General features: G+C 65.9%; 44 protein-coding genes, 1 tRNA gene and 1 pseudogene. 20 read left to right on the forward strand and 26 right to left on the reverse strand.

Annotation, left to right across the window (positions count from 1 at the left end):
* Window positions 1–116 precede the first annotated feature (116 nt).
* The 4 genes from ACSX1C_RS18130 to rpsU form a co-directional block, all read right to left on the reverse strand.
* Window positions 117–193 (reverse strand) — tRNA-Ile (locus ACSX1C_RS18130).
* A gap of 163 nt (window positions 194–356) precedes the next feature.
* On the reverse strand, window positions 357–2,207 hold the full coding sequence (gene rpoD / locus ACSX1C_RS18135; RefSeq protein ID WP_318643830.1) for an RNA polymerase sigma factor RpoD: 1,851 nt from the start codon (window positions 2,205–2,207) through the stop codon (window positions 357–359).
* A gap of 67 nt (window positions 2,208–2,274) precedes the next feature.
* A complete protein-coding gene (gene dnaG / locus ACSX1C_RS18140; RefSeq protein ID WP_439887320.1) occupies window positions 2,275–4,227 on the reverse strand; it encodes a DNA primase in 1,953 nt (650 codons plus the stop codon).
* Between the two features lie 161 nt (window positions 4,228–4,388).
* Window positions 4,389–4,604, reverse strand: a complete 216-nt coding sequence (rpsU, locus tag ACSX1C_RS18145; protein WP_058068915.1) for a 30S ribosomal protein S21 — start codon at window positions 4,602–4,604, stop codon at window positions 4,389–4,391.
* Between the two features lie 203 nt (window positions 4,605–4,807).
* Between rpsU and tsaD the strand changes: the two genes are divergently transcribed.
* Window positions 4,808–5,833 (forward strand): tRNA (adenosine(37)-N6)-threonylcarbamoyltransferase complex transferase subunit TsaD, encoded by a 1,026-nt coding sequence (gene tsaD, locus ACSX1C_RS18150; RefSeq protein ID WP_439887321.1) that lies wholly within the window; start codon window positions 4,808–4,810, stop codon window positions 5,831–5,833.
* A 44-nt stretch (window positions 5,834–5,877) separates the two neighbouring features.
* Here the strand turns inward: tsaD and plsY are convergent, their stop codons facing one another.
* On the reverse strand, window positions 5,878–6,447 hold the full coding sequence (gene plsY / locus ACSX1C_RS18155) for a glycerol-3-phosphate 1-O-acyltransferase PlsY (RefSeq protein ID WP_439887322.1): 570 nt from the start codon (window positions 6,445–6,447) through the stop codon (window positions 5,878–5,880).
* 240 nt (window positions 6,448–6,687) lie between these two features.
* On the opposite strand from plsY, the gene folB reads away from it, so the two are divergent.
* Together folB and folK are read left to right on the forward strand one after the other, a co-directional pair.
* Window positions 6,688–7,044, forward strand: a complete 357-nt coding sequence (gene folB / locus ACSX1C_RS18160; protein WP_439887323.1) for a dihydroneopterin aldolase — start codon at window positions 6,688–6,690, stop codon at window positions 7,042–7,044.
* Window positions 7,035–7,589, forward strand: coding sequence for a 2-amino-4-hydroxy-6-hydroxymethyldihydropteridine diphosphokinase (gene folK / locus ACSX1C_RS18165; protein ID WP_439887324.1), 555 nt, complete (start codon window positions 7,035–7,037; stop codon window positions 7,587–7,589). Before folB ends, folK begins: the two co-directional genes overlap by 10 nt.
* Here folK and ACSX1C_RS18170 read toward each other — a convergent pair.
* The 11 genes from ACSX1C_RS18170 to ACSX1C_RS18220 form a co-directional block, all read right to left on the reverse strand.
* Window positions 7,586–8,815: a multifunctional CCA addition/repair protein gene (locus tag ACSX1C_RS18170; protein WP_439887325.1), complete on the reverse strand. Its 1,230-nt coding sequence runs from the start codon at window positions 8,813–8,815 to the stop codon at window positions 7,586–7,588. The two genes, folK and ACSX1C_RS18170, sit on opposite strands and share 4 nt — an antisense overlap.
* A 110-nt stretch (window positions 8,816–8,925) precedes the next feature.
* Entirely contained in the window at window positions 8,926–10,512 is a 1,587-nt protein-coding gene (locus ACSX1C_RS18175) for a SpoVR family protein (protein WP_318643823.1), read from the reverse strand.
* On the reverse strand, window positions 10,509–11,780 hold the full coding sequence (locus ACSX1C_RS18180; protein WP_439887326.1) for a YeaH/YhbH family protein: 1,272 nt from the start codon (window positions 11,778–11,780) through the stop codon (window positions 10,509–10,511). Before ACSX1C_RS18180 ends, ACSX1C_RS18175 begins: the two co-directional genes overlap by 4 nt.
* 86 nt (window positions 11,781–11,866) lie before the next feature.
* Window positions 11,867–13,789 carry a PrkA family serine protein kinase gene (locus ACSX1C_RS18185; RefSeq protein ID WP_439887327.1) on the reverse strand — a complete coding sequence of 641 codons (1,923 nt, stop codon included), beginning with the start codon at window positions 13,787–13,789 and terminating at the stop codon, window positions 11,867–11,869.
* Window positions 13,790–14,080: 291 nt separating this feature from the next.
* Window positions 14,081–14,410, reverse strand: a complete 330-nt coding sequence (gene glpE / locus ACSX1C_RS18190; protein WP_439887328.1) for a thiosulfate sulfurtransferase GlpE — start codon at window positions 14,408–14,410, stop codon at window positions 14,081–14,083.
* On the reverse strand, window positions 14,407–15,231 hold the full coding sequence (locus ACSX1C_RS18195) for a symmetrical bis(5'-nucleosyl)-tetraphosphatase (protein ID WP_439887329.1): 825 nt from the start codon (window positions 15,229–15,231) through the stop codon (window positions 14,407–14,409). Before ACSX1C_RS18195 ends, glpE begins: the two co-directional genes overlap by 4 nt.
* Window positions 15,231–15,611 carry a Co2+/Mg2+ efflux protein ApaG gene (gene apaG / locus ACSX1C_RS18200; protein WP_369958630.1) on the reverse strand — a complete coding sequence of 127 codons (381 nt, stop codon included), beginning with the start codon at window positions 15,609–15,611 and terminating at the stop codon, window positions 15,231–15,233. The genes ACSX1C_RS18195 and apaG overlap by 1 nt, the downstream gene beginning before the upstream one ends.
* A gap of 31 nt (window positions 15,612–15,642) precedes the next feature.
* A complete protein-coding gene (rsmA, locus tag ACSX1C_RS18205) occupies window positions 15,643–16,458 on the reverse strand; it encodes a 16S rRNA (adenine(1518)-N(6)/adenine(1519)-N(6))-dimethyltransferase RsmA (RefSeq protein ID WP_439887330.1) in 816 nt (271 codons plus the stop codon).
* 119 nt (window positions 16,459–16,577) lie between these two features.
* Window positions 16,578–17,570, reverse strand: a complete 993-nt coding sequence (gene pdxA / locus ACSX1C_RS18210; protein ID WP_439887331.1) for a 4-hydroxythreonine-4-phosphate dehydrogenase PdxA — start codon at window positions 17,568–17,570, stop codon at window positions 16,578–16,580.
* 138 nt (window positions 17,571–17,708) lie between these two features.
* Window positions 17,709–19,007: a peptidylprolyl isomerase gene (locus tag ACSX1C_RS18215; protein WP_439887332.1), complete on the reverse strand. Its 1,299-nt coding sequence runs from the start codon at window positions 19,005–19,007 to the stop codon at window positions 17,709–17,711.
* Window positions 18,982–21,744, reverse strand: coding sequence for an LPS-assembly protein LptD (locus tag ACSX1C_RS18220; protein WP_439887333.1), 2,763 nt, complete (start codon window positions 21,742–21,744; stop codon window positions 18,982–18,984). The genes ACSX1C_RS18215 and ACSX1C_RS18220 overlap by 26 nt, the downstream gene beginning before the upstream one ends.
* Window positions 21,745–21,870: 126 nt before the next feature.
* On the opposite strand from ACSX1C_RS18220, the gene ACSX1C_RS18225 reads away from it, so the two are divergent.
* The 3 genes from ACSX1C_RS18225 to ACSX1C_RS18235 are packed head-to-tail and all read left to right on the forward strand — an operon-like array spanning window position 21,871 to window position 24,327.
* On the forward strand, window positions 21,871–22,896 hold the full coding sequence (locus tag ACSX1C_RS18225; RefSeq protein WP_439887334.1) for an aminoglycoside phosphotransferase family protein: 1,026 nt from the start codon (window positions 21,871–21,873) through the stop codon (window positions 22,894–22,896).
* Window positions 22,893–23,564, forward strand: coding sequence for an N-acetylmuramate alpha-1-phosphate uridylyltransferase MurU (murU, locus tag ACSX1C_RS18230; protein ID WP_439887335.1), 672 nt, complete (start codon window positions 22,893–22,895; stop codon window positions 23,562–23,564). The genes ACSX1C_RS18225 and murU overlap by 4 nt, the downstream gene beginning before the upstream one ends.
* Window position 23,565: 1 nt before the next feature.
* Entirely contained in the window at window positions 23,566–24,327 is a 762-nt protein-coding gene (locus ACSX1C_RS18235; protein ID WP_439887336.1) for a TerB family tellurite resistance protein, read from the forward strand.
* 17 nt (window positions 24,328–24,344) lie between these two features.
* On the opposite strand, the gene ACSX1C_RS18240 is transcribed toward ACSX1C_RS18235, so the two are convergent.
* Window positions 24,345–25,319 (reverse strand): alpha/beta hydrolase family protein, encoded by a 975-nt coding sequence (locus tag ACSX1C_RS18240; protein WP_439887337.1) that lies wholly within the window; start codon window positions 25,317–25,319, stop codon window positions 24,345–24,347.
* A 133-nt stretch (window positions 25,320–25,452) separates the two neighbouring features.
* On the opposite strand from ACSX1C_RS18240, the gene rpe reads away from it, so the two are divergent.
* The 6 genes and pseudogenes from rpe (at window position 25,453) to trpC (ending at window position 31,029) form a co-directional block, all read left to right on the forward strand.
* The gene (rpe, locus tag ACSX1C_RS18245) at window positions 25,453–26,127 is read left to right on the forward strand and encodes a ribulose-phosphate 3-epimerase (RefSeq protein WP_439887338.1); all 675 of its coding nucleotides are present in this window, start codon (window positions 25,453–25,455) and stop codon (window positions 26,125–26,127) included.
* Window positions 26,124–26,997 (forward strand): annotated as a pseudogene (locus ACSX1C_RS18250) (phosphoglycolate phosphatase). The gene rpe and the pseudogene ACSX1C_RS18250 overlap by 4 nt, the downstream one beginning before the upstream one ends.
* 66 nt (window positions 26,998–27,063) lie before the next feature.
* Window positions 27,064–28,542: an anthranilate synthase component I gene (gene trpE / locus ACSX1C_RS18255; RefSeq protein WP_439887339.1), complete on the forward strand. Its 1,479-nt coding sequence runs from the start codon at window positions 27,064–27,066 to the stop codon at window positions 28,540–28,542.
* 11 nt (window positions 28,543–28,553) lie between these two features.
* Entirely contained in the window at window positions 28,554–29,150 is a 597-nt protein-coding gene (locus ACSX1C_RS18260; RefSeq protein WP_439887340.1) for an aminodeoxychorismate/anthranilate synthase component II, read from the forward strand.
* On the forward strand, window positions 29,147–30,196 hold the full coding sequence (gene trpD, locus ACSX1C_RS18265; protein WP_439887341.1) for an anthranilate phosphoribosyltransferase: 1,050 nt from the start codon (window positions 29,147–29,149) through the stop codon (window positions 30,194–30,196). Before ACSX1C_RS18260 ends, trpD begins: the two co-directional genes overlap by 4 nt.
* A complete protein-coding gene (gene trpC, locus ACSX1C_RS18270) occupies window positions 30,193–31,029 on the forward strand; it encodes an indole-3-glycerol phosphate synthase TrpC (RefSeq protein WP_439887342.1) in 837 nt (278 codons plus the stop codon). The genes trpD and trpC overlap by 4 nt, the downstream gene beginning before the upstream one ends.
* A gap of 54 nt (window positions 31,030–31,083) precedes the next feature.
* Here trpC and crp read toward each other — a convergent pair whose 3' ends face one another.
* Window positions 31,084–31,728 carry a cAMP-activated global transcriptional regulator CRP gene (crp, locus tag ACSX1C_RS18275; protein ID WP_318643804.1) on the reverse strand — a complete coding sequence of 215 codons (645 nt, stop codon included), beginning with the start codon at window positions 31,726–31,728 and terminating at the stop codon, window positions 31,084–31,086.
* A gap of 233 nt (window positions 31,729–31,961) precedes the next feature.
* On the opposite strand from crp, the gene ACSX1C_RS18280 reads away from it, so the two are divergent.
* Window positions 31,962–32,384, forward strand: coding sequence for an OsmC family protein (locus ACSX1C_RS18280; protein WP_213641525.1), 423 nt, complete (start codon window positions 31,962–31,964; stop codon window positions 32,382–32,384).
* A 219-nt stretch (window positions 32,385–32,603) separates the two neighbouring features.
* On the forward strand, window positions 32,604–33,398 hold the full coding sequence (gene speD, locus ACSX1C_RS18285) for an adenosylmethionine decarboxylase (protein WP_213641524.1): 795 nt from the start codon (window positions 32,604–32,606) through the stop codon (window positions 33,396–33,398).
* 64 nt (window positions 33,399–33,462) lie between these two features.
* Here speD and coq7 read toward each other — a convergent pair whose 3' ends face one another.
* Window positions 33,463–34,110, reverse strand: a complete 648-nt coding sequence (gene coq7 / locus ACSX1C_RS18290; RefSeq protein ID WP_439887343.1) for a 2-polyprenyl-3-methyl-6-methoxy-1,4-benzoquinone monooxygenase — start codon at window positions 34,108–34,110, stop codon at window positions 33,463–33,465.
* Window positions 34,111–34,205: 95 nt separating this feature from the next.
* Window positions 34,206–34,544 carry a histidine triad nucleotide-binding protein gene (locus tag ACSX1C_RS18295; protein WP_318643802.1) on the reverse strand — a complete coding sequence of 113 codons (339 nt, stop codon included), beginning with the start codon at window positions 34,542–34,544 and terminating at the stop codon, window positions 34,206–34,208.
* Window positions 34,545–34,623: 79 nt separating this feature from the next.
* On the opposite strand from ACSX1C_RS18295, the gene ACSX1C_RS18300 reads away from it, so the two are divergent.
* The gene (locus tag ACSX1C_RS18300) at window positions 34,624–36,108 is read left to right on the forward strand and encodes an AAA family ATPase (protein WP_439887344.1); all 1,485 of its coding nucleotides are present in this window, start codon (window positions 34,624–34,626) and stop codon (window positions 36,106–36,108) included.
* Between the two features lie 3 nt (window positions 36,109–36,111).
* On the opposite strand, the gene ACSX1C_RS18305 is transcribed toward ACSX1C_RS18300, so the two are convergent.
* The 4 genes from ACSX1C_RS18305 to hemJ all read right to left on the reverse strand — a co-directional run bounded on the left by ACSX1C_RS18305 (window position 36,112) and on the right by hemJ (window position 39,594).
* Complete coding sequence (locus ACSX1C_RS18305; protein ID WP_439887345.1) at window positions 36,112–36,909, reverse strand: SDR family NAD(P)-dependent oxidoreductase; 798 nt, start codon at window positions 36,907–36,909, stop codon at window positions 36,112–36,114.
* Window positions 36,910–37,036: 127 nt separating this feature from the next.
* Window positions 37,037–38,029: a DUF805 domain-containing protein gene (locus ACSX1C_RS18310; protein ID WP_439887346.1), complete on the reverse strand. Its 993-nt coding sequence runs from the start codon at window positions 38,027–38,029 to the stop codon at window positions 37,037–37,039.
* 145 nt (window positions 38,030–38,174) lie between these two features.
* The gene (locus ACSX1C_RS18315; protein ID WP_439887347.1) at window positions 38,175–39,137 is read right to left on the reverse strand and encodes an NAD(P)H-dependent flavin oxidoreductase; all 963 of its coding nucleotides are present in this window, start codon (window positions 39,135–39,137) and stop codon (window positions 38,175–38,177) included.
* A gap of 28 nt (window positions 39,138–39,165) precedes the next feature.
* Window positions 39,166–39,594, reverse strand: coding sequence for a protoporphyrinogen oxidase HemJ (gene hemJ / locus ACSX1C_RS18320; RefSeq protein ID WP_318643797.1), 429 nt, complete (start codon window positions 39,592–39,594; stop codon window positions 39,166–39,168).
* 135 nt (window positions 39,595–39,729) lie between these two features.
* On the opposite strand from hemJ, the gene argC reads away from it, so the two are divergent.
* The 4 genes from argC to erpA all read left to right on the forward strand — a co-directional run bounded on the left by argC (window position 39,730) and on the right by erpA (window position 42,343).
* Window positions 39,730–40,764, forward strand: coding sequence for an N-acetyl-gamma-glutamyl-phosphate reductase (argC, locus tag ACSX1C_RS18325; RefSeq protein ID WP_439887348.1), 1,035 nt, complete (start codon window positions 39,730–39,732; stop codon window positions 40,762–40,764).
* Between the two features lie 47 nt (window positions 40,765–40,811).
* A complete protein-coding gene (locus ACSX1C_RS18330) occupies window positions 40,812–41,495 on the forward strand; it encodes a DUF6776 family protein (protein ID WP_439887349.1) in 684 nt (227 codons plus the stop codon).
* Window positions 41,496–41,504: 9 nt separating this feature from the next.
* Window positions 41,505–41,915, forward strand: a complete 411-nt coding sequence (locus tag ACSX1C_RS18335; RefSeq protein WP_318643794.1) for a bactofilin family protein — start codon at window positions 41,505–41,507, stop codon at window positions 41,913–41,915.
* Between the two features lie 77 nt (window positions 41,916–41,992).
* On the forward strand, window positions 41,993–42,343 hold the full coding sequence (gene erpA, locus ACSX1C_RS18340; protein WP_318643793.1) for an iron-sulfur cluster insertion protein ErpA: 351 nt from the start codon (window positions 41,993–41,995) through the stop codon (window positions 42,341–42,343).
* Between the two features lie 73 nt (window positions 42,344–42,416).
* Here the strand turns inward: erpA and ACSX1C_RS18345 are convergent, their stop codons facing one another.
* Together ACSX1C_RS18345 and ACSX1C_RS18350 are read right to left on the reverse strand one after the other, a co-directional pair.
* The gene (locus ACSX1C_RS18345; protein ID WP_439887350.1) at window positions 42,417–43,508 is read right to left on the reverse strand and encodes an anhydro-N-acetylmuramic acid kinase; all 1,092 of its coding nucleotides are present in this window, start codon (window positions 43,506–43,508) and stop codon (window positions 42,417–42,419) included.
* Window positions 43,509–43,512: 4 nt separating this feature from the next.
* Entirely contained in the window at window positions 43,513–44,934 is a 1,422-nt protein-coding gene (locus ACSX1C_RS18350; RefSeq protein ID WP_439887351.1) for a peptidoglycan DD-metalloendopeptidase family protein, read from the reverse strand.
* Between the two features lie 208 nt (window positions 44,935–45,142).
* On the opposite strand from ACSX1C_RS18350, the gene tyrS reads away from it, so the two are divergent.
* Entirely contained in the window at window positions 45,143–46,342 is a 1,200-nt protein-coding gene (gene tyrS, locus ACSX1C_RS18355) for a tyrosine--tRNA ligase (protein WP_439887352.1), read from the forward strand.
* The last annotated feature ends 8 nt before the right edge of the window (window positions 46,343–46,350 follow it).

Consider the following 46,350-nt stretch of genomic DNA (forward strand, 5'->3'; position numbering starts at 1 on the left):
GCGAACGATTATGGGCGGCGTCCGGCCCCAGCGGCAAGGCGGCACGAGCCGGCCCGAACTTTCCCGCAGAAAAGAAAAAGGCCGGTGTGGAGGCCGGCCTGAATCTTTGCGTTGGATGGTGGGCCCACACGGACTCGAACCGTGGACCAAAGGATTATGAGTCCTCTGCTCTAACCAACTGAGCTATAGGCCCCCAGAAGGCCGGCGGATTATACCGGGGCCTATACGGCAGCGCCAACTGAATGACGCCGCTAGAGAAATTGCCGGGGGCTGTTTGCTTGCGGGAGGGGTGGGTTGACCTGGTGGTGGCGTGCGGCGTAAAGCAAAACCCCCGGCCTGGGCCGGGGGTTCTGTTGTTACTCGTCGAGGAAGGAGCGCAGGTGCTCGCTGCGCGTCGGGTGGCGCAGCTTGCGCAACGCCTTGGCCTCGATCTGGCGGATCCGCTCGCGGGTGACATCGAACTGCTTGCCGACTTCCTCGAGGGTGTGGTCGGTGTTCATGTCGATGCCGAAGCGCATGCGCAGGACCTTGGCCTCGCGGGCGGTGAGTCCGGCTAGCACTTCGCGGGTGGCTTCCTTGAGGCTTTCCACGGTCGCCACGTCGATCGGCGATTGCATGGTCGAGTCCTCGATGAAGTCGCCCAGGTGCGAGTCTTCGTCGTCGCCGATCGGCGTCTCCATGGAGATCGGTTCCTTGGCGATCTTCAGCACCTTGCGGATCTTGTCCTCGGGCATTTCCATGCGTTCGCCGAGCTCTTCCGGGGTCGGTTCGCGGCCCATCTCCTGGAGCATCTGCCGGGAGATACGGTTGAGCTTGTTGATCGTCTCGATCATGTGCACCGGGATGCGGATGGTGCGTGCCTGGTCGGCGATCGAGCGGGTGATCGCCTGGCGGATCCACCAGGTGGCGTAGGTCGAGAACTTGTAGCCGCGACGGTATTCGAACTTGTCCACCGCCTTCATCAGGCCGATGTTGCCTTCCTGGATCAGGTCGAGGAACTGCAGGCCGCGGTTGGTGTACTTCTTGGCGATGGAGATCACCAGGCGCAGGTTGGCCTCGACCATCTCCTTCTTCGCCCGGCGGGCCTTGGCCTCGCCGATCGACATGCGCCGGTTGATGTCCTTGATTTCGGCCAGGGTCAGGTCGCACTCGGCTTCCAGGTCGACCAGTTTCTGCTGGCAGCGCTGGATATCGCCCTGCAGGTTGCCGATGGCCTCGGCGTACTTGGCCTTGCCCTTGGCCAGCTGTTCGGCCCAGGTCGGGTCGACCTCGTTGCCGGGGAACAGGCGCAGGAAGTCGGCGCGCGGCATGCGCGCATCGCGCACGCACAGCTGCATGATGGCCCGCTCCTGGGCGCGCAGGCGCTCCAGGGCGCTGCGCACGTGGTCGACCAGGGCATCGTATTGCTTGGGCACCAGCTTGATCGGCATGAACAGATCGGCCAGCTCCCTCAGCTCGTCGCTGGCCTGCTGGCTGCCTCGGCCGTGCTTCTTCAGGGCCTTGTTGGCTTTCTCCAGCTGCTCGGCGACTGCGGTGAAGCGGCGCAGGGCTTCTTCCGGATCCGGGCCGCCATCGCCTTCGTCCTCGTCGTCGCCGCTATCGTCGTCGCTGTCATCGTCGTCGTCGCTGTCGTCGGCAGCGGCGCTGTCCTTGGCGGGCACGGGGGCCGCAGCCTCGGCGGGAACGCTGCCGTCGTCCGGATCGATGTAGCCGTTGAGCACTTCGACCAGGCGGCCGCCCTCGGTGGTTACACGGTTGTATTCGGCGAGGATGCTGTCGACTGTGCCCGGGAAGTGAGCGATGGCGCTCATGACTTCGCGGATGCCTTCCTCGATGCGTTTGGCGATCTCGATCTCGCCTTCGCGGGTCAGCAGTTCCACTGTGCCCATTTCGCGCATGTACATGCGCACCGGGTCGGTGGTGCGGCCGATATCGGTTTCAACGGCGGCGAGGGCAGCGGCGGCCTCTTCGGCGGCGGCTTCGTCGGTGTCGGCTTCGGCCAACAACAGGGCGTCCGCATCCGGAGCGCTCTCGAATACGTTGATCCCCATGTCGTTGATCATGCGGATGATGTCTTCCACCTGTTCCGGATCGGAAATATCCTCCGGCAGGTGGTCATTGACCTCCGCGTAAGTCAGGTAACCCTGCTCACGACCGCGGCTGATCAATTCTTTCAAACGAGATTGCTGTTGCGCTTTTACGGACATAACACCCTATCCACTGAAGGTCTTGGCGGGCTGAAAACAAGCCGAGGATTATACCCGAGTAAGCGCCTCAAGCGCCAGTTGGGCTCGGGGCTACCGGTGGTGCGTTGCGGCTCAGCAGGTTGCGCAGCTGGTCTTTTTCCTCTGCGCTCAATTCACTTTGACGGGCTTTGCGCAGCAAATGTTCCAGGCTGCGCTCGCGCTGGCGGGCTACTAAGGTAGTTATAGTGTCGAAAAACTGTTGTTCAAGGTTGTCTGCCGAGATCAGCCATTCCTTCTCTGCCAGAGCCCGAAGTAGACGGCCCTGTTCGGTGCCGTGCCAGCGTGCGATCAGTTGCAGCGAGCGCAGTTTCGGGCTCTTCTGCAGGGCGCCGAGCAAGGCCACCAGCAGCTGTGCATAGGTGTCGTCCTCGCCGGCGAAGTGGCTGACGTCCTCGACCTTCTGGGCCAGTTCGGGGTGGTGCAGCAGGGTGCGCAGGGCGCTCAGGTGCGGCGATTCGACGCTGACGGCAGTGCGCGGTGCGCGGGGCTGGTCGCCGCCGCGGCCCTGCTTGTGCCATTTCTTGCCGTCTTTCTTCCATTCCCCCTTGCCCTTGTGGCTGCGCTCGAGACTCGGTGCCGGGCGGGCGTACTCCTCGTAGTCGGGGGGGGCGTCGTGGTAGGCGCTGTCGGGAAGGTCCGAATAGTCCGGGTAGTCGCTGGGGCCTGGGCTCGGGGCGGCCGCTGGCGTCGGGCTCGGGGGTTGGCCGCTGAGGCCGGTGAGTTCGGCGAGGCGCTGGCGCATCAGGGTGCGCAGGTTGTTGCCGGGAATCTTGTCGATCAGTGGGGCGGCCAGGGTCGCCAGGTGAGCCTTGCCTTCCAGGGAGCGCGGATCGGCCTCTTCGCCGAGTTGCTGGAAGAAGTAGTCGGCCAGGGGTTGGGCCTGCTGGGCGATGCGTGCGCGGAAGGCGTCGGTGCCTTCGCTGCGCACCAGGGTGTCCGGGTCCTCGCCTTCGGGGAGGAAGAGGAAGCGCGCGCGGCGACCGTCCTGCAGGTTGGGCAGGCAGGCTTCCAGGGCGCGCCAGGCGGCATTGCGTCCAGCCTGGTCGCCGTCGAAGCAGAACAGCACGCTGGGTACCAGGCGGAACAGGCGTTTGAGGTGCTCTTCGCTGGTGGCGGTGCCGAGGGTGGCGACGGCATTGCGCAGGCCCTGCTGGGCGAGGGCGATGACGTCCATATAGCCTTCGACCACCATGATCTCGTCGAGGTCGCGATTGCTCTTGCGTGCCTCGTACAGGCCGTAGAGCTCCTGGCCCTTGTGGAAAACCGGGGTTTCCGGCGAGTTCAGGTACTTGGGTTTGTCGTCGCCCAGTACCCTGCCGCCGAAGGCGATCACCCGGCCGCGGCTGTCGCGGATCGGGAAGATGACCCGGTCGCGGAAGCGGTCGTAGCGTTTACCGCTGTCGGCGTTCTCCACCAGCAGGCCGGCGTCGATCATGGCCTTCTGCTGCAGGCTGTCGCCGGCCAGGTGCTTGAGCAGGTTGTCCCAGCCCGGTGGGGCGAAGCCCAGGCCGAAGTCGCGGGCGATCTCGCCGGACAGGCCGCGGCCTTTGAGGTACTCCACCGCGGCGCGGCGCTGCGGGTGGCTTTTCAGGGCCTGGCGGTAGAACTCGGCGGCCGCTGCCAGTAGCGGGTAGAGCGGCGAGTCGGTGGGTTGTCTGGGCTTGCCGCCGCGTCCGCCTTCTTCGCGGGGGACCTCCATGCCGGCGCGCTTGGCCAGGTCCTCGACGGCCTGGGGGAACTCCAGCTGGTCGTGGTCCATGACGAAGCCGAGGGCGTTGCCGCCGGCGCCGCAGCCGAAGCAGTAGTAGAACTGCTTGTCCGGACTGACGCTGAAGGAGGGGGTCTTTTCCTTGTGGAAGGGGCAGCAGGCGGTGTAGTTCTTGCCGGCTTTTTTCAGCTGAATGCGTGCGCTGACCACCTCGACGATGTCGGTGCGGTTGAGCAGGTCATCGATGAAAGACTGCGGGATCAGGCCGGCCATAGGCGCTCAGAATACTGCCGTGTGGGGTGGCTGGACAGATGTGCAGAGGAGACGAAAAAACTCCGGCCATTCGCCGGTCGGCGAAGCGGAGTGTGGGGCCATAAATGCAAAGCCCGGCGAAAGCCGGGCGCTGCTGACTGCTGCGAGGCGGTCCGTACTGATTAGTACAGGCGCACGCTGCGGCGCTGTTCGCGCTGTACTTTCTTGGCGTGACGCTTAACAGCGGCAGCGGCCTTGCGCTTACGCTCTGCGGTCGGCTTCTCGTAGAATTCGCGGCTACGAACTTCAGCCAGAATGCCGGCTTTTTCGCAGGAGCGCTTGAAACGACGCAGAGCTACGTCGAAGGGTTCGTTCTCTTTAACTTTGACGGCTGGCATCCAGGGCTACCTTCTTTATTACCGGGGGTCACGCACTCCTGGCAAATGGCGCGGGAGGACGTAGGTTTTTAAGGGTTGCGGATGTTACCGTCTCGCCGCCGGGAATGCAAAGCCTCTGATCGAAAAGCGCTGGTCGGCCTCCGCGCCTGCCTATTATTATGCGCGCCTTCGAATATATGCCACCTCATATCAAGGCGCTGCCCATGCTGGTACTGGGATTGGAAACCTCCTGCGACGAGACCGGTGTCGCGCTCTACGACAGCGAGCGCGGCCTGCTGGCGGATGCGCTGTTCAGTCAGATCGACCTGCACCGCGTTTATGGCGGTGTGGTGCCGGAGCTGGCCTCGCGCGACCACGTCAAGCGCATGCTGCCGCTGATTCGCGAAGTGCTGGCCGAGGCCAACTGCACGGCCGCGGCGATCGATGCGATCGCCTACACCGCCGGGCCCGGTCTGGTCGGGGCGCTGTTGGTCGGTGCCTCCTGCGCCCGGGCCCTGGCGTTCGCCTGGGGCGTCCCGGCGCTCGGTGTGCATCATATGGAGGGGCACCTGTTGGCGCCGATGCTGGAGGCGCAGCCGCCGAGCTTCCCCTTCGTCGCCTTGCTGGTGTCCGGCGGCCATACCCAGCTGGTGCGGGTCGACGGTATCGGCCAGTACCAGTTGCTGGGCGAGTCCCTCGACGATGCGGCCGGCGAGGCCTTCGACAAGACGGCCAAGCTGATGGGCCTGCGCTACCCGGGCGGGCCGGAGATTGCCCGCCTGGCCGAGCTGGGCACGCCCGGACGCTTCGTGTTTCCCCGGCCCATGACCGATCGCCCAGGACTGGACTTCAGCTTCAGCGGTCTGAAGACCTTCACCCTGAATACCTGGCAGCAGTGCCGCGAGGCGGGTGACGACGGCGAGCAGACCCGTTGCGATATCGCCCTGGCGTTCCAGCAGGCGGTGGTCGAGACCCTCACCATCAAGTGCCGTCGGGCGCTCAAACAGACGGGCCTGAACAGTCTGGTGATCGCCGGTGGCGTCAGTGCCAACAAGGCTTTGCGTGAGTCCTTGGAGGCGATGCTGGGGGCGCTGAAGGGCCAGGTGTTCTATGCCCGGCCGGCCTTCTGCACCGACAACGGGGCGATGATCGCCTACGCCGGCTGCCAGCGCCTCAAGGCCGGGCAGCGCGAGGGGCTGGGCATCGCGGTGCAGGCGCGCTGGCCGATGGAGCAATTGCCCGCACTGTAAGGCGCGGGCCGGTAGCGTCGGAGGAAGCCGCGCTGGGCATCGCGTTAGAAATGCCGCTCCCGACCTGCCAGCAGGTCGCGTAGATTGCCGCGGTGACGCCAGACGACCAGCCCGGTCAATACGCTCACCGGCAGTAGCGCAGCAGGCTGCTGCCAGGCCAGCAGGGGCAGGGTCAGGGGCGTGGCGATCAGCGCCGCCAACGAACTGGTGCGGGTCAGCAGGAAGGTCAGCAGCCAGGCAGCGATGGCGAGGAGCGCGGCGGGGGGGTAGAGGCCCAGCAACATGCCGGCGGACGTGGCGACACCCTTGCCGCCGCGGAAGCGAAAGTACAGGGGGTAGAGGTGGCCGACCACTGCCGCGAGGCCGATCCAGGCCTGTTGCTGCAGGCCCAGGCCCAGCAGCTTGGCGATCAGCACGGGCAACAGGCCCTTGAGCAGGTCGCCCAGCAGGGTCAGCACGGCCAGGCGTTTCCCCGCCACGCGCAGCATATTGGTGGCGCCGGGGTTGCCCGAACCGCTGGCGCGTGGATCCGGTCCGCCGGCCAGGCGGCTGAGCAGTATGGCGAAGGACAGCGAGCCCAGCAGGTAGGCGAGGACCGCCAGCAGCCAAAACATGGTATCCGTTCCAGGTCGAGGAATGGCTCGATTCTACAGACCGCCACGGCCGGTAGCGAGCGAGGGCGGTGCGATAGACCCGCTGGCGAGGAACTGGGGGCGACCCAGGCTGGATGTTGCTGCAATCTGAGTCGTAAATGGACATTCGAGTCCGCTATCAATGCCGTATAGTCCTGCGCAGCAGTACCGCGCGGAAGGTCGGCGTGGAGCTGCGGTCATGCCGCGTTGTGGAGAGTGTGCTTGGACATAGTGTTTATCGAAGGGCTGGAAGTCGATACGGTGATCGGTGCCTACGACTGGGAGCGCACCATTCGCCAGTGCTTGCGTCTGGATCTGTACCTGGGCTGGGACAATCGCCCCGCCGCGGTGGGCGACGACCTGAGCAAGGCGCTCGACTATGCCGCCGTGGCCGCGCGGGTCCAGACCTATGTCGGCGAGTCGCAGTTCATCCTGGTGGAAACCCTGGCCGAGCGCCTGGCCGAGTTGCTGATGGCCGAGTTCCACATTCCCTGGTTGCGCATCAAGCTGACCAAGCCGGGCGCAGTGCCCGCTGCCACGGGCGGCGTCGGTGTGGAGATCGAGCGCGGATGTCGCTGACCCCGGTATTCCTCGGTCTCGGTAGCAATATCGAGCGCGAGGCTCATCTGCATGCGGGGCTCGACGCGCTGGCCGGCCTGCTCGGCGGCATGCGCTGCTCGCCGGTATTCGAGAGCCATGCGGTGGGGATCAAGAGCGGCCCCTTCTTCAATCTGGTGGTGGCCGGCTATAGCGCGTTGCCGCTGGGGGAGCTGGACCGGCGCCTGAAGTTCATCGAGGCGGATAACGGGCGCTACGCGCCGGAGCGCAAGGGCCTGCCGCTGGATATCGATGTGCTGCTGTATGGCGACCGGGTCGGCAACTTCGACGGCCTGGTGCTGCCGCGCGCGGAAATTCTCAAGAACGCCTTCGTGCTCTGGCCTCTGGCGCTGCTGGCGCCGGAAGAGGTGCATCCGGGGGCGCGGCGTTGCTTCGCCGAGCTGTGGCAGGCGGCGCGGATCGAGCAGCAGCTGTGGCCGGTGCCCTTTCGGTGGCAAGGACGCGAGCTGACCCCGCCAGCCCTGCTGCAGGCCTTCCCGCCGCCGAGTGCGCGCGATCTAAGTTAGGGCGCGTTGTGCGCCTTGTAGGTCTTGAGCGCCTGCAGGCGCTCCTTTTTCAAGGCTTCGCCCAGTTCGGGCCCCTTGAATCCCTGCTCCAGTAGCGGTTGCACGGCGACCGCACGGACCGCCTGCATGGCGCCGCGCAGGTAACCGGCCTGCGGGTAGTCGCGGTGTTCCAGGCCACTGCGGCCGCGGGCGTCCATTTCGCAGGCGGCGATGAACTCCTCGAAGCGTTGTGGGCGCCGATAGACGTCGAAACGCTGCAGCAGCTCCAGCAGGGTTGTGGCCTTCAGTTCCAGGGCGCGATGGCCGTGGCTGTGGAATTCGCCGACCAGCAGGGCCAGCTCCTGGCAGTCTTTCGGCGCCTTGCTGCGCTGGTTGATCGCCTGGATGGCGGGCATGCCCCGTTGTTCGTGGGCGATATGCCGCGGCCACTGGGCTTGCGGGGTCAAACCCTTGCCGACGTCATGCAGCAGGCAGGCCCAGCGCACCGTCAGCGGCTGTCGGTGCTCGGCGCACTGGCGCAGTACGCCGAGGACATGCACGCCGGTGTCGATCTCCGGATGGTGGGCCGCCGGTTGTGGGACGCCGAACAGGGCGTCGACCTCCGGCAGCAGGGCCTGGAGGGCGCCGCAATCGCGTAGCACCTGCACGAACACGTCGGGGCGCGGCTCGAGCAGGGCGCGGGATATCTCCTTCCAGCTGCGCTCGGGGGTGAGCGCCGCCAGTTCGCCCGACTCGCTGAGTTGACGCATCAGCTCCAGGGTCTCGGCGGCCACGCTGAAACCATCGGGCGCATAGCGGGCGGCGAAGCGGGCGACCCGCAGCACTCGCAGCGGGTCTTCGGCGAAGGCGGGGGAAACATGGCGCAGGATGCGGGCGGCGAGGTCGCGCTGCCCGCCATAGGGGTCGATCAGCCGGCCCTGGTCGTCCTCGGCCATGGCGTTGACCGTCAGGTCGCGGCGGATCAGGTCCTCTTCGAGGCTGACATCCGGGCTGGCGTAGAAGGTGAAGCCGCCATAGCCGCGTCCGCTCTTGCGTTCGGTGCGTGCCAGGGCGTACTCCTCGCCGGTCTCGGGGTGCAGGAACACCGGAAAGTCCGCGCCCACCGGGCGGAACCCCTGGGCCAGCAGTTGTTCGGCGGTCGCACCGACCACGACCCAGTCGGTCTCCTCGACCGCCCGCCCCAACAGGCGGTCGCGTACAGCACCACCCACCTTGTATATCTGCATGACCACCTCCGTTGGCGCAGAGGATAGCGGTTGCGGCCTTGGCAGGGGAAAGACTTATTGTCGAGGACGAAGCGCAAGACGCCGCCCGGTCAGGGCGGCGATGTGGTCGATCAGATCGGCGGAATGATCAGGTCGAGGCGCGGGTACTCGCCCTCCTGTTCGGATTCGCCCTTGGGGGGGACGTGGTGGGTCTCGATCAACTGGTCGCCTTGCAGGGTTTCCAGATGGATATCGAAGCCCCATAGGCGGTGCAGGTGCTTCATCACCTCTTCGGTCGAGCTGCCCAGCGGCTTGCGGTCATGCTGCTGATGGCGCAGGGTCAGCGAGCGGTCGCCGCGCCGGTCGATGTTCCAGATCTGTACATTGGGCTCGCGGTTGCCGAGGTTGTACTGCGCGGCCAGGGTCTCGCGGATGATGCGATAGCCCGCTTCGTCATGAATGGCCGGCACCACCAGTTCGTCTTTCTGGTCGTCGTCGAGGACGCTGAACAACTTGAGGTCGCGGATCACCTTGGGCGACAGGTACTGCAGGATGAAGCTCTCGTCCTTGAAGCTCTTCATGGCGAATTTCAGGGTGCTGAGCCAGTCGCTGCCGGCGATGTCGGGGAACCAGCGGCGGTCCTCCTCGGTAGGTTCCTCGCAGATCCGGCGGATGTCGCGGTACATGGCGAACCCCAGGGTATAGGGGTTGATGCCGCTGTAGTAAGGGCTGTCGAATGGCGGCTGGTAGATCACGCTGGTGTGCGACTGCAGGAACTCCAGGATGAAGCCATCGGTAATCAGGCCTTCGTCGTATAGGTCGTTCATCAGGGTGTAGTGCCAGAAGGTGGCCCAGCCTTCGTTCATGACCTGGGTCTGGCGCTGCGGATAGAAGTACTGGGCGATCTTGCGCACGATGCGGATCACCTCGCGCTGCCAGGGCTCCAGCAACGGTGCGTGCTTCTCCAGGAAGTACAGGATGTTTTCCTGGGGCTCGGCGGGGAAACGCGTGCTTTCCTTCTCGTCGTCCTTGCTGGCGCCTTTGGGGATGGTGCGCCACAGGTCGTTGATCTGTTTCTGCAGGTGTTCTTCGCGCTCTTTCTGGCGCCGCCGTTCCTCCTCGGCGGAGATCGGGTAGGGGCGCTTGTAACGGTCGACACCGTAGTTCATCAGGGCGTGGCAGGAGTCGAGCAGGTCTTCCACCGCGTCGATGCCATGGCGCTCTTCGCACTGGGTAATGTACTGCTTGGCGAACACCAGGTAGTCGATGATCGAGCTGGCGTCCGTCCAGGTGCGGAACAGGTAGTTGCCCTTGAAGAAGCTGTTGTGTCCGTAGCAGGCGTGGGCGATCACCAGGGCCTGCATGCACATGGTGTTCTCTTCCATCAGGTAGGCGATGCACGGATCGGAGTTGATCACGATCTCGTAGGCCAGGCCCATCTGGCCGCGTTTGTAGTTCTTCTCGGTGCTGAGGAAGTGCTTGCCATAGGACCAGTGGTGGTAGCCCAGCGGCATGCCCACCGAGGCGTAGGCGTCCATCATTTGCTCGGCGGTGATGACCTCGATCTGGTTGGGGTAGGTGTCCAGCGCATAGCGCTCGGCGAGGCGGCCGATCTCGCGGTCATAGGCGCGGATCAACTCGAAGGTCCACTCCGAGCCGGTGGCGATAGGTTCGCGTCTCTTTGTGCTGCTGCGGGCTGCGCCGTCATAACTGGTCATGTCACGAGCCTCCGCTGGAACAGTTCGCGGAACACCGGGTAGATATCCGTCGCCGAAACCAGTTGTTGCTGGGCGAAGGTATCCTCGAAACTCTCACGCACCTGTTCGTACTCGAACCACAGGGCCTGGTGCTCGCGCGGGGTGATCTCGACGTAGGTGAAGTACTGCACGAACGGCATGATCTGTTTCATCAGGATATCGCGACAGATCGGCGAGTCGTCGTTCCAGTTGTCGCCGTCCGACGCCTGGGCACCGTAGATATTCCACTCGTTGATCGGGTAGCGCTCGGCCATGATTTCCTGCATCAGCTTGAGGGCGCTGGAAACGATGGTGCCGCCGGTCTCGCGGGAGTAGAAGAACTCTTCCTCGTCGACCTCCTTGGCGCTGGTGTGGTGGCGAATGAACACCACGTCGATCTTGTCGTAGCTGCGCTTGAGGAACAGGTAGAGCAGGATGAAGAAACGCTTGGCGATATCCTTGGTCGCCTGGGTCATGGAGCCGGAGACATCCATCAGGCAGAACATCACCGCCTTGGAGCTGGGGTTGGGTTGCTTGACCAGCAGGTTGTACTTGAGGTCGAAGGTGTCGAGGAAGGGCAGGCGGGCGATGTGCGCGCGCAAATGGCCGATCTCCGCCTCCATGGCCTGGATGTCGCCCAGGTTGTCGGGCTCTTCACGCTTCAGGCGCTCCAGCTCGGCCAGCGCTTCGCGCAGTTTGCTGCGGCTGCTGCCGGACAGGGCGATGCGCCGTGCATGGGCCGAACGCAGGGTGCGGACGATATTGATCCGCGATGGATTGCCGACATTGCTGATGCCGGCCCGTACGGTCTTGAAGGTGTCGGCGCCGGTCAGATGGCGCTTGACCAGGTTGGGCAGCTCCAGGTCCTCGAACATGAAGTCGAGGAACTCCTCCTGAGTGATCTGGAAGACGAACTCATCCATTCCCTCGCCGGTATTGCTGGCCTTGCCACCGCCCTTGCCGCCACCGCCGCCTGGCGGTCGGGGGATGTGCTCGCCGGCGACGAATTCCTTGTTGCCGGGGTGGACGATGGTCTGGCGGCCACCGCGGCCGTGGTGCAGCACCGGCTCGTCGATGTCGCGGCCAGGAATGCTGATCTGTTCGCCGTGTTCCATGTCGGTGATGGAGCGGCGGCTGACAGCCTCCTCCACCGCCTTCTTGATGTGCTCTCGGTAGCGCCGCAGGAAACGCTGGCGGTTTACCGTGCTCTTGTTCTTGCCGCTCAGGCGCCGGTCGATCACATAGCTCATAGGCCCCTCCGGGGAGCTTTGCGCGTCAAGCCCAAAAGCTGCTGCCGGTCCGGGTAGCAGCTTTGGGCCGATGGCTTGAGGCTAGGTTACTGCGATTTGCGAACCCGCAGATACCACTCGGAAAGCAGGCGTACCTGCTTGTCGGTGTAGCCCCGTTCGACCATGCGCTTGACGAAGTCGTTGTGCTTCTGTTGATCCTCCTTGCTTGCCTTGGCGTTGAAGCTGATGACCGGCAAGAGGTCTTCGGTGTTGGAGAACATCTTCTTCTCGATCACCACGCGCAGCTTTTCATAGCTGAGCCAGGTCGGGTTCTTGCCGTTGTTGTTGGCGCGGGCGCGCAGCACGAAGTTGACGATCTCGTTGCGGAAATCCTTCGGGTTGCTGATGCCGGCCGGTTTCTCGATCTTTTCCAGTTCCTCGTTGAGGGCTACGCGGTTGAGGATCTCGCCGGTTTCCGGATCGCGGTACTCCTGGTCCTGGATCCAGAAGTCGGCGTACAGCACGTAGCGGTCGAAGATGTTCTGCCCGTATTCGCTGTAGGACTCGAGGTAGGCGGTCTGGATCTCCTTGCCGATGAAGTCGATGTAGCGTGGCGCCAGGTACTCCTTGATGAAGCGCAGGTAGCGTTCGCGGACCTCGGCAGGGAACTGTTCCTGCTCGATCTGCTGCTCCAGCACGTAGAGCAGGTGGACCGGGTTGGCCGCCACCTCGTGGGAGTCGAAGTTGAACACCTTGGAGAGGATCTTGAAGGCGAAGCGAGTCGACAGGCCATTCATGCCCTCGTCCACCCCGGCGTTGTCGCGGTACTCCTGGATCGATTTGGCCTTGGGGTCGGTGTCCTTGAGGTTCTCGCCGTCGTAGACGCGCATCTTCGAGTAGATGTTGGAATTCTCCGGCTCCTTCAGTCGCGACAGTACCGAGAACTGCGCGAGCATCTTCAGGGTGTCGGGCGCGCAGTGGGCCTGGGCCAGGGAGCTGTTGGCCAGGAGCTTGTCGTAGATCTTGATTTCGTCGGTGACGCGCAGGCAGTAGGGCACCTTGACGATGTAGATACGGTCGATGAACGCCTCGTTGTTCTTGTTGTTGCGGAAGCTGTGCCACTCGGACTCGTTGGAGTGGGCCAGCAGGATGCCGTTGAACGGCAGGCCGCCGAGGCCCTCGGTGCTGTTGTAGTTGCCTTCCTGGGTGGCGGTCAGCAGGGGGTGCAGCACCTTGATCGGTGCCTTGAACATCTCGACGAACTCCATCAGGCCCTGGTTGGCGCGGCACAGGGCGCCGGAGTAGCTGTAGGCATCGGCGTCGTTCTGCGGGAATTCTTCCAGCTTGCGGATGTCCACCTTGCCGACCAGGGCGGAGATGTCCTGGTTGTTCTCGTCGCCCGGTTCGGTCTTGGCAACGGCGATCTGGTTGAGGATCGAGGGATAGAGCTTGACCACGCGGAACTGACTGATATCACCACCGAACTCGGACAGCCGTTTGGTCGCCCAGGGTGACATCACGGTGGCCAGGTAGCGCCGGGGGATGCTGAAATCCTCCTCGAGGATGGTGGCGTCTTCGGCGGCATTGAACAGGCCCAGTGGCGATTCGAATACCGGCGAGCCCTTGATCGCGTAGAAGGGCACCTTCTCCATCAGCTGCTTGAGCTTCTCCGCCAGGGACGACTTGCCGCCGCCGACCGGGCCCAGCAGGTAGAGGATCTGTTTCTTCTCCTCCAGGCCCTGGGCGGAATGGCGGAAGAAGGCGACGATCTGGTCGATGCACTCCTCCATGCCGTGGAAGTCGGCGAAGGCCGGATAGCGGCGGATCATCTTGTTGGAGAAGATGCGCGACAGCCGGGCGTTGCTCGAGGTATCGAGCAGTTCGGGTTCGCCGATGGCCATCAGTAGGCGCTCGGCGGCCGTGGCGTAGGCGCTGGGGTCTTGTTTGCACAGCTCGAGATACTCTTGGAGGCTGTATTCCTCCTGGCGAGTTGCTTCGAAGCGTTGTTGGAAGTGGCTGAAGATACTCATGACGTCACCTCGGTCGATGCTCGGAGCCGGGCGAGGGATCGGTCGTTCGGGTGCTAAGACGCAGCCGATGAGAGTGCCGACGAAGATCCCCCAGAAAACAAAAGGTCGTTACCGTTGGCCCGAAGCCGGTCAGCCGGCTTTCCCTGATTTTTGGATGGCCTGAGGTAAGGATAGTTCGGAATCTGGAAGATCAAGCGCGGCGCAACGATAACAAGATATTGCCGCGCCCGGTGCGGGGGGCAGAGGCAGCAATGGTGCGGGATTGCCGGGAAGGCCGCGGAGGCAAATTTTTTATTCGGCTGCGTCCTGGGAGACTTCGGCCGGGTAGTTGGTGCGCCACAGTTCGAAGCCGCCATCGAGGCTGTAGACTTCGGAGAAACCCTGGCCGACCAGGTAGGCGGCCGCGCTCTGGCTGGAGTTGCCGTGGTAACAGGTGACGATCAGGGGCGCGTCGAGATCGGCGCGGGCGATGAAGTCCGCCAGGGAGTAGTTGTCCAGGTGCCGAGAGCCGCTGATGTGGCCGAGGGCGAAGCTCTGTGGGTCGCGGATGTCGACCACCACCGCGCCTTGCTCGCGCAGGGCCTGCGCCTGCTGGGGGGAGATGCGCTTGAACTCGCTCATGGTTTTTCCTCGTTACAGTCGCAGCGGTGGCGTTCGCCGCTGTCGATATTCAATAGGCTCATGGCGCCGCCCCAGACGCAGCCGGTATCCAGGGCGAACAGGCCGGGTTCGTTACAGCGACCTTCCAGCGCGGCCCAGTGGCCGAAGACGATCTTCTGGCCGCGGGTCTTGCGATTCGCATGGCTGAACCAGGGGGCATAACCGGCTGGGGCGCTGCCGATGCCTTCCTTGCTCTTGAGGTCCAGGGTGCCGTCGGCCGTGCAGAAACGCATGCGAGTGAAGTAGTTGGTGATCACCCGCAGGCGCGTGATGCCGCGCAGGTCGCTGTCCCATCTGGCCGGCTCGTTACCGTACATGCCGTCGAGGAATAGCGGCAAGCGACTGTCGTCGCGCAGCGCCTCCTCGACCTCGGCCGCTCGCCTGAGGGCCTTCTGTAACGACCATTGCGGCGGGATGCCGGCATGGACCAAGGCGATATCGCGCTCGGCATCGTAGTGCAGCAGTTTTTGCCGGCGCAGCCAGTCCAGCAGTTCGTCGCGATCGGGGGCGTTAAGGATTTCCTGCAGGGTATCGGCCTTTTTCAGGCGCTCGATATTGTGGGCGGCGGCCAGCAGGTGCAGGTCGTGGTTGCCCAGCACACAGGTCACGGATTCGCGCAGGGCATAGACGAAGCGCAGGGTCTCCAGCGATGCCGGGCCACGGTTGACCAGGTCGCCGACCAGCCACAGACGGTCTTTGTCGGGGTCGAAGGCGACACGCCGCAGCAGGCAGCGCAGCGGCTCCAGGCAGCCTTGCAGGTCGCCGACGGCGTAGGTCGCCATCAGTGCAGCGAGCCCGGTACGGCGAGGCGGAACGGGGCGATGGGGGCCTCGAAACGGGTGCCGTCCTCGGCGAGCATCTGATAGCTGCCCTGCATGGCGCCGACCCGGGTCGCCATCACAGTGCCGCTGCTGTAGGTGTGGCTTTCCCCCGGGGCGATGAGGGGTTGCTGGCCGACCACGCCTGCGCCGCGCACTTCCTGCACCCGGCCGTCGCCGTCGGTGATCAGCCAGTGGCGCGACAGCAGTTTGGCCGGCTGCTGGCCGTTGTTGGCGATGGTCACGGTGTAGGCGAAGGCGAAGCGGTTCTGCTCCGGTTGCGACTGCTCCGGCAGGTAGCGGGTGGCGACAGCGACGTCGATCTGGTTGCGGGGATCGGGCATGGGGTGAGACTCGCTAAGCTGGAAGACCAGTCTAGTTGCTGGCGGCCGATGTTGGTTGTTGGGCCAGCTGGTCGGCCAGGCGCACGAAGGCGGCCAGGTCGAGCTGCTCGGGGCGCAGGCTGCCGTCGACGCCGGCGGCCTCGATGGCCGTGGCCGGTAGCAGGGCCTTCAGCGTGTTGCGCAGGGTCTTGCGGCGCTGGTTGAAGGCTTCGCGCACCACTTGCTCGAGCAGCTGGTGATCCTGGGCCGGGTGCGGCAGCACCTCGTGAGGGATCAGGCGGACGATCGCCGAGTCGACCTTGGGCGGCGGATTGAAGGCGCCGGGGCCGACATCGAACAGGTGTTCCACCCGGCAATGGTACTGCACCATGATCGACAAACGGCCCCAGTCCCCGCCGCCGGGTCCCGCCGCGAGCCGCTGGACCACTTCCTTCTGCAGCATGAAGTGCATGTCGCGGATCAGCGCGGCGTGCTCCAGCAGGTGGAAGATCAGCGGGGTGGAGATGTTGTAGGGCAGGTTGCCGACCACCCGCAAGCTGTGCGGGGCGGGCTCGAGGCTGTGGAAGTCGAACTTCAGGGCGTCGCCCTGGTGCAGCCGGAAGCGCGCTTCGCCGGCGAACTTGCCGTTGAGGATCGGCACCAGGTCGCGGTCGAGCTCGATCACGTCCAGCTGCGCGCCGCTGCCGAGCAGTCCCTCGGTCAGCGCGCCCTGGCCCGGGCCGATCTCCAATAGGCGCTCACCCTCGCGGGGATGGATGGCGCGCAGGATGCGGTGGATCACCCCAGCATCGTGCAGGAAATTCTGGCCGAAGCGCTTGCGTGCGCGGTGTTGGTAGGTATCGGACATGTCAGAGCGGCTCCAGGCTTCAAGCCGCAAGCTTAAAGCGAATGCAAAGGGCGGCAGTTTAACAGCAAGGAGCGGCGAGCCGTAGGCCGGGGCCCGACCCGGTGTCGGGGGCTGAACGGCTAGCGGCGGCTGGCGGCCATCTGGTAGGCGGTTTCCAGGGCGACCTGCAGGCTGCCGCTGTCGATCTGGCCGCTGCCTGCCAGGTCCAGGGCGGTGCCGTGGTCGACCGAGGTGCGGATGATCGGCAGGCCCAGGGTCACGTTGACCGCGGCGCCGAAGCCCTTGAACTTGAGCACCGGCAGGCCCTGGTCGTGATACATGGCCAGCACCGCGTCGCAGCGCTCGAGATGCTTGGGGGCGAACAGGGTGTCGGCCGGCAGCGGCCCGATCAGGTCGAGGCCTTCGCCGCGCAGCTGCTCCAGGGTCGGCTCGATCACTTCGATCTCCTCGCGGCCCAGGTGGCCGCCCTCGCCGGCGTGGGGGTTGAGGCCGCAGACCAGCACGCGCGGCCGGGGGATGCCGAACTTGCTGCGCAGGTCGTGATCGAGAATGCGCGCGACCCGTGCCAGGCGCTCGGCGGTAATGGCTGCGGCCACATCCTTGAGCGGCAGGTGAGTGGTCACCAGGGCGACCCGCAGGCCGCGGGTGGCGAGCATCATCACCACCTGCTCGGTGTGGGTGAGCTCGGCGAGAAACTCGGTGTGACCGGAGAAGGGAATGCCGGCCTGGTTGATCACGCCCTTGTGTACCGGCGCGGTGACCATTCCGGCGAAGTCGCCGGCGAGGCAGCCGCGGCCGGCTCGCTCCAGGGTCTCCAGGACGTAGGCGGCGTTGCTCGGGTTCAGGCGGCCGGGCACGACCGGGGCGCCCAGTGGCGTGTCCCAGACGTACAGGCGGCCGGCCGCGCTCGGCGTGTCGGGCCAGGCGCCCGGGCCGACGCCGATCAGTTCGATAGCGATGCCCAGCTGGTTGGCGCGTGCAGCCAGCAGCTCGCGGCTGGCGATGGCGACCAGGGGCTGCGGCTGTGGTTGCCGGGCGAGCAGCAGGCACAGGTCGGGGCCGATGCCCGCCGGCTCGCCGGGGGTCAGTGCGAAAAGCTGCGTCAGGCTCATAGTGGGGCTCCCGGTTGTGCCGTCAGGGCGGCTTCGATAGGGCGATGCCGCGCAATCTTACGTCAGGGCGGCATAAAAACGAAAAAGCCCGGCGCTGCAGGGGCAGGCGCCGGGCTTTTTATCCGATCCGGATCGGACCTAGAGCTTGGTCTCGACGTAGGCCTCGTCGCGAATCTGCCGCAGCCAGGTCTGCAGCTCCTCGTCGTACTTGCGGTTGCGCAGCAGGTTCAGCGCCTGTTGTTCGCGGAACTCCGCGCTGCTGTCGGTGGCGCGGCGGCCCATGACCTGCAGCACGTGCCAGCCGTAGGGGCTCTGGAACGGCTTGGACAGTTCGCCGCTGGCGGTGTTGCTCATCACCTCGCGGAACTCCGGCACCAGCACGCCGGGGTCGATCCAGTTGAGGCTGCCGCCGTTGAGTGCCGAGCCCGGGTCTTCGGAGAAGCTCTTCGCCAGTTCGGCGAAGTCCTCGCCGGCCTGGATGCGCTGGTGCAGGCGTTCGATCAGGCGCTTGGCCTCCGCCTCGCTGCGGATCTCGCTGGGTTTGATCAGAATATGCCGGACGCTGACCTCGTCGCGGACCTGGGTGCCGCCGCCACGCTTCTCCAGCAGCTTGAGCAGGATGAAGCCGCCCGGGGTGCGCATCGGTTCGGTCACTTCGCCGACGCTCAGGGCACCGAGCATGGCGTCGAACGGCGGCGGCAGCTGTGCGGCCTTGCGCCAGCCCATCTCGCCGCCTTCCAGGGCAGTTTCGCTGGCCGAGCGGGCGATGGCCAGCTGGGCGAAGTCGGCGCCTTTCTGCAGTTGCTGGTAGATGTCCTGGGCCTGGCGTTCCGCCGCCTGGATGGTGGCGGGGGAGGCGGCTTCGGGGACCGGAATGAGGATGTTGGCCAGGCGGAACTCCTCCGACAGCTGCAGCTTGCCGAGGTCGGAGGCGAGGAAGTTCTGCACCTCCTGGTCGGTCACCTGGATGCGCTCGGCCACGCGGCGCTGGCGTACCCGGCTGATGACCATCTCGCGGCGCACCTGGTCGCGGGCGTCGGCGTAGGACAGGCCGTCCTTCGCCAGGGCGGCGCGGAACTGCTCGAGGCTCATGCCGTTGCGCTGGGCGATGGTGCCGAGGGCCTGGTTGAGCTCCTCGTCGGTGATGCGGATGCCGGAGCGGTCGCCGATCTGCAGCTGGATGTTCTCGATGATCAGGCGCTCGAGCACCTGGTCGTCCAGCACGTTCTCAGGCGGCACGGCGGCGCCGCGTTTGGCGATGGTCTGCTGGACTTCGCGGACCCGGGCGTCGAGCTGGCTCTGCATGATCACGTCGTTGTCGACGATGGCCACCACGCGGTCCAGGGGTTTGACCTCGGCCTGCGCCGCAGTGCCGAGAAACAGTGCGCCCAGCAACAGGGGGCGCACGCAATCAGTAAGCTTGGTCTTCACGTTCACGATAACCTTGAATGCCTTGGTCGAGGAAAGTCTCGACTTTGTTGCCTGTCACGCCGCCCAGGCCCTTGAGGACGATCTGCAAGAAGATGCCGGTGTCGGCTTCGTCGTTCAGCGAGGGGTTGAGGCTGACTTCGTCGTAGTCGATCCAGTAGCGGTTGATCAGACGCAGCTTCCAGCAGCAGCTGTCGTACTCGAAGCCGCCGAAGGCCTCGAGGGTACGGTTGCGGTTGTAATCGTACTGCCAGCGGGAGATCACGCTCCACTGCGGCACGATCGGCCAGATCACCGAGAAGTCGTGCTGGCTGATCTTGTAGTAGTCCTCGATGAAGTTGGCCGTGCCGGGCGTGCCGTAGTCGCCGCCACCCACTACCCAGTTGCCGCTGGCCTGGTCGTAGCGCACGGTGTCGTTGCGATAGCGGTAGCCGGCATTGACCACCTTGTTCGGATTGTCTTCCGGCTGGTAGTGGAACATCGCGCTGCCCGAGCGGGTGCGGTGGCTGTCCGGGTCCCAGTTGAAGTCCGAGCTCAGGCGCCAGTCGCGATTGAAGCGGTACAGGTATTCCAGGGCATAGGGTGACTGCGAGGCCTGGGCGTCGGCACGAGTACGGTGGTCGATGCCCGGCAGCTGGACCTTGCGGTCGGCGAAGTAGTAGGCCTGGCCGATGCTGAAACGCTGGCGCTCGAAGCCGTTGCTCTCGATCCAGCGGTTGGTGATGCCCAGCGACAGCTTGTTCTCGTCGCCGATGCGGTCCTTGCCGGAGAAGCGATTCTCGCGCCACAGCGAGGAGTAGCTGAAGGTGCTCTCGCCGGTGTCGAACACCGGAATATCGGTCTGGTCTTCCTCCGGTACATAGAGGTAGAACAGGCGCGGCTCCAGGGTCTGGCGATAGGCCTTGCCGAACCACTGGGTGTCGCGGTCGAAGTACAGGCCGCTGTCGACGCTGAACAGGCCGACGCCACGATCCTGGCTGCCCTTGAACTCCTGCTCGGCGAGCAGGGTGTTCTTGCCCTGTTGGTCCAGGCTCAGGTCGTAGTTGGTGTGCAGGTACTTGATCTGCGGCTTGAGGAAGCCCCAGTTCCAGTTCAGCGGCAAACTGACGCCCGGTTCCAGGTGCAGGCGGTCACCGTTGGCGCGGGCCAGACCGCGCAGGCGGGCGTCGTACCAGAGCTGCTCGGCGACGCCATCCTCGTTGATGAAGCTGCCCGAGCGAAGGTCGCGGTCGAAACGTACCAGCTCGCTGCCGTAGCTGAAGTCCAGCCCTGCGGGGTGGAAGGGCAGTTTGCCGTCCAGGGTGATCTGCGGCAGGCGATTGTAGGGCGTGATGTCGGTGATGTTGGCCAGCTCGTAGGCATGGGCGTTGAGCCGGGCGGTGTAGCTGTCGGCGCGATAGGTCAGGGTGCCGCGCTGGTTGACATAGGCGGTGGTCTCGATGCCCAAGTCGGTGCCCAGGTCCTGGAAGTAGTAGGGGTCGCTGATGTCGGTGTAGTCGACCTCGGCCAACAGGCGCGAGTCGAGGCCGCCGCGGTGTTGCCAGCTGTACAGCCAGCGCTGGTCTTCGTATTCGGACTGCAGCTTGCGCTCGTCGTTGCTGTCGTCGAGATAGGCGGCGCCGAATTGGCCCTCGCTGCTCTTGGTCAGGTAGCGGAACTCGCCTTCCATGAGCAGGCCGCGGTCGCTCATGTAGGTCGGGTACAGCGTGGCGTCGTAGTTCGGCGCCAGGTTGAAGTAGTAGGGCGTCTGCAGGGTCACGCCGTTGTCGCTGGAGCTGCCGATGCTCGGCGGCAGGAAGCCGGACTGGCGGCGGTCGTCGATCGGGAAATAGATGTAGGGCGTGTAGAAGACCGGAATGTCTTTCACCCGCAGGGTGACGTTGGTGGCGGTGCCGAAGCCGGTGGCAGGGTTGAGGGTGATGTTGTTGCCCTTCAGGTGCCAGGTGTTGCTGCCCGGTTCGCAGCTGGTGTAGGTGCCATCCTTCAGGCGGATGATCGCGGTCTCTTCACGCTTGGCGTAGAGCGCGCTGCCGCGCACGTGGCTCTTGTGCAACACGTATTCGGCGTTGTCGACCCGGGCCTCGCCGTTGTCCAGTTGCAGTTCGGCGCGGTCGCCGACCACCAGCATGCCCTGGTCGCGCAGGCGCACGTTGCCGATCAGCTCGCCGCGGTTCTCGGCCTGGCGCAGGTTGGCCTCGTCGGCCTCGACCTGCATGCCGGCCTGGCGCAGGACCACGTCGCCGGCCAGGGTGGCGACCTGCTCCTGCTGCTCGTAGCGCGAGGCCTTGGCGGAGACGAATAGCGGTGCCTCGTCCATGGGCGTCTTGTCGTCCATGCCCGGTCGGTTCGGCTCGACGTAGGCACCGGCGCAGTAGGGGGCCACCTCCGCCAGCTGGGCGGCGTTCAGCTGCTCGCGGGGCACCCAGTCCAGATGGCTGTAGTCGGCGCTACGCGAGGCCAGGGCCTTGCCGCCGCTCTCGGTCACCAGGGTGGCGCGAGCCGCCTTGTCGTCGGCCCTGGCGGCACTGGTGCCGGCGCTGATGGCCGAGCCGCTGTGCACCGGGCGTGCCGGTAATGCGGCATTGCTGGCCTTGGGGGCGCAGGCCCAGCCGCCGGTGGCGGACGCTCGACAGTCGAACTGCTCTGCGGCAAATGCGAATTGACCAGCGACGGGTTGAAGGGCTAGAAGACCGCCTGTGACCAGAAGTGGGAATTTTTTACGAACCGCGGGGAAATTTACTGCCATCTTGTTTTTCCGGGCTTCCTGCGCGCCATCGGCCCAGGGGCCGCACGCCTCTCGATGGGCTGAAAAAGATGCTGGATAATAAAGCATGACCCGCGCAACGGCTAGCGCCGTCGGAGACCCCTGTAAATGCCTGAACAAGATGTACGCCTGCAATTTCTCGACTCATGGCTCGACCGGCAGCTGCCCGCGGTATTCGCCGAGCGGGGGTGGGGTGAGGTGCCGGCCGCGACCCTGACGGCCGCCAGTAGCGATGCCAGCTTTCGTCGTTATTTCCGCTGGCAGGCGGGCGACCGCAGCCTGATCGTCATGGATGCGCCGCCGCCTCAGGAGGACTGCCGGCCCTTCGTCAAGGTCGCCGGGCTGCTCGCCGGCGCCGGGGTCAATGTGCCGCAGATCCTGGCGGCGGACCTCGAGTGCGGCTTCCTGCTGCTCAACGATCTGGGGCGCAAGACCTATCTGGAGGTCATCGACGGGGACAACGCCGATGGCCTGATGAACGATGCGCTGCGGGCGTTGTTGGCGTTTCAGCGTCTGCCGATGGATGCCGGGCTGCCGAGCTACGACGAGGCCCTGCTGCTGCGGGAGCTGCAGTTGTTCCCCGAGTGGTACCTGTGCCGTCATCTGGGGCTGGAGCTGGGCGAGGCCCAGCAGGCCGCCTGGCAACGGACCTGCCGCCTGTTGATCGACAGTGCCCTGGCCCAGCCCCGGGTGCTGGTGCATCGCGACTACATGCCGCGCAACCTGATGTTCAGCGAGTCGAACCCCGGGGTGCTGGACTTTCAGGACGCGGTGTACGGGCCGGTGACCTACGACGTCACCTGCTTGTTCAAGGACGCCTTCCTCAGCTGGCCCGAAGCGCGGGTCCATGGTTGGTTGCAGGACTACTGGCGCCAGGCCCAGGCGGCGGGCATCCCGGTGCAGGGCGATTTCGAGGCGTTCCTGCGCGCCAGCGACCTGATGGGCGTGCAGCGTCACCTCAAGGTGATCGGCATCTTCGCGCGGATCTGCCACCGCGACGGCAAGCCCAGATACCTGGAGGACGTGCCGCGCTTCTTCGCCTATATCCAGGCGGTGCTGGCGCGGCGTCCCGAACTGGCCGAGCTGGGCGAGCTGCTCGCCGGCTTGCCGCAGCCCGAGGAGGTGTCGGCATGAGGGCAATGATCCTCGCCGCCGGCAAGGGCGAGCGCCTGCGCCCCCTGACGCTGCACACCCCCAAGCCGCTGGTGCGGGTCGCCGGCGTGCCGTTGATCGAATACCACCTGCGGGCACTGGCCACCGCGGGATTTACCGAGGTGGTGATCAACCATGCCTGGCTGGGCAAGCAGATCGAGGACCACCTGGGCGACGGCGAGCGCTTCGGCCTGAACCTGCGCTACTCGGCCGAAGGCGAGCCCCTGGAGACCGGTGGCGGCATCTTGCAGGCGCTGCCCCTGCTCGGCGACGCGCCTTTTCTGGTGGTCAACGGCGATATCTTCACCGACTACCCCTTCGCCGAGCTCAGGCGTCCGCTGACCGGGCTGGCTCATCTGGTGCTGGTGGACAACCCGGCGCATCACCCGGTGGGCGATTTCTGTCTGGAGGGGGATAGTGTGCGCGACGCCCGGGAGGGGCAGCCCAGTCTGACTTACAGCGGCATCGCCGTATTGTCGCCGGGGCTGTTTGCCGGCTGCCAGCCGGGTGCCTTCAAGTTGGCGCCGCTGTTGCGCAATGCCATGGCCGCGGGACGGGTGAGTGGGGAGTCTTTCGCCGGGCGCTGGGTCGATGTCGGCAGTCATGAGCGCTTGGCCGAAGTCGAGCAGCTAGTGGCGCAGAGTCGCTGAAATGCTCTGGCCCCTGACCCTGCTGGGAGCCCTCGCCGGCTGGTCCGTGGCCAGCATTCCCGGCGCCCTGCTCGGCGGCCTGCTCGGTCAGGCCGCGGATCGCCGCCTGCGCCTGCGTGGTTGGGCCGAGTTGCGCGAGCGGCTCGGCGGCGCACCGGCGCCGGGCGACGAGATGCTGCTGTTCATCCTGCTCGGCCGCCTGGCCAAGTGCGATGGGCGGGTGCTGCAGGTCCATATCGCTCAGGCCCGCGCGGAGATGCAGCGGCTGGGACTGGATGCGGATGCCCAGCGGCGCGCCATCGAGGCCTTCGCCCGCGGCAAGACCGGCCGCGACAGCCTGCGGGCGCCCCTGCGACGGCAGCAGGGGCGCGGTGAAGCCTTGTTGCGGGCCTGTTGGCGAATGGCCTGGGTGGATGGCCGGCTCAGCCAGGCAGAGCGCGAGCTGCTTCTGCTGTGGGGCACCTGGCTGGGGGTGTCGAACACTACCCAGGAGGCGCTGAGTGCGGCCTGTGCGCCCCGCGCGGGGCCGCTGCCTTCGACCCGAGGCGGCAGTTACCAGGCGGCGCTGCGCCTGCTGGGGGTGACTGCCGACAGCGAGCCGGCGCAGATCAAGCATGCCTACCGGCGTCTGCTCAGTCGTCACCATCCGGACAAGCTGGCCGGTAGCGGCGCCTCTGTCGAGCAGCTGCGCGAGGCCACGGAACGGACCCGGGAGCTGCGTCAGGCCTATGGCTTGATCCGCCAGCGCCACGGTTTCCGCTAGCGCCGCCCTCGGCGACTCTAGCGCTGGCGTTCGAGCCAGCCGCGAATGCGCCGAAACAGCTGTTCCTGTTCCGTGGCAGGGTCGCCGGGCAGCGGGGTCAGGGCCACCTGGGTGTAGCTCGGATGCTTCAGGCGCCTGCCCGCTTGCAGGCGTTCGAGGGCGGCATCGCGATCATGCGTCAGTCCCTTGTAGTAGAAGTCGCCGGTGGCCAGTTGCAGGCCGGGTATCAGCTCGGCCAGTCCGGGGCTGAAGCCCTCGGGCCGCTCGGCGGCTACCAGTAGCAGGTGGCGGATCTTCGCCGGCCCGCGTTCGGCCAGGTAGTGCGCGGCCCAGTAAGCGCCGCTACCGTGGCCGAGGAGGATCAGGGGCTTGGCCTGCTGGCGCTCGGCAAAGGCAATGGCGGCATCGATGCGCGCCAGCACCCGGGCGGCGTGGGCCTGGCGCGGGTCTTTCGTCGCTGCTGGTGCGGGCGCGTCGCTCGATGGTTCTGCATTGCCAAGCTCGGCGGAGGGGGTGGCCTCGAGGGGCGCGTCGTCGGTGTCGTCGAGCGCCGCCGCTTCCGCCGGGTTATCGCCCTGTGCAGGGGCGCTCGCCTGCGAGGGGGGCGGCAGGTCGCTCAGGGCGTCGGGCAGGCTCAGGCTCAGGCTGTGCCAGCCGGCATCCGGTAGCTTGCGCCGCAGCGGTCCGACGCTGCGCGGCGCGTCGGCGCTGGCGTCGTCGCCCGGCAGCAGAATCACCACACCGCGCGGCTCGCTCGTATTGGCCGGCAGCCAGAGGGCGAGAAACGCCTCGGCATCCGCCTGCAAGTGCTGTTGCTCCTGTGCCCGCAGCCGGCGTTCGAGGGCACGGGCATCGACCTGGCTGCGCTCGAGCAAGGGCGCACGCTCCTCAGTCGGGGCGGGTGCAGTGCTTGCGTCCGGCTGCTCGTCGCCTTGGGCGTGTACCCCTAGCAGAAGCAGGCTCAAGGCAAGGCTGGCGGGGCGCAGGGGCATGGATTTTCTCCGGCGGCGGTTACGGCGCTCAGCCTAGCGGTTTGCAGGGGGGATGTCAGGCGCCAGGCGCGGCTTTGCGCGCCGGCCTGGGCTGCTACAATGCGCGCCTTTCGTGTATGCCCTGAGGTGCGCCATGCAACCCTTCGCCATCGCCCCGTCGATCCTTTCCGCCGACTTCGCCCGCCTGGGCGAGGAAGTGGATAACGTCCTCGCCGCCGGCGCCGACATCGTCCACTTCGATGTGATGGACAACCACTACGTGCCCAATCTGACCGTCGGTCCTATGGTCTGCGCGGCACTGCGCAAGTACGGCATCACCGCGCCCATCGATGCCCACCTGATGGTCAAGCCGGTGGATCGCATCATCGGCGACTTCGTCGAGGCCGGTGCCAGCTACATCACCTTCCACCCCGAGGCATCCGAGCATATCGACCGCTCCCTGCAGCTGATTCGCGACGGCGGCGCCAAGGCCGGCCTGGTGTTCAACCCGGCGACACCGCTGGATTGCCTCAAACACGTGCTGGACAAGGTCGACATGATCCTGCTGATGAGCGTCAACCCGGGCTTCGGCGGGCAGAAATTCATCCCCGGTACCCTCGACAAGCTGCGCGAGGCACGCAAGCTGATCGATGCCAGCGGCCGCGCGATCCGCCTGGAGATCGACGGCGGGGTCAATGTGCAGAACATCCGCGAGATCGCCGCGGCGGGCGCCGACACCTTCGTCGCCGGTTCGGCGATCTTCAGCCAGCCGGATTACAAGGCGGTGATCGACGCCATGCGCGCCGAACTGGCCCAGGTCCGCGCGTGACCCTCCTGCGCGAGCTGTTCGCCGGGCAGCTGCCGGAGCTGGTGATGTTCGACCTGGACGGCACCCTGGTGGACTCGGTGCCGGACCTGGCCGCGGCGGTGGACAAGGCCCTGCTCGGCCTGGGGCGCGCGCCGGCCGGCCTGGCGCGGGTGCGCGACTGGGTCGGCAATGGCGCTCGGGTGCTGGTGCGCCGCGCCCTGGCTGGCGGCCTGCAGCACGAACAGGTCGGCGAGGCGGAGGCCGAGCAGGCGCTGGAGCTGTTCATGGCCGCCTATGCCGAGGGTCACGGGCTGACCCGGGTCTACCCCGGTGTGACGCTAACCCTCGACTGGCTGCGCGCACAGGACATCCCTCTGGCGATCGTCACCAACAAGCCGGAGCGCTTCGTCGCGCCGCTGCTGGACGAGAAGGGCCTGGGGAGTTACTTCCGCTGGATAGTCGGCGGCGACACCCTGCCCCAGCAGAAGCCCGACCCGGCGGCGCTGCGGCATGTGCTGCGCCTGGCGCGGGTCGATGCGGAGCGCGCCCTGTTCGTCGGTGACTCGCGCAACGACGTGCTGGCGGCCAGGGCCGCGGAGGTGCCCTGCGTGGCGCTGAGCTACGGCTACAACCATGGCCGGCCGATCGCCGAGGAAGAGCCGTTGCGGGTGCTGGACGATCTGCGCCAGCTGCTGTCGCCTCCTGAGGCGGTTCCCGCAGCCCGGTGAGGGGCGGGCCGTTCGGGTTGATTCGGCCTGGCGCCTGCGCTAGTGTGGCCGGACTTCGATCCCCGCCCAAGAGACCCCCGTGGTGGTTACCTGCAGACTCTGGCTCGCCCGAGCCGGGATGAAAATCATCAAGGCCCTGGCCCGTTGGCGCTGGCGCCTCTGACTCGATTCTGGCCGCCTAGGCGGCACGTTTGCACTCGACCGTTTACCTCAAGCCACGAGGCTGATCATGACCCGCGAAGAATTCCTGCGTTTGGCCGCTGCCGGCTATAACCGCATTCCGCTTGCCTGCGAAACCCTGGTCGACTTCGACACGCCGCTGTCGATCTACCTGAAGCTGGCCGACCAGGCCAACACCTACCTGCTCGAATCGGTCCAGGGCGGCGAGAAGTGGGGCCGCTATTCGATCATCGGCCTGCCGGCGCGCACCGTGCTGCGCGTGCATGGCCGGGACGTGCGCATCAGCGTCGACGGGGTGGAAACCGAGCACCACGTCTGCGCCGACCCGCTGGCCTTCGTCGAGCAGTTCCAGGGGCGTTACAAGGTGCCGACCCTGGCGGGCCTGCCGCGTTTCAACGGCGGCCTGGTGGGGTACTTCGGCTACGACAGCGTGCGCTACGTCGAGGCCAAGCTGGCCGGCGGCGTCAACCCCGATCCCTTGGGCACCCCGGATATCCTGCTGATGGTCTCCGACGCGGTGGTGGTGTTCGACAACCTGGCGGGCAAGATGCACGCCATCGTCCTCGCCGACCCGCAGCAGGAGGCGGCCTACGAGCAGGCCCAGGCCCAGCTGCAGGCCATCCTGCACAAGCTGCGCCAGCCGATAGTTCCGCGCCTGGGGGTCGACCTCAACGCCCCGCCCGGCGCCGAGCCGGCCTTCCGCTCCAGCTACAGCCGCGAGGACTACGAGCGGGCGGTCGGTGCGATCAAGGACTACATCCTCGCCGGCGATTGCATGCAGGTGGTGATCTCCCAGCGCATGTCGATCCCCTTCAAGGCCGCGCCGATCGACCTGTACCGGGCGCTGCGTTGCATCAACCCGACGCCCTACATGTACTTCTTCAACTTCGGCGACTTCCATGTGGTCGGCAGCTCGCCGGAGGTGCTGGTGCGGGTCGAGGACAACCTGGTGACGGTGCGGCCGATCGCCGGCACCCGCCCGCGCGGGGCCACCGACGAGGCCGATCGGGCCCTGGAAGACGACCTGCTGTCCGACGCCAAGGAGCTGGCCGAGCACCTGATGCTGATCGACCTGGGGCGCAACGACGTCGGTCGCGTCTCCAGCACCGGCAGCGTCCGGCTCACCGAGAAGATGGTGATCGAGCGCTATTCCAACGTGATGCACATCGTCTCCAACGTCACCGGTCAGCTGCAGGACGGCATGAGCGCCATGGATGCCCTGCGCGCCATCCTGCCGGCCGGCACCCTGTCCGGGGCGCCGAAGATTCGCGCCATGGAAATCATCGACGAGCTGGAGCCGGTCAAGCGCGGCGTCTATGGCGGCGCGGTGGGCTACCTGGCGTGGAACGGCAACATGGACACCGCCATCGCCATCCGCACCGCGGTGATCAAGGACGGCGAGCTGCACGTGCAGGCCGGCGCCGGCATCGTCGCCGACTCGGTGCCGGCGCTGGAGTGGGAGGAGACGCTGAACAAGCGCCGTGCCATGTTCCGCGCCGTCGCCCTCGCCGAACAGACAACCGAATAAGGAGTCCTACCATGCTGCTGATGATCGACAACTACGACTCCTTTACCTACAACGTGGTGCAGTACCTCGGCGAGCTGGGGGCGGATGTGCACGTCATCCGCAACGACGAGCTGAGCGTCGTCGAGATCGAGGCGCTGCAACCCGAGCGCATCGTGGTCTCCCCGGGTCCCTGCACGCCGACCGAGGCCGGCGTGTCCCTGGCGGTGATCGAGCATTTTGCCGGCAAGCTGCCGATCCTCGGCGTCTGCCTGGGCCATCAGAGCATCGGCCAGGCCTTCGGCGGCCAGGTGGTGCGCGCGCGCCAGGTGATGCACGGCAAGACCAGCCCGGTGTTCCACGAGCATCTGGGGGTGTTCGCCGGCCTCAACATGCCGCTGACGGTGACCCGCTATCATTCCCTGGTGGTCAGGCACGAGACCCTGCCGGACTGCCTGGAGGTCACCGCCTGGACCCAGCTGGAGGACGGCTCGCTCGACGAGATCATGGGCCTGCGCCACAGAACGTTGAACATCGAGGGCGTGCAGTTCCACCCCGAATCCATCCTCACCGAGCAGGGCCACGAGCTCTTCGCCAACTTCCTCAAGCAACAAGGAGGCGTGCGCCAATGAACATCAAGGAAGCCCTCAATCGGGTGGTCGGCCAGCTCGACCTGTCCACCGAGGAAATGCAGGACGTGATGCGCGAGATCATGACCGGCCAGTGCAGCGACGCACAGATCGGCGCCTTCCTCATGGGCCTGCGCATGAAGAGCGAGAGCATCGACGAGATAGTCGGCGCCGTGTCGGTGATGCGCGAGCTGGCCAGCCACGTGCAGCTGGACAGCCTGGACCATGTGGTCGACGTGGTCGGCACCGGCGGCGACGGGGCGAACATCTTCAATGTGTCGACGGCCGCGAGCTTCGTGGTCGCCGCCGCCGGCGGCAAGGTGGCCAAGCACGGCAACCGCGCGGTGTCCGGCAAGAGCGGCAGCGCCGACCTGCTGGAGGCCGCCGGCATCTACCTCAACCTCAAGCCCGAGCAGGTGGCGCGCTGCATCGACAGCGTTGGCGTCGGCTTCATGTTCGCCCAGGTGCATCACGCGGCGATGAAGCACGCCGCCGGGCCGCGCCGCGAGCTGGGCCTGCGTACCATCTTCAACATGCTCGGCCCGCTGACCAATCCGGCCGGCGTCCGCCACCAGGTGGTCGGCGTGTTCAGTCAGGCCCTGTGCCGGCCCCTGGCCGAGGTGCTCAAGCGCCTGGGCAGCCGGCATATCCTGGTGGTGCACTCGCGCGATGGCCTGGACGAGTTCAGCCTGGCCGCGCCGACCCATGTCGCCGAGCTGAAGGACGGGGTGATCAGCGAGTATCAGGTACAACCCGAGGACCTCGGGCTCAAGAGTCAGAGCCTGATCGGCCTGGCGGTGGAGGGGCCGCAGGCCTCGCTGGCGCTGATCCGCGACGCCCTGAGCAGGCGCGCCACCGAGGCCGGGCAGAAGGCCGCCGACATGATCGTGCTCAATGCCGGCGCGGCGCTCTATGCGGCGGACCTGGCCGGCAGCCTGAAAGAGGGCGTGAGCCTGGCCCACGACGCCCTGCATACCGGCCTGGCCTGGGAGAAGCTGCAGGAACTGGTGTCCTTCACCGCGGTGTTCAAACAGGAGAATGAAGGGTGAGCATCCCAACGGTTCTGGAGAAGATTCTGGCGCGCAAGGTCGAGGAAGTCGCCGCGCGCCGCGCCGTGGTCGGTCTCGCCGAGCTCGAGCGCGAAGCCCGCGGCGCCGATGCCCCCCGCGGCTTCGCCCGGGCGCTGCTGGAGCAGGCCGGGCGCAAGCAGCCGGCGGTGATCGCCGAGATCAAGAAGGCCTCGCCGAGCAAGGGCGTGCTGCGCGAGCACTTCGTGCCGGCCGAGATCGCCCGGAGCTACCAGGCCGGCGGCGCCACCTGCCTGTCGGTGCTGACCGACGTGGACTTCTTCCAGGGCGCCGACCGCTACCTGCAGGAGGCCCGCGGCGCCTGCGCCCTGCCGGTGATCCGCAAGGACTTCATGATCGACCCCTACCAGATAGTCGAGGCCCGGGCCCTGGGCGCCGACTGCGTGCTGCTGATCGTCTCGGCGCTGGCTGACGCACAGATGGCCGAGCTGGCGGCGACCGCCAAGGCCTTCGACCTCGACGTGCTGGTCGAGGTGCACGACGGCGACGAGTTGGAGCGCGCGCTGAAGACCCTGGATACGCCATTGGTGGGGATCAACAACCGCAACCTGCACAGCTTCGAGGTCAGCCTGGAAACCACCCTCGACCTGCTGCCGCGGATTCCCCGCGATCGCCTGGTGGTGACCGAGAGCGGCATCCTCAATCGCGCCGACGTCGAGCTGATGGCGATCAACCAGGTGCATGCCTTCCTGGTCGGCGAGGCCTTCATGCGTGCGGAAAGTCCCGGCGCCGAGCTGGAGCGGCTGTTCTTCCCCGAGCGCAAACGGGTGATTGCCCAGGCCGACGTGGACTGACGGCCAGACATAAAAAAGCCGGCGCATGCGCCGGCTTTTTTATGTGCGCAGCGTTCAGCGCGTGCCGAATACCACCATGGTCTTGCCCTTGACGTGCACCAGGCCCTGTTCCTCCAGGGACTTGAGCACGCGGCCGACCATCTCCCGCGAGCAGCCGACGATGCGGCCGATTTCCTGGCGAGTGATCTTGATCTGCATGCCGTCGGGGTGGGTCATGGCGTCCGGCTGCTTGCACAGGTCGAGTAGGGTGCGGGCCACGCGGCCGGTGACATCGAGGAAGGCCAGGTCGCCTACCTTGCGCGTGGTGGCGCGTAGGCGTTCGGCCATCTGGCTGCCGAGGGCGTAGAGGATGTCCGGGTCCTGTTGGGTCAGTTCGCGGAACTTGGCGTAGCTGAGCTCCGCCACCTCGCATTCGGTTTTCGCCCGCACCCAGGCGCTGCGCTCCTTCTCGGCACCGTCCTTTTCGAACAGGCCCATTTCGCCGAAGAAATCCCCGGCATTGAGGTAGGCGATGATCATCTCGCGGCCGTCGTCGTCCTCGATCAGGATGGTGACCGAGCCCTTGACGATGAAGAACAGGGTTTCGCAGCGGTCGCCCGCGTAGATGATGGTGCTTTTCGCCGTGTAGCGGCGGCGGTGGCAGTGTGCGAGGAGCTTGTCGAGATTCTTGATTTTAGGTGTGAGGGTAATTGCGACCATGCCCGAGTCCCGAAGATAAAAAGGTAAGCCCTTGTCTGACAGGCAATTTCTTATTAGTCATCCGACATCAGTGTGCCAGTAATCCGGCGCCAGCTTAACAGACATGCCATCGCCAGGGCTGAATTTGCGACGCAGCTAACACCTGGTCGGGGAACTTTGCCCGGGCGCCGTGCTATCTGGCGGGCAAAGGCGCTGTGCTAAGCTGCCACCCTTTTAACAGCGGAGGCTTGGTAATGAAAGCGCGCATTCAGTGGGCCGGCGAAGCCCTGTTCCTCGGCGAGTCGGGCAGCGGCCATGCGTTGGTGATGGATGGCCCGCCGGAGAGCGGTGGACGCAACCTGGGGGTGCGCCCGATGGAGATGCTCCTGCTCGGCCTGGGCGGGTGCAGCAATTTCGACGTGGTCAGCATCCTGAAGAAGTCCCGGCAGGCGGTGGAGAGCTGCGAGGCCTTCGTCGAGGCCGAGCGCGCGACCGAGGAGCCCAAGGTGTTCACCAAGATCCATCTGCGTTTCGTGGTCAAGGGCCGCGGCTTGAAGGAGGCCCAGGTCAAGCGCGCGGTCGAGTTGTCGGCGGAAAAGTACTGCTCGGCCTCGATCATGCTCGGCCGTGCCGGCGTCGAGATCAGCCATGCCTATGAAATCGTCGAGTTGGGCTGACATCCTTTCATCATTTTCATCGCCCACACTCTGGCGGCCGAAGGACGCCATCTGCATAATGGCGCCCCATTTTTCGGGGCGTCATAGGTCTCGAACGGATAACCAAAATCGCCAGTGCGAAGAGGTGTTAATCGTCCTACGCGGCTGCGCTCACTGCAGCTGACGGGCATGCTCGATCACGCGGCCTGGCCGCATCCACCAAAGAGAGTTCCAACGGTGATGAAAAGCAAACTCAGGCTCCACGGGTTCAACAACCTGACGAAGACCTTGAGCTTCAACATCTATGACATCTGCTACGCGGAAACCGCGGAAGATCAGCAGGCCTACGTGCAGTACATCGACGAAGAGTACGATGCCGAGCGCCTGACCCAGATTCTCACCGATGTTGTCGACATTATCGGCGCCAATATCCTCAACATCGCCCGCCAGGACTACGATCCCCAAGGCGCCAGCGTGACCATCCTGATTTCCGAGCAACCGGTGGAGCCGACGGAGAGTCAGATCGAGGAGTCGCCCGGCCCGCTGCCCGAGACCATCCTCGCGCACCTGGACAAGAGCCACATCACCGTACACACCTACCCGGAGATCCACCCGGTCGAGGGCATCGCCACCTTCCGCGTGGACATCGATGTGTCCACCTGCGGCCTGATCTCGCCGCTCAAGGCGTTGAACTACCTGATCCATCAGTTCGACTCGGACATCGTCACGGTCGACTACCGGGTGCGCGGCTTCACCCGCGACGTGGACGGCAAGAAGCACTTCATCGATCACGAGATCAACTCGATCCAGAACTACCTCTCCGACGACACCCAGGCGGCGTACCAGATGACCGACGTCAACGTGTACCAGGAGAACCTGTTCCACACCAAGATGTTGCTCAAGGACTTCGACCTGGACAACTACCTGTTCGGTGACGCCACCCGCAACCTGACGCCGGAGCAGCGCCTGCAGGTCGAAGAGCGCCTGCGCCACGAGATGCTGGAGATCTTCTACGCGCGCAATATGCCGCACTGATCACCGCTTGGCTTGAGAGCAAACAAAAAGGGCGCCCTGAGGCGCCCTTTTCGCTTTCTGTGCCCTAGATGCGGTAGGTGCTCTTGGTCATCACCTTGGACAGCAGGGTCATACCGAACTTCACCGGCGCGGGGAAGCGCAGGCCGCCGGCCTCCAGCGCGCTGGTGGCGTGCTGGGCCTCGTCCTCGCGCATCTGCTCGAGGATCGCCCGGGACTTCTCGTCGGCGGGTGGCAGCTGTTGCAGGTGCTCGTCCAGATGCTTGACCACCTGGTCCTCGGTGGCGGCGACGAAGCCCAGGCTGACCCGGTCGCTGATCAGCCCGGCGACCGCGCCGACGCCGAAGGACAGGCCGTAGAACAGCGGGTTGAGCACGCTGGGCTGGCTGCCGAGCTGGCGGATGCGCTGCTCGCACCAGGCCAGGTGGTCGATTTCCTCGTCGGCGGCATGCTCCATGGCGGCGCGCACCTCCGGCAGCTTGGCGGTCAGCGCCTGGCCCTGGTACAGCGCCTGGGCGCAGACTTCGCCGGTGTGGTTGATGCGCATCAGGCCGGCGATATGCCGGGCCTGCTCGGCATCCAGCTCGGTCTCGTTCTGCACGACGGCCGGCGACGGGCGGCTGGGCTGGCCGCTGAAGGGCAGCAGGGTGCGCAGGGCCATGTCGGCCTGCAGCAGCAGGCGGTCGACGGGCGAATAGTGACGATCGTTGGTCATCGGGGCCTCCGGCGTGGGCAACGCGGGGCAGTTTACCCCATTGGCCGGGCGCAGGCCGCAGGCGGATCGTCGCAGCCGGCTGGGCCTGGGGCGAATCAGCCTGGCGGCCAGTGCATCGGCCGTTGGCCGAGCACGTGCATATGGATGTGGAACACGCTCTGGCCGGCCTGGGCCTCGCAGTTCATCACCAGGCGGAAGCCTTCCTCGCAGCCCTGCTCGCGGGCCAGGCGCTGGGCGGTGAAGACCAGGTGGCCGAGCAGGGGCTTGTCCGCCTCCTCGAGGTCCTTGAGGGTGCGGATGTGCTGCTTCGGGATCACCAGGAAGTGTACCGGTGCCTGGGGGCCGATATCGTGAAAGGCGAACAGCTGGTCGTCTTCATAGAGCTTGCGCGCGGGTATCTCCCCGGCGACGATCTTGCAGAACAGACAGTCCATGGGGCAGTCTCCCGGCCCGTTTGATGTAATCCGAGTTTAACCAGGCAGTTTTGCCTCGGCCAGTGCACAAGGAGCCTGAGTGAAGAACGATATTCATGACCTGGGATTGGTGCTCGATTCCAAGGTCAAGCTGATCCTCATCGAGTCCTGGGACGAACCGCGGGTGCTGGAGACCCTGACCGGCCTGGCCGTCAAGCGCGGCCTGGGGCTGCACACCTGGTCGGTGACCGAAGGCCTGCAGCGTCTGGGCTTCGGCGGCGAGACGTTGGGCGAAGGCGCGACACAGGAGCCGGAGGCCGCATTGCGGCTGATCAAGGCCGACCCGCAGCCGAACCTGTATGTGATGTGCGACCTGCACCCCTTTCTCGATGACAATCCCAAGTTGGTGCGCCTGCTCAAGGAAATCGCTCTCGGCAGCGGCCTGCACAAGCCGACCCTGGTGCTGGTCTCCCACGCCTGCAAATTGCCGCCGGAGGTGCAGCGCCACGCCGCCCGCTTCAGCCTGGCGCTGCCGTCCGAGGACGAGCTGCTGAGTATCGTGCGCGAGGAGGCGGCGCGCTGGAGCGAGCAGAACCGCAACGCCCGGGTGCGCACCGACAACCGGACCCTGCAGCAGGTGGTGAAGAACCTGCGGGGCCTGAGCCATGGCGAGGCCCGTAGCCTGGCGCGCAACCTGATCTGCGACGACGGCGCCATCACCCAGGAGGACCTGCCGGAGCTGAACAAGGCCAAGTTCCAACTGCTCGACCTGGAGGGCGTACTGAGCTTCGAGTACGACACCGCCCGCTTCGCCGAGGTCGGCGGGCTGGCGAACCTCAAGCGCTGGCTGGGCGAGCGCCAGGGCGTCTTTATCGAGGGGCGCGGCGTCGACCTGCCCAAGGGCGTGCTGCTGGTCGGCGTGCAGGGCGGCGGCAAGAGCCTGGCGGCCAAGGCGGTGGCCGGGATGTGGGGCTTGCCGCTGCTGCGCCTGGATTTCGCCTGCCTGTACAACAAGTTCTTCGGCGAGACCGAACGCAACCTGCGCGAGGCGCTCAAACTGGCCGAGCAGATGGCGCCCTGCGTGTTATGGATGGACGAGGTCGAGAAGGGGCTGGCCAGTGGCGACCACGACGGCGGCGTCAGTCAGCGCGTGCTCGGCACCCTGCTGACCTGGATGGCCGAGCGCAAGGCCCCGGTGTTCATGGTCGCCACCGCCAACGCCATCGACCGCCTGCCGCCGGAGCTGGTGCGCAAGGGGCGTTTCGACGAGCTGTTCTTCGTCGACCTGCCCGATGCGGCGGTGCGTGCGGAGATCTTCCGCATCCACCTGGGCCGTCGCGAGCTGGACGCCAGTGGTTTCGACCTGGACCTGTTGGCGGTGGCCAGCGAGGGGTTTGCCGGGGCCGAGATCGAGCAGGTGGTGGTCAGCGCCCTGTATGCCGCCCAGGCGCAGCAGCAGGCGGTCGATCAGCTCCTGCTGCTACAGGCCATCCAGGGTACCGCACCCTTGTCGGTAGTGATGGCCGAGGGTCTCGCCGCGCTGCGGGCCTGGGCCAGCGGCCGCACGGTCAATGCCAACGGCTGAGGCTTAGGCGCGCGCGCCACGCAGGAAGCGGCGGTTGATGCGTGCCGTGACCAGGCGCACCAGTCCGCGTGGCGCCAGGCGCGGCAACCGGGCCAGCAGGCGGTTGCGCCAGCCGGGGATGATGAGCGCGCGCTTCTTCTCCAGGGCGCGGACGGTGTGCAGGGCCAGTTCCTCGGCGCTCATCAGCAGCTTGCCGCCTTCCAGTGGGCGGCTGTCGAGCCCGGCGTTGCGGAAGAAGGCGCTGCGGGTCGGCCCCGGGCAGAGCACCGAGACGCTGACGCCGCGTGGCTTGAGCTCTTCGCGCAGGGCCTCGGAGAAATGCAGCACGTAGGCCTTGCTCGCGTAGTAGTTGCTCATCCAGGCGCCCGGCTGGAACCCGGCGAGCGAGGCGACATTGAGGATCTGTCCACCGCCCTGGTCGACCATGGCATGGCCGATGGCATGGCAGAGGCGGGCCAGGGCGAGGACGTTCACCTCGATCAGCTGCTGCTCGCGGCTCCAGTCCTGCTCGACGAAGGCGCCCGAGGTGCCCAGGCCGGCGTTGTTCACCAGCAGGTCGATGCGGCGGCCGCTCTGCTCCAGTTCATGCAGCAAGCCGGAGACCTGCAGTGGCTGGCTCAGGTCGCAGGTGCGGAACAGCACCTCCACGGCGAAGCGCTGGCTCAGTTCCTGGGCGATGCTCTCCAGCGCCGCGCGCCGGCGGGCCACCAGGATCAGGTTGCGCCCGCGACGCGCCAGGGCCTCGGCCAGCGCCAGGCCGATGCCGCTGGAGGCGCCAGTGATCAGGGCATAACGGGGCATCGGCTGTTCTCCGGGAGGGGGCGGGCGGTTTTGACCACGGCGCTGGCGCCGGGTTGCCTGGGCGGCCGCTATATTATCGCCGCCCAGGGAGGGCGCCAGCAAAGAGTGCGGGCGCCGAGGCGGGCGGTCAGGGTGCCGGTGTGTCCAGGGCGCCCAGTTCGAGGCCGCTCAGGGCCAGGCCGAGCATGGCGAAGCCGCCGAGGAACAGGGCCAGCAGGCTGCCGATCAGCAGGGTGAGGAACAGGCCGGCGAGCACCTTGACCGCGAGGCTGTTGGCCGGTGGCGGTGGGCCGTAACGGTTGGCGCCGGTGCTGCCCGGGACCACCAGCATCAGGATCCAGAACAGGCTGTTGACGATGGGCACGAGGTTCAGCAACAGGAGCCAGGCACTCCAGCCGATGTCGTGCAGGCGTTGCGCGCCGATCTGCACGCTGACCACCAGCATGCCGAGCACCACGCCGATGGCGAGCAGGCCGCCGAGGATGTCGGAAATGCTGGCGGCGATGGCCACCACGGCCATGACTCCGGCGAAGGCCAACGTCAGTACCAGCGACCAGGCCAGGTAACGCAGGCGGCCGATGCGGCCGTCGAGGGTGAAGACATTCAATTCGCCGACCGGCGGCAAGGCTTCGGCCACCTTGGCCTGCGGCGTGGCATAGGGGCTGTTGGCCGCGGCCTCAGCAGGAACCACAGGCGCCGCCGGCGCGGCGCTCTGCTGTTCGGCGAGCGAGGCCTGGCGGGCCAGGTACTTGGCGATGACGATGCCGCAAGCCATGCACTCGGCGGCCTTGGGCTGTTGCTGGCCGCATTTCGGGCAGCTCATGTGGGCGGGCTCGGCGGCCGCGCTGGTCGGCGTATCGATCTCAACCAGGCTCAGGCTGGCGCCCGGGTCGGGCTCCTTGCGCGCCCTGGCGCCGGCGCGATGCAGGGCGGCGAGGTACTGATCGGCCTCGCTTTCCTGCAGGTTGCGCTTGATGGCGATGGTGCTGCCGCTGAACAGGCTGTTGATCCGCGTACGATCACTCTTGAACAGGCGAGCGAGATTGTCTTTGGCGGTCTCCAGTGCCACCTCGGGCATCAGTTCGCCGTCGAAGACGATCTTGAAGCGGGCTTGGGTCATGTGAGCTTCCTTGTCGTTATCAGAGAGAAGAGGCGCCACTGGTGTGAGGCGGGCGGGCCGCTAACCAAGCAGCCTAGAGCAGAGTCTGTGCCGCTGCCTGGCGCCTTGTAGCAGAGGTCTGGGCGAGCAGACGGCCGGCGCCGCCTCAACCGGGGCGGCGCGGTTGCAGCTGCTGCGCCTGGCGATGGGCCACACGGTACTCATGGTCCAGGCGCGTGACCAGTGCCTCGACCGTCGGCAGGTCGGCGATAGTGCCGACCCCCTGGCCGGCCGACCACACGGTCTTCCAGGCCCTGGCTTCGTCGTCGACCGGCTTGAGCTTCTCGCCGTAGTCGATCTCGCCCCGGTTGCGCAGCCGCGCCATATCGTAGCCGGCCTGCTCCAGGCTCTGGCGCATGAAACTGGCCGGTACCCCCGACACCGCCGGGGTATGGATGATGTCGGCGGCCTGGGCGTCGAGGATCATCTGCTTGTAGTCCGCGCTGGCGCCGTTCTCGTGGGTGGCGATAAAGCGCGTGCCGAGGTAGGCCAGGTCGGCGCCGAGCAGCTGGGCCGCGAGAATCTCGTGGCCATGGTTGAGGCAGCCGGCGAGCAGCAGGGTCTTGTCGAAGAACTGGCGGATCTCGGCGATCAGGGCGAATGGGCTCCAGGTGCCGGCATGCCCACCGGCGCCCGCGGCCACCGCGATCAGGCCATCGACCCCCGCGGCGGCGGCCTTCTCCGCATGGCGCCGAGTGGTCACGTCGTGAAACACCAGGCCGCCGTAACTGTGTACCGCGTCGACCACCTCCTTCACCGCGCCGAGGCTGGTGATGACGATGGGTACCCGCTGTTCGACACAGATCGCCAGATCGGCCTGCAGGCGCGGGTTGCTGCCGTGCACGATCAAGTTGACCGCATAGGGGGCGGCGGTTTCGTCCAGGCCGCCGGCGATCTCTTCCAGCCAGCCCCGCAAGCCGCTGCTCTCGCGCTGGTTCAGCGCCGGAAAGCTGCCGACTATGCCGCTGCGGCAGCAGGCCAGCACCAGGGCAGGGTTGGACACCAGGAACATGGGCGCGGCGACCACCGGCAGGCGCAGGCGCTGTTCGAGCAGGGCGGGCAAGGGCATGGCGACACCTTAGGGCTGAGGAGTGGAGTCAGAACGGGCGGACCACCACCAGCACGACGATGGCGACCAGCAACAGCACCGGTGCCTCGTTGAACCAGCGGTAGAACACATGGCTGCGGCGGTTCTCGCCGCGGGCGAAGCGCTTGAGCTGGGCGCCGCAGACATGGTGGTAGCCGATCAGCAGGACCACCAGGGCGAGCTTGGCGTGGATCCAGCCCTGGGCGAAATAGGCGCCGGCGTTGAGGCTCAGCAGCCAGATGCCGAACACCAGGGTGGCGACCATCGACGGCAGCATGATGCCGCGGTACAGCTTGCGCTCCATCACGCAGAAACGTTCGCGGCTGGCGTCGTCCTCGCTCATGGCGTGGTAGACGAACAGACGTGGCAGGTAGAACAGCCCGGCGAACCAGCAGACCATGGCGATGATGTGCAGGGCCTTGAGCCACAGATAGAGCATGCTTATAGCCTCGAGAAATAAACAGCCCAGATAGTAGAGGTCGTCGTCGCCTGAGTCACCCGCGGCGGTTGGCCCCTGGCCGATGCGGCTTTATCATCGGCAGCTTTCCAATGGCTTTTTCGCAAGGGGCAAGTGATGGTCAAGGTCGGTATCGTCGGCGGCACGGGGTACACCGGGGTCGAGCTGTTACGTCTGCTGGCGCAGCACCCGCAGGCACGCGTCGAGGTCATCACGTCGCGCTCCGAGGCCGGCGTGCGGGTCGACGAGATGTACCCGAATCTGCGCGGCCACTACCCGCATCTGGCCTTCAGCGTGCCGGACGTGAAGACCCTGGGCGCCTGCGACGTGGTGTTCTTCGCCACGCCCCATGGCGTGGCCCACGCCCTGGCCGGCGAGCTGCTGGCGGCCGGAACCAAGGTCATCGACCTGTCCGCCGACTTCCGCCTGCAGGATGCCGTGGAGTGGGCCAAGTGGTACGGCCAGCCCCATGGCGCGCCGGACCTGTTGCCCGAGGCGGTGTACGGCCTGCCGGAAGTCAACCGCGAGGCGATCAAGCAGGCGCGGCTGATCGCCGTGCCGGGCTGCTACCCGACCGCCGCCCAGCTCGGCCTGATTCCGCTGCTGGAGGCCGGCCTGGCTGATGCCTCGACGCTGATCGCCGACTGCAAGTCCGGGGTCAGTGGCGCCGGCCGGGGCGCCAGCGTCGGCTCGCTGTTCAGCGAGGCCGGCGAGAGCATGAAGGCCTACGGGGTCAAGGGTCACCGCCATCTGCCGGAGATCCGCCAGGGCCTGCGCCGCGCGGCCGGCGGCGAGGTGGGGCTGACCTTCGTGCCGCACCTGACGCCGATGATCCGCGGCATCCACGCGACCCTGTACGCCACCGTGGTGGATCGCTCGGTCGACCTGCAGGCGCTGTACGAGCAGCGCTACGCCGACGAGCCCTTCGTCGACGTGATGCCGGCCGGCAGCCATCCGGAAACCCGCAGCGTGCGCGGTGCCAACGTCTGCCGTATCGCCGTGCACCGGCCGCAGGACGGCGACCTGGTGGTGGTGCTGTCGGTGATCGACAACCTGGTCAAGGGCGCCTCCGGCCAGGCCCTGCAGAACATGAACATCCTCTTCGACCTGGACGAGCGCCTCGGTCTGGCGCACGCGGCCCTGTTGCCCTGATGGCCGGTTGGGAGGTCCGCCCGAGCGCCCCCCGTCGCGCCGGGTGGGTGCGCCTGACCCTGTTGCTGCTGATCCTAGCGGTGCCCGCCGCCTTCTATGGCGGTGCCTGGTGGCAGGCCCGCAGCACTCAGGTCTTCATGGCCGAGCACAAGGCATTGCAGGCCCGTCTGGGCGAGCAGGCGCGTGAAATCGATCAGCTCCGGCAGAGCCTGGCACTGGCCAGCAGCGGGGAGAAGGTCGCCCAGCAGGCCAACGAACAGAACCGCCTGACCATCAAGCTGCTCGAGGAGCAGATATTCAAGCAGCAGCAGGACCTGGCCTTCTACAAGGGGGTGCTGGCGCCGGCCAGCCGTCGCGAAGGGCTGCGCATTCGCGCCTTTGAGTTGCAGGCCACGGACAGGCCGCGACATTTCCGCTACAAACTGCTGCTCAGCCGGGTGGGCAAGGATGACAAGCCGTTGCAGGGCCAGTTGCGGGTGACCGTGGAAGGGCGGCAGGGCGGCAAGGATGTCAGTCTGGAGTTGGCGGCCCTGACCCAGGGCCTGCCCGACCCGTTGAGCGAGCAGGTGATCGCCTTCACCTTCAAGCACTTCCAGGCGATCCCCGAGGCGGGACGCTTCGCCGAGCTGAAGTTACCTGAGGGCTTCGAGCCGCGTCAGGTCAGGGTGCGCGCCGAAGTCAAAGGCGAGAAGCCCTTGGAGCGTACATTCAAATGGATCGAAGAAGAGTAAGAATCCCCGATGTGGAGTAAAGACAAGAGCAAGACCGACCTGCAGCGCTTCAGCGGCAAGACCAGCCTGATTGCCACGGGGGCCGAGCTCTGCGGCGACCTGCGCTTTCAGGGGGCGGTGCAGATAGACGGGCGCATGAACGGCAATGTGCAGACCGGCGACGGCATGGTGCGGGTCAGTGTCGAGGGGCAGGTTGAAGGTGAGATCCGCGCCCCCCATATAGTGATAGACGGCGAGGTGATCGGCGACGTGCACGCCAGCGAGCATCTGGAGCTCGGTGCCCGGGCGCGGGTGCGCGGCAACCTCTATTACGGCCTGATGGAGATGGCCATGGGCGCGCAGATCGAGGGGCGCCTGTGTCACCTCAAGGACGGGCAGCGACCGTTGGAGCTGCCGGAGAGCCTGGACCTCGCACAATAGTTGACCGCTTTTCTGGGGTAAGCGGATAATGCAGGGCCTCAACGCAGTAGGGCGCTTGGCGCCGGGAGAAAGTCAGCATGAGCGTCGAAACCTTCACCCCCACAGCTTTGCTGTTCACCGAAGGCGCAGCGAGCAAGGTGAAGAGCCTGGTCGATGAAGAGGGCAATCCGCGCCTCAAGTTGCGCGTATTCGTCACGGGGGGCGGCTGTTCCGGCTTCCAGTACGGTTTCACCTTCGACGAGGACGTGGCCGAAGACGACACCATCGTCGAACGCGAAGGCGTGAGCCTGGTGGTCGACCCGATGAGCTTCCAGTATCTCGCCGGTGCCGAGGTGGACTATCAGGAAGGCCTCGAGGGTTCGCGTTTCGTGATCAAGAACCCCAATGCCACCACCACCTGCGGTTGCGGCTCGTCCTTCTCGATCTGATCGGGTTGCACTGCTGTACTCGAAGCGCCGTGCCTTGTGCACGGCGTTGTCGTTTCTGGGCTTTGCCGGCGCCTCAGGCGGGATAGATGGCGCCGAGCACCCGCAGCCCGCGGGCGCCGGTGACGCTCGGGCGGTTGGCCGGGATGCCTTCCAGGCAGCAGTGGGCCAGCCAGGCGAAGGCCATGGCCTCGACCCAGTCGGCGGGCACGCCATGGGCCTCGGTGCTGCTGACCAGGCTGCCGGGCAACAGCTCGGCCAGGCGTGCCATCAGGGTACGGTTGTGAGCGCCGCCGCCGCACACCAGTAGTGCATCGGTGTGCTGCTGGGCCGTGGTCAGTGCACCGATTATGCTCGCGGCGGTCAGCTCCAGTAGCGTGGCCTGCACGTCCTCCGCGGCGTAGTGCGGCAGTCGGCTCAGCCGCTCGTCGAGCCAGGTCAGGTTGAACAGCTCACGACCGGTGCTCTTCGGTCCCCGGGTCTGGAAAAACGGATCGCTCAACAAGGCCTGCAGCAGTTCCGTCTGTACCTTCCCGCTTGCCGCCCAGGCCCCGTCCCGGTCGTAACCGACGCCCCGGTGGCGCTGGATCCAGGCGTCCATCAGCACATTGCCGGGTCCGCAGTCGAAACCGCGCACAGGCTGTCCAGGCTCCAGCAGGCTGAGGTTGCTGAATCCGCCGAGGTTCAGTACGGCGCGGCGGTGGCCCGGAGCGCCGAACAGGGCCTCATGGAAGGCCGGCACCAGCGGCGCGCCCTGCCCACCGGCCGCCACGTCGCGGCGGCGGAAGTCGCCGACCACGCAGATGCCGGTCAGCTCGGCGAGCAGGGCGGGGTTGCCGAGCTGGATGCTGAAGCCGCGCGCCGGTTCGTGGCGCACCGTCTGGCCGTGGCTGCCGATGGCGCGGATCGACTCGGGACTGAGGTCGTGTTGGCGCAGGAGGGCGGCGATGCCCTGGGCGGCGAGCTCGACCCAGCGCTGTTCGGCCATCGCCGCGCGCGCCAGCTCGTCGGGGCCGGGGGCGCACAACGCCAGGAGTTCGGCGCGCAGCGCCTCCGGCATGGGCAGGTAATGGGTGGCGAGCAGCCGGGTGCTGTCGGTCTGCTCGATCAGGGCGATGTCCATGCCGTCCAGGCTGGTGCCGGACATCACCCCGAGATAGTGCGGCATCGCTTCAGCGCTTGTTGAGGGCGAGCAGGGTGGAACGTTCCTGGTCCATTCGCGCCATCAGTGGCTTGCTCAGCTGCAGGAAACGCTGCTTTTCGTTGCGGGCGATGGGGTCGGCCATCGGCAGTTTCTGGCTCAGCGGGTCGACGTGGGTGCCGTTGACCTGGAACTCGTAGTGCAGGTGCGGTCCCGTGGACAGGCCGGTGGTGCCGATGTAGCCGATGATCTGTCCCTGCTTGACACTGCCGCCGGTGCGGATGCCCTTGGCGAAACCCTGCATGTGCGCATACAGCGTGCGGTAGCGGCTGCCGTGCTGGATCACCACGGTATTGCCGTAGCCGCCCTTGCGTCCGGCCAGGGCGATCTTGCCGTCGCCGGCCGCCTTGATCGGCGTGCCGCGCGGTGCGGCGTAGTCGACCCCCTTGTGGGCGCGGATCTTGTTGAGGATCGGGTGGCGGCGGCCGTTGGAGAAGCGCGAGCTGATGCGGGCGAAATCCACGGGGGTGCGGATGAAGGCCTTGCGCATGCTGGTACCATCGGCGCCGTAATAGCTGGTGTTGCCTTGCTTGTCGGTATAGCGCACCGCGGTGAAGGTCTTGCCGCGGTTGGTGAAGCGCGCCGAGAGAATGTCGCCGCTGCCGACCTTCTTGCCCTCGACCACTTTCTCTTCGTAGAGCAGTTCGAACTCGTCGCCTTCGCGAATATCCATGGCAAAGTCGATGTCGTAGCCGAAGATATTGGCCAGGTCCATGGTGAGACCGTGCGACAGGCCGGCGCGTTTGGCGGCCAGGAACAGCGAGCTGTTGATCACGCCGTGGGCATAGGCCGAGCGCACTTGCGGTTTGACCAGCTCGCGCTTGAAGGCGAAGCCCTTGTCGGTCTTGCTCAGACTGATGCTTTCCAGGTCGCTCAGTTTGCTGCGCAGGCTTTCAAGCTGCCCATCCGCGGTCAATTGGAAATCGAGTTCCTGGCCGACCTTGAGGCGGCTGAAGCGCTTGGCGTCCTTGCTGCTGTTCAGCACGTCGTGCAGGGCATTGGCAGACAGCCCGACCTTGGCGAAGACCGTGGACAGCGTGTCACCATTGGCGACGCGGATGGTTTTCTGGAGAGGGTTGGCCGGGGAGGCGGTTTCTTCGGCGACTACGGACTTTTCTTCTTCTGTGGCCGCGGCTCCTTCGGCGGCGCTATCGATCTTGGCAAACGGCGAGTCGGCACCATCTGCGCTTCGGTCGCCTGGTCGCAGGTCATCTTTCTGCTGCACCACCAGTTCGGAGCTGCTGTCGAGCTCGAGGTTGAGATAGGTCCGCTTGGCTTCTACTTCCCGCGAGGGGAACACCAGCAGCGCCAGGCTGAGCATCGCGGCGACGCCGCTCGCCGCCAGAATGTGACTTTTGGGGTACAGGGGAGGCGCTGTTCTTGTAGGGGTCATAGGCTGCTTTGGCTTTAAATAGATGAAGAGATGAAAAAAGCAATGAATATGCAGTAACTGTATAAAATATAACCAAATCGTCTGTAAGGCAACCTTGATGCTGCTTGCGCAGGCGCGGCTGATGGTCGGCGCTGGGCAAAACTTGTCATTTGTCCGCGATCTTGTATGGTTGGTTCCCTTTGGTTTTTGAGTGGTCGTGAGTTCTGTCATGAAGTCGGTCGAAGAGCAGCTGGCGCTGATCAAGCGTGGCGCGGAAGAGGTCCTGGTTGAGTCCGAGCTGGTCGAAAAGCTCAAGCGCGGTCAGCCGCTGCGCATCAAGGCGGGCTTCGACCCGACGGCGCCGGACCTGCATCTCGGGCATACGGTGCTGATCAACAAGCTGCGCCAGTTTCAGGAGCTGGGGCACCAGGTCATCTTCCTGATCGGTGACTTCACCGGGATGATCGGCGATCCGAGCGGCAAGAGCGCGACCCGTCCGCCTCTGACCCGCGAGCAGGTGCTGGAAAACGCCGAGACCTATAAGTCGCAGGTGTTCAAGATTCTCGATCCGGCCAAGACCGAGGTGGCGTTCAACTCCACTTGGATGGATCAGTTGACGCCGGCCGACTTCATTCGACTGGCTTCGCAGTACACCGTGGCGCGGATGCTCGAGCGTGACGACTTCAACAAGCGCTACTCGACCAATCAGCCCATTGCCATCCATGAGTTCCTCTATCCCCTGGTTCAGGGTTATGACTCGGTGGCGCTGCGTGCCGATGTCGAGTTGGGCGGCACCGACCAGAAGTTCAATCTGCTGATGGGGCGCGAGCTGCAGCGCGCCTATGGTCAGGCGTCTCAATGCGTCGTCACCATGCCGCTGCTCGAGGGGCTCGATGGCGTCAAGAAGATGTCCAAGTCCCTGGGTAACTATGTGGGCATTCAGGAGGCGCCGGGCGTGATGTACAGCAAGCTGGTGTCCATTCCCGATGTGCTCATGTGGCGTTACTTCGAGCTGCTCAGCTTCCGCTCCATGGGGGAGATCGAGCAGTTCAAGCTTGATGTCGAGCAGGGGGCTAATCCGCGCGATATCAAGATCAAACTGGCCGAAGAGATCGTTGCACGCTTCCATGGGGAGGAGGCGGCCGCCAGCGCGCACCGCTCCGCAGGCAATCGCATGAAGGATGGCGAACTGCCCGAGGATCTGCCGGAGATCGAGTTGGCTGCCGCCGAAGACATGCCGATCGCGGCGCTGCTCAACAAGGCCGGCCTGGTCAAGAATGCCGCGATGGCGCGTGACCTGCTCGGCTCCGGCTCTGTGCGCGTCGATGGCGAGGTGGTCGATCGTTCCTTTGTTTATAAGCTTGGGGCGAGCCATGTCTGTCAGGCGGGGAAGAAGGCTTTCGCGCGCATCACACTCAAGGCTGAATAGTCTTTTTA

The sequence above is a fragment of the Pseudomonas sp. MBLB4123 genome (assembly GCF_051904775.1).
Taxonomy (GTDB): Bacteria; Pseudomonadota; Gammaproteobacteria; order Pseudomonadales; family Pseudomonadaceae; genus Aquipseudomonas; species Aquipseudomonas benzenivorans_B.

Coding starts and splice junctions, on each gene's coding strand:
- rpoD (WP_318643830.1), bottom strand. CDS start 2,207: ATGTCCGTAAAAGCGCAACAGCAATCTCGTTTGAAAGAATTGATCAGC.
- dnaG (WP_439887320.1), bottom strand. CDS start 4,227: ATGGCCGGCCTGATCCCGCAGTCTTTCATCGATGACCTGCTCAACCGC.
- rpsU (WP_058068915.1), bottom strand. CDS start 4,604: ATGCCAGCCGTCAAAGTTAAAGAGAACGAACCCTTCGACGTAGCTCTG.
- tsaD (WP_439887321.1), top strand. CDS start 4,808: ATGCTGGTACTGGGATTGGAAACCTCCTGCGACGAGACCGGTGTCGCG.
- plsY (WP_439887322.1), bottom strand. CDS start 6,447: ATGTTTTGGCTGCTGGCGGTCCTCGCCTACCTGCTGGGCTCGCTGTCC.
- folK (WP_439887324.1), top strand. CDS start 7,035: ATGTCGCTGACCCCGGTATTCCTCGGTCTCGGTAGCAATATCGAGCGC.
- ACSX1C_RS18170 (WP_439887325.1), bottom strand. CDS start 8,815: ATGCAGATATACAAGGTGGGTGGTGCTGTACGCGACCGCCTGTTGGGG.
- ACSX1C_RS18175 (WP_318643823.1), bottom strand. CDS start 10,512: ATGACCAGTTATGACGGCGCAGCCCGCAGCAGCACAAAGAGACGCGAA.
- ACSX1C_RS18180 (WP_439887326.1), bottom strand. CDS start 11,780: ATGAGCTATGTGATCGACCGGCGCCTGAGCGGCAAGAACAAGAGCACG.
- ACSX1C_RS18185 (WP_439887327.1), bottom strand. CDS start 13,789: ATGAGTATCTTCAGCCACTTCCAACAACGCTTCGAAGCAACTCGCCAG.
- glpE (WP_439887328.1), bottom strand. CDS start 14,410: ATGAGCGAGTTCAAGCGCATCTCCCCCCAGCAGGCGCAGGCCCTGCGC.
- ACSX1C_RS18195 (WP_439887329.1), bottom strand. CDS start 15,231: ATGGCGACCTACGCCGTCGGCGACCTGCAAGGCTGCCTGGAGCCGCTG.
- apaG (WP_369958630.1), bottom strand. CDS start 15,611: ATGCCCGATCCCCGCAACCAGATCGACGTCGCTGTCGCCACCCGCTAC.
- rsmA (WP_439887330.1), bottom strand. CDS start 16,458: ATGTCCGATACCTACCAACACCGCGCACGCAAGCGCTTCGGCCAGAAT.
- pdxA (WP_439887331.1), bottom strand. CDS start 17,570: ATGAGCCTGACGCAGCTTTTCGCACTGACCCCCGGCGAGCCGGCGGGC.
- ACSX1C_RS18220 (WP_439887333.1), bottom strand. CDS start 21,744: ATGGCAGTAAATTTCCCCGCGGTTCGTAAAAAATTCCCACTTCTGGTC.
- ACSX1C_RS18225 (WP_439887334.1), top strand. CDS start 21,871: ATGCCTGAACAAGATGTACGCCTGCAATTTCTCGACTCATGGCTCGAC.
- murU (WP_439887335.1), top strand. CDS start 22,893: ATGAGGGCAATGATCCTCGCCGCCGGCAAGGGCGAGCGCCTGCGCCCC.
- ACSX1C_RS18235 (WP_439887336.1), top strand. CDS start 23,566: ATGCTCTGGCCCCTGACCCTGCTGGGAGCCCTCGCCGGCTGGTCCGTG.
- ACSX1C_RS18240 (WP_439887337.1), bottom strand. CDS start 25,319: ATGCCCCTGCGCCCCGCCAGCCTTGCCTTGAGCCTGCTTCTGCTAGGG.
- rpe (WP_439887338.1), top strand. CDS start 25,453: ATGCAACCCTTCGCCATCGCCCCGTCGATCCTTTCCGCCGACTTCGCC.
- trpE (WP_439887339.1), top strand. CDS start 27,064: ATGACCCGCGAAGAATTCCTGCGTTTGGCCGCTGCCGGCTATAACCGC.
- ACSX1C_RS18260 (WP_439887340.1), top strand. CDS start 28,554: ATGCTGCTGATGATCGACAACTACGACTCCTTTACCTACAACGTGGTG.
- trpD (WP_439887341.1), top strand. CDS start 29,147: ATGAACATCAAGGAAGCCCTCAATCGGGTGGTCGGCCAGCTCGACCTG.
- crp (WP_318643804.1), bottom strand. CDS start 31,728: ATGGTCGCAATTACCCTCACACCTAAAATCAAGAATCTCGACAAGCTC.
- ACSX1C_RS18280 (WP_213641525.1), top strand. CDS start 31,962: ATGAAAGCGCGCATTCAGTGGGCCGGCGAAGCCCTGTTCCTCGGCGAG.
- speD (WP_213641524.1), top strand. CDS start 32,604: ATGAAAAGCAAACTCAGGCTCCACGGGTTCAACAACCTGACGAAGACC.
- coq7 (WP_439887343.1), bottom strand. CDS start 34,110: ATGACCAACGATCGTCACTATTCGCCCGTCGACCGCCTGCTGCTGCAG.
- ACSX1C_RS18295 (WP_318643802.1), bottom strand. CDS start 34,544: ATGGACTGTCTGTTCTGCAAGATCGTCGCCGGGGAGATACCCGCGCGC.
- ACSX1C_RS18305 (WP_439887345.1), bottom strand. CDS start 36,909: ATGCCCCGTTATGCCCTGATCACTGGCGCCTCCAGCGGCATCGGCCTG.
- ACSX1C_RS18310 (WP_439887346.1), bottom strand. CDS start 38,029: ATGACCCAAGCCCGCTTCAAGATCGTCTTCGACGGCGAACTGATGCCC.
- ACSX1C_RS18315 (WP_439887347.1), bottom strand. CDS start 39,137: ATGCCCTTGCCCGCCCTGCTCGAACAGCGCCTGCGCCTGCCGGTGGTC.
- hemJ (WP_318643797.1), bottom strand. CDS start 39,594: ATGCTCTATCTGTGGCTCAAGGCCCTGCACATCATCGCCATGGTCTGC.
- argC (WP_439887348.1), top strand. CDS start 39,730: ATGGTCAAGGTCGGTATCGTCGGCGGCACGGGGTACACCGGGGTCGAG.
- ACSX1C_RS18335 (WP_318643794.1), top strand. CDS start 41,505: ATGTGGAGTAAAGACAAGAGCAAGACCGACCTGCAGCGCTTCAGCGGC.
- erpA (WP_318643793.1), top strand. CDS start 41,993: ATGAGCGTCGAAACCTTCACCCCCACAGCTTTGCTGTTCACCGAAGGC.
- ACSX1C_RS18345 (WP_439887350.1), bottom strand. CDS start 43,508: ATGCCGCACTATCTCGGGGTGATGTCCGGCACCAGCCTGGACGGCATG.
- ACSX1C_RS18350 (WP_439887351.1), bottom strand. CDS start 44,934: ATGACCCCTACAAGAACAGCGCCTCCCCTGTACCCCAAAAGTCACATT.
- tyrS (WP_439887352.1), top strand. CDS start 45,143: ATGAAGTCGGTCGAAGAGCAGCTGGCGCTGATCAAGCGTGGCGCGGAA.